General features: G+C 73.5%; 59 protein-coding genes (2 of these 59 only partly in view). 28 read left to right on the top strand and 31 right to left on the bottom strand.

Annotated features, from left to right (window positions below):
* Positions 1-363, bottom strand: the 5' portion of a protein-coding gene (locus ACFQ8Y_RS01940) for a hypothetical protein (protein ID WP_430584430.1). The gene continues 78 nt to the left of window position 1, outside the view; the window shows 363 of its 441 coding nt (coding positions 1-363); the start codon lies at positions 361-363; its stop codon lies beyond the left edge, outside the window.
* A gap of 115 nt (positions 364-478) precedes the next feature.
* On the opposite strand from ACFQ8Y_RS01940, the gene ACFQ8Y_RS01935 reads away from it, so the two are divergent.
* Both ACFQ8Y_RS01935 and ACFQ8Y_RS01930 read left to right on the top strand, forming a co-directional pair.
* On the top strand, positions 479-796 hold the full coding sequence (locus ACFQ8Y_RS01935; RefSeq protein ID WP_430549356.1) for a DUF4235 domain-containing protein: 318 nt from the start codon (positions 479-481) through the stop codon (positions 794-796).
* Between the two features lie 4 nt (positions 797-800).
* Positions 801-1,718, top strand: a complete 918-nt coding sequence (locus ACFQ8Y_RS01930) for a hypothetical protein (protein WP_430584429.1) — start codon at positions 801-803, stop codon at positions 1,716-1,718.
* A gap of 19 nt (positions 1,719-1,737) precedes the next feature.
* On the opposite strand, the gene ACFQ8Y_RS01925 is transcribed toward ACFQ8Y_RS01930, so the two are convergent.
* Positions 1,738-2,031, bottom strand: a complete 294-nt coding sequence (locus ACFQ8Y_RS01925) for a DUF4287 domain-containing protein (protein WP_430584428.1) — start codon at positions 2,029-2,031, stop codon at positions 1,738-1,740.
* Positions 2,031-2,381, bottom strand: coding sequence for a cupin domain-containing protein (locus tag ACFQ8Y_RS01920; RefSeq protein WP_430562134.1), 351 nt, complete (start codon positions 2,379-2,381; stop codon positions 2,031-2,033). The genes ACFQ8Y_RS01925 and ACFQ8Y_RS01920 overlap by 1 nt, the downstream gene beginning before the upstream one ends.
* Positions 2,382-2,569: 188 nt before the next feature.
* On the opposite strand from ACFQ8Y_RS01920, the gene ACFQ8Y_RS01915 reads away from it, so the two are divergent.
* From ACFQ8Y_RS01915 to ACFQ8Y_RS01890, 6 genes are all read left to right on the top strand, one after another.
* Positions 2,570-3,745, top strand: a complete 1,176-nt coding sequence (locus ACFQ8Y_RS01915; protein WP_430562135.1) for an ROK family protein — start codon at positions 2,570-2,572, stop codon at positions 3,743-3,745.
* A gap of 25 nt (positions 3,746-3,770) precedes the next feature.
* Positions 3,771-5,018 (top strand): Gfo/Idh/MocA family protein, encoded by a 1,248-nt coding sequence (locus ACFQ8Y_RS01910; protein ID WP_430584427.1) that lies wholly within the window; start codon positions 3,771-3,773, stop codon positions 5,016-5,018.
* 101 nt (positions 5,019-5,119) lie between these two features.
* Complete coding sequence (locus tag ACFQ8Y_RS01905) at positions 5,120-6,040, top strand: carbohydrate ABC transporter permease (protein WP_430549350.1); 921 nt, start codon at positions 5,120-5,122, stop codon at positions 6,038-6,040.
* A gap of 12 nt (positions 6,041-6,052) precedes the next feature.
* Positions 6,053-7,012 carry a carbohydrate ABC transporter permease gene (locus tag ACFQ8Y_RS01900; protein ID WP_430549349.1) on the top strand — a complete coding sequence of 320 codons (960 nt, stop codon included), beginning with the start codon at positions 6,053-6,055 and terminating at the stop codon, positions 7,010-7,012.
* An 11-nt stretch (positions 7,013-7,023) separates the two neighbouring features.
* Positions 7,024-8,379 carry an ABC transporter substrate-binding protein gene (locus tag ACFQ8Y_RS01895; RefSeq protein ID WP_430584426.1) on the top strand — a complete coding sequence of 452 codons (1,356 nt, stop codon included), beginning with the start codon at positions 7,024-7,026 and terminating at the stop codon, positions 8,377-8,379.
* 32 nt (positions 8,380-8,411) lie between these two features.
* Positions 8,412-9,404 (top strand): ArsR/SmtB family transcription factor, encoded by a 993-nt coding sequence (locus tag ACFQ8Y_RS01890; protein ID WP_430584425.1) that lies wholly within the window; start codon positions 8,412-8,414, stop codon positions 9,402-9,404.
* 12 nt (positions 9,405-9,416) lie between these two features.
* On the opposite strand, the gene ACFQ8Y_RS01885 is transcribed toward ACFQ8Y_RS01890, so the two are convergent.
* Both ACFQ8Y_RS01885 and vapB read right to left on the bottom strand, forming a co-directional pair.
* On the bottom strand, positions 9,417-9,830 hold the full coding sequence (locus tag ACFQ8Y_RS01885; protein ID WP_430584424.1) for a type II toxin-antitoxin system VapC family toxin: 414 nt from the start codon (positions 9,828-9,830) through the stop codon (positions 9,417-9,419).
* Entirely contained in the window at positions 9,827-10,057 is a 231-nt protein-coding gene (vapB, locus tag ACFQ8Y_RS01880; protein WP_430549345.1) for a type II toxin-antitoxin system VapB family antitoxin, read from the bottom strand. The genes ACFQ8Y_RS01885 and vapB overlap by 4 nt, the downstream gene beginning before the upstream one ends.
* 64 nt (positions 10,058-10,121) lie before the next feature.
* On the opposite strand from vapB, the gene ACFQ8Y_RS01875 reads away from it, so the two are divergent.
* The 7 genes from ACFQ8Y_RS01875 (at position 10,122) to manD (ending at position 17,108) form a co-directional block, all read left to right on the top strand.
* Positions 10,122-11,309 carry an MFS transporter gene (locus tag ACFQ8Y_RS01875; RefSeq protein ID WP_430562139.1) on the top strand — a complete coding sequence of 396 codons (1,188 nt, stop codon included), beginning with the start codon at positions 10,122-10,124 and terminating at the stop codon, positions 11,307-11,309.
* A 63-nt stretch (positions 11,310-11,372) separates the two neighbouring features.
* Positions 11,373-11,717, top strand: coding sequence for a DUF5808 domain-containing protein (locus tag ACFQ8Y_RS01870; protein ID WP_430584423.1), 345 nt, complete (start codon positions 11,373-11,375; stop codon positions 11,715-11,717).
* 41 nt (positions 11,718-11,758) lie between these two features.
* Positions 11,759-12,556 carry a FadR/GntR family transcriptional regulator gene (locus tag ACFQ8Y_RS01865; protein WP_430549342.1) on the top strand — a complete coding sequence of 266 codons (798 nt, stop codon included), beginning with the start codon at positions 11,759-11,761 and terminating at the stop codon, positions 12,554-12,556.
* A gap of 246 nt (positions 12,557-12,802) precedes the next feature.
* Positions 12,803-13,975: an ABC transporter substrate-binding protein gene (locus ACFQ8Y_RS01860; RefSeq protein ID WP_430562141.1), complete on the top strand. Its 1,173-nt coding sequence runs from the start codon at positions 12,803-12,805 to the stop codon at positions 13,973-13,975.
* The gene (locus ACFQ8Y_RS01855) at positions 13,975-14,952 is read left to right on the top strand and encodes a carbohydrate ABC transporter permease (RefSeq protein ID WP_430549340.1); all 978 of its coding nucleotides are present in this window, start codon (positions 13,975-13,977) and stop codon (positions 14,950-14,952) included. The genes ACFQ8Y_RS01860 and ACFQ8Y_RS01855 overlap by 1 nt, the downstream gene beginning before the upstream one ends.
* Entirely contained in the window at positions 14,949-15,830 is an 882-nt protein-coding gene (locus tag ACFQ8Y_RS01850) for a carbohydrate ABC transporter permease (protein ID WP_430584422.1), read from the top strand. The genes ACFQ8Y_RS01855 and ACFQ8Y_RS01850 overlap by 4 nt, the downstream gene beginning before the upstream one ends.
* A gap of 51 nt (positions 15,831-15,881) precedes the next feature.
* Positions 15,882-17,108 (top strand): D-mannonate dehydratase ManD, encoded by a 1,227-nt coding sequence (gene manD / locus ACFQ8Y_RS01845; protein WP_430562142.1) that lies wholly within the window; start codon positions 15,882-15,884, stop codon positions 17,106-17,108.
* A 46-nt stretch (positions 17,109-17,154) separates the two neighbouring features.
* Here manD and ACFQ8Y_RS01840 read toward each other — a convergent pair whose 3' ends face one another.
* From ACFQ8Y_RS01840 to ACFQ8Y_RS01830, 3 genes are all read right to left on the bottom strand, one after another.
* Positions 17,155-17,934 (bottom strand): thioesterase family protein, encoded by a 780-nt coding sequence (locus ACFQ8Y_RS01840; protein WP_430549337.1) that lies wholly within the window; start codon positions 17,932-17,934, stop codon positions 17,155-17,157.
* A gap of 62 nt (positions 17,935-17,996) precedes the next feature.
* Positions 17,997-18,695: a hypothetical protein gene (locus tag ACFQ8Y_RS01835; RefSeq protein WP_430584421.1), complete on the bottom strand. Its 699-nt coding sequence runs from the start codon at positions 18,693-18,695 to the stop codon at positions 17,997-17,999.
* A 53-nt stretch (positions 18,696-18,748) separates the two neighbouring features.
* Positions 18,749-19,636, bottom strand: a complete 888-nt coding sequence (locus ACFQ8Y_RS01830; RefSeq protein ID WP_430562145.1) for a helix-turn-helix domain-containing protein — start codon at positions 19,634-19,636, stop codon at positions 18,749-18,751.
* Between the two features lie 113 nt (positions 19,637-19,749).
* Between ACFQ8Y_RS01830 and ACFQ8Y_RS01825 the strand changes: the two genes are divergently transcribed.
* Together ACFQ8Y_RS01825 and ACFQ8Y_RS01820 are read left to right on the top strand one after the other, a co-directional pair.
* Positions 19,750-20,979, top strand: coding sequence for a multidrug effflux MFS transporter (locus tag ACFQ8Y_RS01825; RefSeq protein ID WP_430584420.1), 1,230 nt, complete (start codon positions 19,750-19,752; stop codon positions 20,977-20,979).
* Between the two features lie 25 nt (positions 20,980-21,004).
* Positions 21,005-22,024 carry a zinc-dependent alcohol dehydrogenase family protein gene (locus tag ACFQ8Y_RS01820; protein WP_430584419.1) on the top strand — a complete coding sequence of 340 codons (1,020 nt, stop codon included), beginning with the start codon at positions 21,005-21,007 and terminating at the stop codon, positions 22,022-22,024.
* Between the two features lie 12 nt (positions 22,025-22,036).
* Here the strand turns inward: ACFQ8Y_RS01820 and ACFQ8Y_RS01815 are convergent, their stop codons facing one another.
* The 9 genes from ACFQ8Y_RS01815 to ACFQ8Y_RS01775 form a co-directional block, all read right to left on the bottom strand.
* Positions 22,037-22,678: a LysE family translocator gene (locus tag ACFQ8Y_RS01815; RefSeq protein ID WP_430584418.1), complete on the bottom strand. Its 642-nt coding sequence runs from the start codon at positions 22,676-22,678 to the stop codon at positions 22,037-22,039.
* Between the two features lie 9 nt (positions 22,679-22,687).
* Positions 22,688-23,845, bottom strand: coding sequence for an FAD-dependent oxidoreductase (locus ACFQ8Y_RS01810; RefSeq protein ID WP_430584417.1), 1,158 nt, complete (start codon positions 23,843-23,845; stop codon positions 22,688-22,690).
* 1 nt (position 23,846) lies between these two features.
* Positions 23,847-24,080, bottom strand: a complete 234-nt coding sequence (locus tag ACFQ8Y_RS01805; RefSeq protein ID WP_430549329.1) for a helix-turn-helix domain-containing protein — start codon at positions 24,078-24,080, stop codon at positions 23,847-23,849.
* Positions 24,080-24,559 (bottom strand): DUF2975 domain-containing protein, encoded by a 480-nt coding sequence (locus tag ACFQ8Y_RS01800; protein ID WP_430549328.1) that lies wholly within the window; start codon positions 24,557-24,559, stop codon positions 24,080-24,082. The genes ACFQ8Y_RS01805 and ACFQ8Y_RS01800 overlap by 1 nt, the downstream gene beginning before the upstream one ends.
* Before the next feature lie 51 nt (positions 24,560-24,610).
* On the bottom strand, positions 24,611-25,276 hold the full coding sequence (locus ACFQ8Y_RS01795) for a hypothetical protein (RefSeq protein WP_430584416.1): 666 nt from the start codon (positions 25,274-25,276) through the stop codon (positions 24,611-24,613).
* A 58-nt stretch (positions 25,277-25,334) separates the two neighbouring features.
* Positions 25,335-25,997 carry a hypothetical protein gene (locus ACFQ8Y_RS01790; RefSeq protein WP_430549326.1) on the bottom strand — a complete coding sequence of 221 codons (663 nt, stop codon included), beginning with the start codon at positions 25,995-25,997 and terminating at the stop codon, positions 25,335-25,337.
* 23 nt (positions 25,998-26,020) lie between these two features.
* The gene (locus tag ACFQ8Y_RS01785) at positions 26,021-26,902 is read right to left on the bottom strand and encodes a hypothetical protein (protein ID WP_430584415.1); all 882 of its coding nucleotides are present in this window, start codon (positions 26,900-26,902) and stop codon (positions 26,021-26,023) included.
* A gap of 166 nt (positions 26,903-27,068) precedes the next feature.
* Complete coding sequence (locus tag ACFQ8Y_RS01780; RefSeq protein ID WP_430584414.1) at positions 27,069-27,827, bottom strand: S8 family serine peptidase; 759 nt, start codon at positions 27,825-27,827, stop codon at positions 27,069-27,071.
* A 58-nt stretch (positions 27,828-27,885) separates the two neighbouring features.
* Positions 27,886-28,548, bottom strand: a complete 663-nt coding sequence (locus ACFQ8Y_RS01775) for a hypothetical protein (RefSeq protein ID WP_430549323.1) — start codon at positions 28,546-28,548, stop codon at positions 27,886-27,888.
* Between the two features lie 57 nt (positions 28,549-28,605).
* On the opposite strand from ACFQ8Y_RS01775, the gene ACFQ8Y_RS01770 reads away from it, so the two are divergent.
* Positions 28,606-29,838 (top strand): low temperature requirement protein A, encoded by a 1,233-nt coding sequence (locus ACFQ8Y_RS01770; protein WP_430584413.1) that lies wholly within the window; start codon positions 28,606-28,608, stop codon positions 29,836-29,838.
* Here the strand turns inward: ACFQ8Y_RS01770 and ACFQ8Y_RS01765 are convergent.
* Positions 29,777-30,625, bottom strand: coding sequence for an alpha/beta fold hydrolase (locus ACFQ8Y_RS01765; RefSeq protein WP_430562154.1), 849 nt, complete (start codon positions 30,623-30,625; stop codon positions 29,777-29,779). The genes ACFQ8Y_RS01770 and ACFQ8Y_RS01765 overlap by 62 nt on opposite strands.
* Positions 30,626-30,717: 92 nt before the next feature.
* Here ACFQ8Y_RS01765 and ACFQ8Y_RS01760 point away from each other — a divergent pair, with 92 nt between their 5' ends.
* Positions 30,718-31,314, top strand: coding sequence for a sugar O-acetyltransferase (locus ACFQ8Y_RS01760; protein WP_430584412.1), 597 nt, complete (start codon positions 30,718-30,720; stop codon positions 31,312-31,314).
* A 58-nt stretch (positions 31,315-31,372) separates the two neighbouring features.
* Complete coding sequence (locus ACFQ8Y_RS01755; protein ID WP_430584411.1) at positions 31,373-32,593, top strand: MFS transporter; 1,221 nt, start codon at positions 31,373-31,375, stop codon at positions 32,591-32,593.
* Here the strand turns inward: ACFQ8Y_RS01755 and ACFQ8Y_RS01750 are convergent.
* Complete coding sequence (locus ACFQ8Y_RS01750; protein ID WP_430584410.1) at positions 32,547-32,978, bottom strand: VOC family protein; 432 nt, start codon at positions 32,976-32,978, stop codon at positions 32,547-32,549. The two genes, ACFQ8Y_RS01755 and ACFQ8Y_RS01750, sit on opposite strands and share 47 nt — an antisense overlap.
* 69 nt (positions 32,979-33,047) lie before the next feature.
* Between ACFQ8Y_RS01750 and ACFQ8Y_RS01745 the strand changes: the two genes are divergently transcribed.
* Positions 33,048-34,103, top strand: coding sequence for a YdcF family protein (locus ACFQ8Y_RS01745; protein ID WP_430584409.1), 1,056 nt, complete (start codon positions 33,048-33,050; stop codon positions 34,101-34,103).
* Between the two features lie 40 nt (positions 34,104-34,143).
* Here ACFQ8Y_RS01745 and ACFQ8Y_RS01740 read toward each other — a convergent pair whose 3' ends face one another.
* The 3 genes from ACFQ8Y_RS01740 to ACFQ8Y_RS01730 all read right to left on the bottom strand — a co-directional run bounded on the left by ACFQ8Y_RS01740 (position 34,144) and on the right by ACFQ8Y_RS01730 (position 37,213).
* Positions 34,144-34,926: an oxidoreductase gene (locus ACFQ8Y_RS01740; protein ID WP_430562158.1), complete on the bottom strand. Its 783-nt coding sequence runs from the start codon at positions 34,924-34,926 to the stop codon at positions 34,144-34,146.
* A 73-nt stretch (positions 34,927-34,999) separates the two neighbouring features.
* The gene (locus tag ACFQ8Y_RS01735) at positions 35,000-35,578 is read right to left on the bottom strand and encodes a TetR/AcrR family transcriptional regulator (RefSeq protein WP_430584408.1); all 579 of its coding nucleotides are present in this window, start codon (positions 35,576-35,578) and stop codon (positions 35,000-35,002) included.
* Between the two features lie 144 nt (positions 35,579-35,722).
* Positions 35,723-37,213, bottom strand: coding sequence for an MFS transporter (locus tag ACFQ8Y_RS01730; RefSeq protein WP_430584407.1), 1,491 nt, complete (start codon positions 37,211-37,213; stop codon positions 35,723-35,725).
* A 93-nt stretch (positions 37,214-37,306) separates the two neighbouring features.
* Here ACFQ8Y_RS01730 and ACFQ8Y_RS01725 point away from each other — a divergent pair, with 93 nt between their 5' ends.
* The 4 genes from ACFQ8Y_RS01725 to glmS all read left to right on the top strand — a co-directional run bounded on the left by ACFQ8Y_RS01725 (position 37,307) and on the right by glmS (position 40,434).
* Positions 37,307-37,798 carry a MarR family winged helix-turn-helix transcriptional regulator gene (locus ACFQ8Y_RS01725; protein WP_430584406.1) on the top strand — a complete coding sequence of 164 codons (492 nt, stop codon included), beginning with the start codon at positions 37,307-37,309 and terminating at the stop codon, positions 37,796-37,798.
* Between the two features lie 172 nt (positions 37,799-37,970).
* Positions 37,971-38,222: a hypothetical protein gene (locus tag ACFQ8Y_RS01720; protein ID WP_430549312.1), complete on the top strand. Its 252-nt coding sequence runs from the start codon at positions 37,971-37,973 to the stop codon at positions 38,220-38,222.
* 84 nt (positions 38,223-38,306) lie between these two features.
* Positions 38,307-38,567, top strand: a complete 261-nt coding sequence (locus tag ACFQ8Y_RS01715) for a hypothetical protein (protein WP_430584405.1) — start codon at positions 38,307-38,309, stop codon at positions 38,565-38,567.
* Positions 38,568-38,595: 28 nt separating this feature from the next.
* Positions 38,596-40,434 carry a glutamine--fructose-6-phosphate transaminase (isomerizing) gene (gene glmS / locus ACFQ8Y_RS01710; protein ID WP_430549310.1) on the top strand — a complete coding sequence of 613 codons (1,839 nt, stop codon included), beginning with the start codon at positions 38,596-38,598 and terminating at the stop codon, positions 40,432-40,434.
* Positions 40,435-40,473: 39 nt separating this feature from the next.
* Here glmS and ACFQ8Y_RS01705 read toward each other — a convergent pair whose 3' ends face one another.
* The 4 genes from ACFQ8Y_RS01705 to ACFQ8Y_RS01690 form a co-directional block, all read right to left on the bottom strand.
* The gene (locus ACFQ8Y_RS01705; RefSeq protein WP_430549309.1) at positions 40,474-40,890 is read right to left on the bottom strand and encodes a VOC family protein; all 417 of its coding nucleotides are present in this window, start codon (positions 40,888-40,890) and stop codon (positions 40,474-40,476) included.
* A gap of 173 nt (positions 40,891-41,063) precedes the next feature.
* On the bottom strand, positions 41,064-41,657 hold the full coding sequence (locus ACFQ8Y_RS01700; RefSeq protein WP_430584404.1) for a hypothetical protein: 594 nt from the start codon (positions 41,655-41,657) through the stop codon (positions 41,064-41,066).
* Between the two features lie 124 nt (positions 41,658-41,781).
* Positions 41,782-42,555 (bottom strand): alpha/beta fold hydrolase, encoded by a 774-nt coding sequence (locus ACFQ8Y_RS01695; RefSeq protein WP_430584403.1) that lies wholly within the window; start codon positions 42,553-42,555, stop codon positions 41,782-41,784.
* A gap of 2 nt (positions 42,556-42,557) precedes the next feature.
* Positions 42,558-43,814 (bottom strand): MFS transporter, encoded by a 1,257-nt coding sequence (locus tag ACFQ8Y_RS01690; RefSeq protein WP_430584402.1) that lies wholly within the window; start codon positions 43,812-43,814, stop codon positions 42,558-42,560.
* Positions 43,815-43,917: 103 nt separating this feature from the next.
* Here ACFQ8Y_RS01690 and ACFQ8Y_RS01685 point away from each other — a divergent pair, with 103 nt between their 5' ends.
* Complete coding sequence (locus tag ACFQ8Y_RS01685; protein WP_430584401.1) at positions 43,918-44,763, top strand: LysR substrate-binding domain-containing protein; 846 nt, start codon at positions 43,918-43,920, stop codon at positions 44,761-44,763.
* Positions 44,764-44,818: 55 nt separating this feature from the next.
* Here the strand turns inward: ACFQ8Y_RS01685 and ACFQ8Y_RS01680 are convergent, their stop codons facing one another.
* Together ACFQ8Y_RS01680 and ACFQ8Y_RS01675 are read right to left on the bottom strand one after the other, a co-directional pair.
* Complete coding sequence (locus ACFQ8Y_RS01680; protein ID WP_430584400.1) at positions 44,819-47,536, bottom strand: M4 family metallopeptidase; 2,718 nt, start codon at positions 47,534-47,536, stop codon at positions 44,819-44,821.
* A gap of 124 nt (positions 47,537-47,660) precedes the next feature.
* The gene (locus ACFQ8Y_RS01675; protein WP_430584543.1) at positions 47,661-48,734 is read right to left on the bottom strand and encodes a hypothetical protein; all 1,074 of its coding nucleotides are present in this window, start codon (positions 48,732-48,734) and stop codon (positions 47,661-47,663) included.
* 68 nt (positions 48,735-48,802) lie between these two features.
* Between ACFQ8Y_RS01675 and ACFQ8Y_RS01670 the strand changes: the two genes are divergently transcribed.
* On the top strand, positions 48,803-50,062 hold the full coding sequence (locus tag ACFQ8Y_RS01670; protein WP_430584399.1) for an MFS transporter: 1,260 nt from the start codon (positions 48,803-48,805) through the stop codon (positions 50,060-50,062).
* Here ACFQ8Y_RS01670 and ACFQ8Y_RS01665 read toward each other — a convergent pair.
* Positions 50,031-50,411, bottom strand: coding sequence for an ArsR/SmtB family transcription factor (locus ACFQ8Y_RS01665; RefSeq protein ID WP_430549303.1), 381 nt, complete (start codon positions 50,409-50,411; stop codon positions 50,031-50,033). The two genes, ACFQ8Y_RS01670 and ACFQ8Y_RS01665, sit on opposite strands and share 32 nt — an antisense overlap.
* Positions 50,412-50,495: 84 nt before the next feature.
* Here ACFQ8Y_RS01665 and ACFQ8Y_RS01660 point away from each other — a divergent pair, with 84 nt between their 5' ends.
* Entirely contained in the window at positions 50,496-51,914 is a 1,419-nt protein-coding gene (locus ACFQ8Y_RS01660; protein ID WP_430584398.1) for an FAD-dependent oxidoreductase, read from the top strand.
* A gap of 14 nt (positions 51,915-51,928) precedes the next feature.
* Here the strand turns inward: ACFQ8Y_RS01660 and ACFQ8Y_RS01655 are convergent, their stop codons facing one another.
* Both ACFQ8Y_RS01655 and ACFQ8Y_RS01650 read right to left on the bottom strand, forming a co-directional pair.
* Positions 51,929-52,354, bottom strand: a complete 426-nt coding sequence (locus tag ACFQ8Y_RS01655) for an arsenate reductase ArsC (RefSeq protein ID WP_430584397.1) — start codon at positions 52,352-52,354, stop codon at positions 51,929-51,931.
* A 15-nt stretch (positions 52,355-52,369) separates the two neighbouring features.
* On the bottom strand, positions 52,370-53,016 hold the 3' portion of the coding sequence (locus tag ACFQ8Y_RS01650) for a metalloregulator ArsR/SmtB family transcription factor (protein ID WP_430584396.1). The gene runs 427 nt beyond the window's last position; the window shows 647 of its 1,074 coding nt (coding positions 428-1,074); the start codon falls outside the window, past its right edge; the stop codon is at positions 52,370-52,372.

The following is a 53,016-nucleotide window of genomic DNA, read 5'->3' as shown; positions in this document are numbered from 1 at the left end:
CACGACGCGCGGGCCCTCGGCCCGCAGCAGGGCGCGTGCCCCCGGCCCGGCGAGCGAGAGCAGCACCGCGAGGATCATGAGGCACATCGCCGTGACCATCTCGTGGCCGCCGCAGCCGTCGGCGCCACAGCCGGAGGGGGTGCCGGCGTCGTGGACGACCGGGGCGTCGGCGTGCGACGTCGTGCCCGGGTCGCTCTGCGCCTGGGCCACGACGGCGACGGGGGCGTGGTGCTCGGCGTGCCGGGTCGCGGAGCCGCTCATGGCGTGCATGAGGACGACGCCCACGACGACCGCGAGCACGAGCAGCACCCCGGCCAGGCGCCCGCGACGGCCCGTCAGCAGGGGGCGCACGGTGCGGATCATGCGTCCTCCTTCGGGGGTGTTCGCTGCGGGTGCCGGCGGGCGACCCTGGCACTGTAACCACCGCGCGGGCGCGGTGCCCCGTGCGGGACGCCCGGGCCCGGCCTAGCGTCGGGGGATGAGCGAGGACAACGACGTGGACCGGACCGAGAAGTCGGGCGGCAAGGCCGCGAAGATCCTGTACCGGCCGGTGGGGATCGTCAGCTCGATCGTCGGCGGCATCGTGGCGGGGCAGGTCTTCAAGCAGGTCTACAAGCGGGTCGCGCCCGGGCACCCGGACGACGCGCCCACGCCCCTGCAGTCCGAGTACCGGATGCGGGAGATCCTGCTCGCGTCGCTGCTGCAGGGCGCGATCTTCGCCGTCGTGAAGGCGGCCATCGACCGTGGCGGCGCCCGGGCGTTCGAGCGCTGGACGGGGGAGTGGCCGGGCGACTGACCCGATGACCACCGACGGGTCCCGCCCCGCCGACCGGGTGTGGCGGCGGCTGCCCCACGAGGCGAGGCCGCTGCTCGAGACCGGCCTGCCCGGGGCCGACCTGCGCACCCTGCTGCTCGACGTCGCGGCCGCGCGCGCCGCCGCGACGCGGCCCGCCGACGTCCTCGCGCAGTGGCGTCGTGACCGCATGGTGCGGCCGACGGACGTCGACCCGCGGCGCCTCTGGCCGCTGGAGGCGCGCCTGTGGGCGGAGCTGCCGGAAGAGTTCGCCGCCGTCGAGCCCGCGCCCGTCGCGCCGCTCGCCACGGCCGCGGCGCTCGGCGGGGTGAGCCAGCAGCGCGTCGTCACGACGACGCGGCTCACCGAGGTGGTGAGCGACTCCAGCAACGTGCTCGCCGTCGAGGCGGCGGACCGCCGTTCGTCCCGCCCTCGCGACGAGCCCGTGCACGTCGCCGCGGTCCAGCGCCAGCTGCGGGCCCAGGTGTTCGGCCCGGGCGCGGGCGCGCACTTCCGCCTCCTCGTGCTGGTGTCGAGCGCCCGCGCGACGGGCTCCGGGCGGACCGAGGCGGGCCTGCTCGTCACCCACGTGCGCGCGTGGCAGCGGCTGCTGGGCGCCACGGTCCCGCACCGGCACCCGCGGGTCGCGCTGACGGTGTGGGACGACGGCGGGGTGGCCGAGCGCGTCGCGGACACGGTGCTGCCCGCGGTCCGGGACGACGTCGTGCCCGTGGTGGTGGACCAGGCCCGGGAGCGCGGCCGGTCGTACTACGAGGGCGTCGCCCTGCGCCTCACCACCGACGACGCGGCCGAGCTCGGCGACGGCGGCCTCACCACCTGGACCGCGCGGCTGCTCGGCGACCGCAAGGAACGGTGCCTCGTGTCGTGCGTCGCCACGGAACGTCTCCTGGAGCCCGGCGGCTGACCTGCGCCCGGCCCGCCTCTCACCAGTCCGCGGGCCGGGAGTCCTTGCCATCGAGCCACAGCCGGTCGCTGGAGTCACGGTGCGTGCCGGTCGTGCCGACGTGCTTGGTGCTGATCCGGTCGCCCTTGACGATCACGTGCGCCACCGCCTGGGCGTGCCCGTGGCCGATCTCGTACGTCTCCTTGAGCCACGCGACGACGGGCGTGGTCCTGCTCTCGGGGCCGAAGCCCTGCTCCGCGGCGGCGGCGACGATCTGGCGGGGCGTGAGCCCGGTCTTCGTCTCGACGGTGTCGAGGTAGGCCTGGAACGACATCAGCGGTGCTCCTCGCTCTTGTTCTCCTGGATCATCGTGGCGGAGGCGTGGATGCACATCATGCGCAGCACGCCGGTGCCGGTGTTGGTGAACCCGTGCCAGACGTCGGGCCCGACGACCGCGGTGTCCCCGGCACGGGCGACGACGGTCTCGGCGCCGACGCGGATCGTCGCCTCGCCCTCCAGCACCGACCAGGTCTCCGTGTAGGGGTGACGGTGCAGGTCCGGGCCCTGGCCGGGGTCGTTCGTGACGAGGAAGAACGACACGCCGGAGCCGTGGTGGTGGCCCTCGAAGCGCAGCGTGCGCGAGCCGGGGAGGCGGAGGGTGTCGGCGGGGACGACGGCGGCCATGGTGGCTCCTTCGTGAGGTCGGGGCGTCGTCGGACCCGGTGCCGGCGACGTGTCCCCAGCCTGGGGCGCCGCTTCCGGGGCCACGAGAGTTTCGGTCCTGGTCGAAAGGTGGTCGCGCCGCGCCGACGGCCCGACGAGTTTCGCGTCTTTCGTTGACATGCTGAAGGAAAGGGGATCAGAGTGTCGGGGTGCAACGACGCGCAGACGTTCCCCGCCTCGGTTCGCTCGGGCCCTCCGCCCGAGCGGTGGTCCGCACGCTGCTGCTCGCGGGGCCGCTGTCCCGGGCGGAGCTCGCCCGGCGCCTGGAGCGCTCGCCGGCGAGCATCACCAAGACCACCCAGCCCCTGGTCACCTCCGGCCTGATCAGGGAAGATGTGGCCCAGTCGGCCGAGAGCCGGGGCCGTCCCGGCGCCCCGCTCGTGCTGCAGGCGGCCCTGCACCGGTTCATCGGGGTCAAGGTCACCGCCGACGAGGTCTACGCGGTCCGGACGGACGCCGCCGGACAGGTGGAGGCCGCCGGACACCGGCGCCTGCCCGACGTCGAGGAGTCGACCGTCGTCGCGCAGATCCTTGAACTGGTGAATGAACTACGGGGCGCAGGCGAGATCCAGGCGCTCGGCGTCGGCCTGGCCGGGCGGATGTCCCGCTTCGACGACACCGTGCGCGCCAACCCGTTCCTCGGCTGGGACCAGGTCCCCCTGGCACGGGTGCTGGAGCAGGCGACCGGCATCCCCACCGTCCTCAGCGAGGACGCCCGCGCGCTGACCGCCGGGGTGCAGTGGTCCGGTCCCGGCCGCGGCATGAGCGACCTCGCGGTGCTGACGGTCGGCGTCGGCGTCGGGCTGGGCATCGTCATCGAGGACCGGGTGCTCGCCGGCCCGTCGGGCCGGGTCGGCCGGATCGGGCACATGCGGGTCGCGGACTCCGGCCCGGCGTGCGAGCGCGGGCACCGCGGCTGCGCGTCGGCGTTCCTCACCACGGCGGCCATCACCCAGGGCATCGGGGTGCCACGCGGGCGGGCCGACCTGGACCTGGACGCCGCCCTCGCGCTGGCGGCCGACGGCGACGCGGTCGCGCTGCGCGTGTTCGCCGACGCCGGCCACGCCCTGGGCGTGCTGATCGCCCAGCTCGCGAACACGCTCGGCCTGCCCGCCGTGATCCTCGCCGGCGACGGCCTCGGCATGCTCGCCCACGGGCGTCCGGCGCTCGACGCCGCGCTCGCCGACCACCTCGACCCCCACGCCACCCGGCCCACCGTGGTGGCGTTCTCCTCCGGTTTCGACGAGTGGGCGCGCGGCGCGGCGGTCGTCGCGTGCCAGTGGATGCTCGTCGACCCGCCGCCGCACCGCACCGACCCGGCCTGATCCGACACACCCGCAGGAGGCACCGTTGTCCGCACTTCCCCTCGACCCGACCGCCCCGCTCGCCGAGGACGCCGGCTCGATCAGCGTCGGCATCGTCGGCGCAGGCCAGTTCTCGCGCAGCTTCGCGACGCTCTGGGACCTGCACCCGAACGTCGACCGGCTCACGATCACCGACCTCGTCCCGGAGCGTGCCAAGGCGCTGGCGGACCGTTACGACCGGGCCACCGTCGTCGACAGCTTCGAGGAGATGCTCGACTCGGACGTCGACGCCGTCGCGATCTTCACCCAGCGGTGGACCCACGCGCCGCTGGTGCTGGCGGCGCTGGAGGCCGGCAAGCACGTGTACTCGGCGGTGCCGATGGCCACCGAGCTCACCGACATCGAGGAGATCATCGCCGCCGTCCGGCGCACCGGGCTCACCTACATGATGGGCGAGACGAGCTACTACAACCCGGCCACCGTCTTCGTCCGCGAGAAGGTCCGTGAGGGCGCGCTCGGCCAGGTCTTCTACGCCGAGGGCGACTACGTGCACGACATGGACCTCGGCTTCTACGCCGCGTACCAGTACAGCGGCGGGGAGAACTGGAAGGCCACGGCGAGCTACCCGCCCATGCTCTACCCGACGCACGCGATCGGGGGCGTGCTCGGCGCGCTGCCGACCCGGGCGGTGAGCGTGAGCTGCCTCGGCGTGGAGGACCGGCGCGGCGACGGCGTCTTCGACCGGGAGGTCAGCCAGTTCGGGAACAGCTTCTCGAACGCGACGGCGCTGTTCGAGCTGGCCGACGGCGGCGCGATGCGCACCAACGAGATGCGCCGGGTGGGCTACCCCTCGCACATCCGCGAGTCGCGGTTCCGCTTCTTCGGCACCGAGGCCAGCTTCGAGCAGCTCGCCCACCAGAGCGTGTGGAACGACAAGGAGACGTCCACGGACGTCTCCGCCGACTTCGTCCCGGTCCGGGGCGGGGGCGACGACGCCGACCTCGCCGACGTCGACCCGGCGCTGCGCGAGGCGTTCACCTCCGGCTCGGCGCCGGTCCACGACCGGACGCGGCTGCCCGCCACCTACGCCGACGCGCCGAACGGGCACGAGGGCTCCCACCACTTCCTCGCCGACGACTTCGTGCGCGCCGTGGTCACGGGCGAGCACGCGCCCGTGGACGCCTGGCTCTCCGCGAAGTTCACCGCGCCCGGCATCGTGGCGCACGCCTCGGCGCTGGCCGGCGGCGAGCGGCTGCCGATCCCGGACTTCGGGAGCCGGCCCGCGCACGACTGAGCACCACCGCCCGCGCACGCGGCCCGGCGTCGTCCACGACGCCGGGCCGCACCGCGCCGCACTGTCCGAGCACTGCTTGCAACGACGCAAGGAGGAACCTGATGGCTGCACCGACCGCTCCACCCGTACCGACCGTCCGTGGACGACGGTCGGGCCGCCGGGACGACACCCGGCTCGCCCTGCTCTTCATCCTGCCGGCCAGCATCGGGCTGGTCGTCTTCTACTTCTGGCCGCTGGTCCGCGGCATCTGGCTGAGCTTCACGTCCTGGGACCTGCTCAGCCCGGCGCAGTTCGTGGGCCTCGACAACTACCGCGCGATGGTGGCCGACCCGGTGTTCTGGAACGCCGTCCGGGTCACGCTGCTCTACGTCGTGATCAACATCGGCCTGCAGACCGTCGTGGCCCTGGTGATCGCGGTGCTGATGCAGCGGCTCAGCCGGTCGACGCTGCTGCGCTCGCTGGTGCTCGCCCCGTACCTCGTCTCGAACGTGGTCGCGGCCCTGGTGTTCCTGTGGATCCTCGACTTCCAGCTGGGGATCGGGAACCAGGTGCTGGAGTGGGTCGGCCTGGAACGGATCGGGTTCTTCACCTCCGAGGCCTGGGCCATCCCCACCATCGCGATGGTCAACGTCTGGCGGCACATGGGCTACACGGCGCTGCTGATCTTCGCGGGCCTGCAGGCCATCCCGCCCACCACGTACGAGGCGGCGCGGGTCGACGGCGCGTCGGAGGTGCGCACGTTCTTCGGCATCACGCTGCCGCTGCTGCGCCCCATCCTCGGCCTCGTGCTGATCATCTCGGTGATCGGCTCGTTCCAGGTGTTCGACACCGTCGCGGTCACCACGAACGGCGGCCCCGTGGACGCCAGCCGCGTGCTGCAGCTCTACATCTACGACAAGGCGTTCGGGCAGTTCGACTTCGGCTACGCGTCGGCGCTGAGCGTGGCCATGCTGCTGATCCTGGTGGTCGTCACCTTCTTCCAGTACCGCATGACGCGGGCCGGCCAGACGGACCTGAACTAGGAGGAGGCGACCATGATCGAGACCACGACGGCACCTGCCGCACCCACGACCGCCCCCGCCCCTGACGCGCACCGCGCGGCGCCCCCGCGTCGTCGACGACGGGTCACCCCCGGCCGCGTGCTGGCCTGGGCGGTGATGATCCTCGTCCTGCTCGTCACGCTGTTCCCCTTCTACTGGATGCTGCGCACGGCGCTGTCCAGCAACGGGGCCCTCTACGCCAACTCGACGTCCCTGCTGCCGGTCGACTTCAGCTGGGGCGGGTTCGAGCGCGTCTTCGGGCTGCAGTCCACGGAGGAGGCCATCGCCCAGGGCGGCTCCGGGGCCTCCATCGACTTCTGGCTCTACCTGCGCAACTCCGTGGTGGTGGCCACGGTCGTCACGGCGTGCCAGGTGTTCTTCTCCGCGATGGCCGCATACGCGTTCTCGCGGCTGCGCTGGCGGTGGCGCAACGCCGTGTTCGCCGTCTTCCTGCTGTCGCTGATGGTGCCGGTGATCTTCACGCTGCTGCCGAACTTCGTGCTGGTCCGGGAGCTCGGGCTGATCGACACGCTGCTCGGCATCATGCTGCCGGGGCTGTTCATGACACCGTTCGCGATCTTCTTCCTGCGGCAGTTCTTCATGAACGTCTCCACCGAGGTGGAGGAGGCCGCGCTGATCGACGGCGCCAGCAAGGTCCGGGTGTTCTTCTCGATCATCATCCCGATGTCGGTGGGGCCGATCGCGACGATCTCGATCCTCACGTACATCGGGTCGTGGAACGACTACTTCTGGCCGTTGATGGTGTCCTACACCGACGACTCGCGGGTGCTCACCGTGGCGCTGGGGAACTTCAACGCGCAGACGCCGCAGACGGGGCCGGACTGGGCGGGGCTGATGGCCGCGACCCTGGTGGCCGCGCTGCCGATGATCCTGCTCTTCGTCGTCTTCGCGAGGCGGATCGTCAACTCCATCGGCTTCAGCGGGATCAAGTGAGGAGGCGGACCGTGCACCACGCACGTCGTACGACAGCGACCCTCGCCGCGGCCGTGGCCGCCGGCACCCTCGCCCTGGCGGGCTGCGCCGGGCCGGGCACCGCGGCGGCGGACGACTCCGTCGTCCTGGACTACTGGCTCTGGGACGCGAACCAGCTGCCCGCGTACCAGCGCTGCGCGGACGAGTTCGAGCGGCAGAACCCCGACCTGCAGGTGCGCGTCAGCCAGTACGGCTGGAACGACTACTGGCGCAAGCTCACCGCCGGGTTCGTGGCGGGCGCCGGGCCGGACGTGTTCACCGACCACCTCACCCAGTACCCCGGCTTCGCACAGCGGGGCCTGCTGCTGGACCTGAACGACCTTGAGGCGACGGCCGACGTCGACTACGGCGGGTTCCAGGAGGGCCTGGCGGACCTGTGGGTGGGCCAGGAGGGCGCCCAGTACGGCATGCCCAAGGACTTCGACACCGTCGCGCTGTTCTACGACCAGAACATGGTCGCCGAGGCCGGCCTGACCCCGGAGGACCTCGCGGACCTCGACTGGAACCCGGACGACGGCGGCAGCTTCGAGGAGGCGATCGCGCACCTCACCGTGGACGAGAACGGCGTCCGCGGCGACGAGGACGGCTTCGACCCCGAGAACGTGGCCGTCTACGGCCTGGCGTCGAACGGCTCGGGCGGCATGTCCGGCCAGACGACGTGGTCCTGGCTGGCGGGGACGACCGGCTGGACGTTCACCGACAAGGACGTGTGGGGCACGGAGTACCACTTCGACGACCCGCGGGTGCAGGACACCCTGGACTGGCTGTTCGGCCTCGTCGACAAGGGCTACATGGCCCCGTACGAGGAGGTCGGCACCGAGCCGAACCCGCAGCAGGCCCTCGGCTCGGGTCGCGCGGCGCTCTCGGCGAACGGTTCCTGGATGCTCGGCACCTACGCCAACCTGGCGGGCGTGGACCTGGGCATCGCACCCCCGCCCAGCGGGCCCGTCGGGCACCCGGTGTCGATGTACAACGGCCTCGCGGACTCGATCAGCGCGCAGTCCCCGGACCCGGAGGAGGCGGCCCGGTGGGTCGAGTTCCTCGGGTCGGACGACTGCCAGCGCATCGTGGGCGAGGCCGGCGTGGTCTTCCCGGCCCGGCCCGCGGGCACGGAGGCGGCGGTCGAGGCCTTCGGCGACCGGGGCCTGGACGCCTCCGTCTTCACGGACATGGTGGAGAAGAAGCAGACCCTCTTCTTCCCGGTGACCGAGGAGTTCGGCGCGATCGACGCCCTCATGACGCCGATGATGGACGAGATCTACATCGGCGACCGGGACGCGTCCACGCTCACGGAGGTGAACGACCGGATCAACGGCCTGCTGAAGTAAGGGGCGGCGGGGCACGCGGCTACCGTGACGTCGTGCCCCGCCCCCGCCGTGACCGCACCGTGGAGTTCCGCCTCGCCCCCGACGACGTCTCGGCGATCCGGTTCGGCGTCTCGCCGGGCCACGAGCTGGCGCACGCGGTGCGCGTGCTCGCCCAGCCGGCGTACCACCCGCTGCAGTGGGGGTGGCTCCGCGCGGCGCGGGGCCGCGCCCCGGCGCGTCCCCTCGCGCTGCTGACCCTGCTGGTCGGCGCGGACGGGTACCTCCCGGACTTCCTCACCTCCACGCCCGGCTGGGACCTCGGGCCGGACGAGGAGCTCGAGCGCCTGCGGGAGGCGGACCTCGGCCCGCTGCGGGTCGACCTGCTCAAGCGGGTGGACCGCACCGCCGGCGCCGACCGGCGGCTGCTGCAGGCCCTCGCCGACGACCCGGCGCACGCCCGCGACCTCGCCGTCGACGCGTGGCGGCAGGTGTGGGACGCGGTGCTCGCGCCGTCGTGGCCGCAGCTCGAGCGGATCCTGCGCGCCGACATCGGGGCCCGCTCCCGCCGCGTCACGACGCACGGCCTGGGCACGATGGTCGAGACCCTGCACGAGGCCGTGGTCTGGGCCCCCGACGCGGTGCACGTGCGACTGCGGCTGCACGGCGAGGTGCTCGACTGCGCGGGCAGCGGCCTGGTGCTGGTGCCGTCCGTGATGGCGCCGCGCTGCTCGGTGGTGACCGAGCCGCCCGCGCAGCCCACGCTCTTCTACCCGGCGCTGGGGATCTCCGAGCGCTGGGCCGACGACGTCCCCGACACGTCCGGGGCGCTCGCGGACCTGCTCGGGGCGGGACGGGCGGGCGTGCTGCTCGCGCTGCGCGGCCCGCTGTCCACGAGCGAGGTCGCCGCGGCGGGCGGGCTCGCCGTGTCGACGGCGTCGCACCACCTGGCGCTGCTGCGCGCGTCGCGGCTCGTCGACTCGCGCCGCGACGGCCCGCGCGTGCTGCACGAGCGCACGCCGCTGGGCGAGGCGCTGGTCGGGGGCTGACGGCGCCCGAGGTCAGTGGGTCGTGGAGAGCCAGTCTTCGACCTCCAGGCCCGGCACGCGGGCGAACTCGCGCACGTTGTGGGTGACGACGACCATCCCGAGGGAGCGGGCGTGGCCCGCGATGAGGGCGTCGTAGGGGCCGATGGGCGTGCCTCGGCCGGCGAGCACGGCGCGGATCCGCCCGGCGTGCATGGCAGCGGTGGTCTCGAAGGGTACGACCTCGACGAGGGACAGGAGCTCGTCGACGGCCTGACGGTTGCGTCCGGGGTCCCGGGACCGCTCGATCCCGTACTCCAGCTCCATCTCGCTGATCATCGACACGGCGATGCGCCCCTCGGCGTCCCGAAGTCGCGGCCGTGCCGTGTCGCCCTCGTCGCGGAGCAACGCGATGAGGATGTTCGTGTCGAGCATGTAGAGGCTGCTCACAGGCTCTTCCGCTCGTCGGCGACACCCTGGTCGCGCTCTTCCAGGAAGTCCGGCTCGGCGCGCAACCCGTGCTCGAACCAGGTGTCCCACCCCGACCCGACCGGCTCGATCACGCGCGCGCGCCCGACGACCCGGATGGTGACCTCGTGGACGTCGTCCGGGAGCGCGACCGCCTTCGGGAGCCGGACGGCCTGCGTGCGGTTGTTGCGGAAGACGGTCGTGCGCATGCGTGCCTCCTTGTATATATCGCCAGGATATCCCAGGAGGGCCAAGGCGCGATAGGTTCGCACGATGCGTCGTCCCGCTCCCCAGCCCCCGTCGTCCCTCGCGCGCGTGCCGGGGTTCCGGCCGCTGCTGGCGATGTCGGCGCTGGGCTTCTCGGGGTACGCGCTGCTGCTGCCGGCGGCGCCCCTGTGGGCCGTGCACGGCGGCGCGAGCGAGGGCGGCGCCGGGCTCGTCAACGCGGTGCTCATGCTCGCCACCGTGCTCACGCAGACCACCGTGCCGTGGCTGCTGCGCCGGGTGGGCTGGCGGCTCACGATGACGGTGGGCGTGGTGCTGCTCGGCGTGCCGTCGCTGCTGTTCATGGCCACGGACCAGCTCGGGTGGCTGCTCGCGCTCTCGGCGGTGCGAGGCATGGGGTTCGCCGTGCTGACCGTGTGCGGGTCGAGCGCCGTGGCCGCCCTCGTGGACGGGCCGCGGCACGGCCGCGCGATCGGGCTGTACGGGCTGTCGATCGCGTTCCCGCAGCTGGTGCTGGTCCCCAGCGCCGCGTGGATCGCCGAGACGCTCGACTTCCGCGTCGTCTTCGTGCTCGGCGCGCTGCCCGTGCTCGCGGTGCCGTTCGCCGTCCTGCTCGGCCGGTGCCTCGACGCCGTCGACGACCGCGCCGGACAGCCCGTCGATGCCGGCGGGCCGGGGCGCGGTCGCGTCCTGCTCGCGCTGGCGATGCCGTCGCTCGTGCTGCTGGCGGTGACGACGCCCGGCGGTGCGCTGCTGACGTTCGCGCCGCAGTTCGCCGGGGGAGCGGGTGCGGCGGTGGCGGGGCTCCTCGGCTTCACCGCCGCGACAGCGCTGTCCCGCTGGGGCGTGGGCGGCCTCGCCGACCGGTTCGGGCCGCGAGTCTTCCTCGCGCCCCTGCTCGCCTTCTGCGCCGCCGGGCTGGCGGTGTGCGCGGGGGCGATCGCCGACGGCGGCCCCCGGCCCGCGCTCCTCGTGCTGGGGATGACGATGGTCGGCGTCTCCTACGGCAGCCTGCAGAACCTCACGCTCGTCGCCGCGTTCGCGGCCGTGCCCGCGCGGCAGCACAGCACCGCCAGCGCGGTGTGGAACATCGGGTTCGACGCCGGCACCGGGCTCGGGTCGCTCGTCGTCGGGTTCATCGCGGCGGGCACGTCGTTCTCCGTGGGGCTGCTGACCACGGCCGTCGTGTGCGTGGTCGCGGCGGCCGCCGTCCTGGTCACCCGACCCTCCCGCTGACCTGGGGCGCGCACCTGGTGCACGATGGGTGAGGACACCGACACCCGACGAGCGGAGGCCGAGATGGGCACGAAGCAGGAGATCAAGCACGGGAAGGCGAGCGGCGGCCGGAGGCGGGGGCCGGGCCTGTTCCAGCTGATCATGGTGGGCCTGGTCGTCGCGGCCGTCACCAAGGAGCTCCAGAAGGACAAGGAGGACCGTACCTGGCACGGCACCGTCGCCGGGTTCGTCCCCTACGAGTTCCGCATCCCGACCGTCGAGCGCGTCCGCGAGCGCGTCTGGGACCCGGAGGGCGCGCACCTGCTGAGCCCGCACGTCTTCGGTGTGGGCTGGACGGTCAACGTCGGGCGCATCGTCGAGCTCGTGCGGCGCAAGGTCGACGACGCCCGCGAGGACGCCCCGGCCTGACGGGGCGACGCCGGGGAGGTGCGTGCTCGTATCCTCGTGGCATGTCTGCTGCGACCTCCGACGCCCAGCCCGGCACACCCCCGGAGGGCCGGGCGCGCCCGGCGGTGCGCGGGCTTCTGACGGAACGGCTCGCACGCCAGCTCGAGGGCGACATCCGCAAGGGGGCGCTCGCCGTCGGCGCCAAGCTGCCTTCCGAGCGCGAGCTCGCCCAGCAGTTCGGTGCGAGCCGCAACGTGGTCCGGGAGGTGCTGCGGCGCCTGGAGGCGCAGGATCTCATCGACGTCGAGCCGGGGCGTGGGTCGTTCGTCAGCGAGCGCTCGTCCGGGAGCGTGCGCGGCTACGACGCCGTCTATCGCGCGGGCCGGCCGACCGTGCGCCAGCTCATCGAGGCGCGCATGTCCCTCGAGGTCGAGATCGCGGGGCTGGCGGCCGAGCGTGCGGACGACACGGAGCTTGCCGTGATCGAGCACGCGCACGTCCGGGTGCTCGAGGCGCCCGACGTCGTGGTCAAGGCTCGGGCCGACCTCGACTTCCACGACGCCATCGCCGCGGCCAGCGGCAACCCCGTGCTGCGCGTCATGCTCTCGTCCATCGGCGGGATGATGTTCGAGATGATGCTGCGCTCGAACTCCGACCCGGCGATCGGCGAGCCCGGCGTCCCGCACCACGCCGAGATCCTCGAGGCGCTCCAGCAGCACGACGTCGAGCTGGCGCGCTCACGGATGCGTGAGCACCTCGCGCTCGGCCTGCGCACCTACGGCGCCGACCTGGACGAGCGGCTGGACGTCATGGCGACGCGCCATCTCGACACCCTCCTGCGCCAGTCCGTGGCCGGCTAGAAGCATTTGGTCCCGCCATCTCCGCCTGCTACGGTCCAACTGGTCCTACCAGTTGGACCAGCGCGGCGTCGCGACCATGGAGGCACGAAGACGATGAAGTCCGGCGGATCACGGGCCAGGGAAGGGCTGACGAGGCGTGCCTTCGGCGGCCTCCTGGCGGCAGGTGCAGGCGCGGCCGTCCTCGCGGCGTGCTCGCCACGCAGCACGGGGACCAGCAGCGCGAGCGCACCGTTGCGGGTGGCCGCCGTGAACCACGTCTGGTCGCAGGCGGTGCGTGAGCGGATCGGGGAGTTCGAGGACCTGATCGGCCGCCGGGTGGCGATGCAGCTCCTGACGTCGGACCAGCTGTCGAACAGCTACAACGTCAAGCTCAACGCCTCCTCCTCGGACGTGGACGTGATGATGGTCCGCGCGCTGCAGGAGCAGCTGCTCTTCGCGCGCAACGACTGGCTGGCCGACCTGAGCGGCCTCGTCGAGGACCCGGAGTTCGCCTGGGCGGACTTCCAGGACGCGCCGCGCGAGCGGTCCGTGACGCACGGCCGCGTGCTGAGCGTTCCGGTCGTCACCGAGCGCCCCGCGCTCTACTACCGCAAGGACCTGGTCGAGGACCACGGCGGCGCACCGCGCACGCTCGACGACCTGTACGCGGTCGCGCAGGAGCTGACCGACGCGTCGGCGGGCCGCTTCGGCTACGTCGGACGAGGGCAGCGCAACGGGGCCGTCAGCCAGTGGTCGAGCTTCCTCTACTCCTTCGGCGGCGACTTCACGACGCCCGAGGGCGGGTCCGGGATCGGGACGCCCGAGGCCGTCGCGGCGTACGAGTACTACGGGAAGCTGCTGGACCGCACCGGTCCGCCCGGCGTGACGAACATGAGCCTCGAGCAGGCGATGCCGATCTTCGCGCAGGGCAAGGCGGCGTTCTACATCGACGCCGACGCCATCTACTCGAACTTCCTCGACCCCTCGATCTCGACGGTGCAGGACACCGTGGGCTTCGCTCCGTTCCCCGCGGGACCGGCGGGGTCCCGGCCGCACAACATCCCGTCGTGGAGCGTGGGGATCAACAAGTTCTCGCGGCTGCAGGACGACGCCTGGGCCTTCATCCGCTGGGTGTCCGGCACCGAGATGGTGACGCAGCTCCAGGCCGACGGGATCCCCGGCGCGCGTACCTCCGCGTGGGAGGACCCGACGACGCTCGCCGCCTTCCCGGAGGACCTGGCGGAGGCGATGCGCGTGAACGCGGAGAACGGCCTGGGCCACGACCGGCCGGAGGTGATCCAGGTGGGGAGGGCGCGCGACATCGTCGGGCGCCCGCTCGTGGCAGGGATCCTCGGGCAGCCTGTGCCCCCGGTCGCGCAGGACGCGCATGCCGAGTTCACCGACTTCCTCGTCCGCGACAACCGCCAGCAGGAGTTCTGATGACGCGCACGGACGCACCCCCGGTCGCCGTCCCGGCCGGCCGGCAGGCCCACGGTTCCCCGGCCCGCCGCCCGCGGCCCGGGGCGAAGCAGCTGACGTTCGAGCAGTCGAACCGCCGCCTGCGCTGGATGATGCTCGCGCCCGCGCTCGGCTTCGTCGGCCTGATGATCGTGTTCCCGCTGCTGTTCACGGTGAACCTGTCCTTCACGGACGCGTTCGGCGCCGTCAACGCGGGCCACCAGTACAACGGCGGTCAGAACTACCTCGACGCCGTCACCGACACCCGGCGCTTCTGGCCGGCGGTCTGGCGCACCGTGTACTTCACCGTCGGCGCCGTCGTCCTCGAGACCGTCCTCGGGCTCGCGATCGCGATGCTCCTGCGCCAGGCCTTCCGCGGGATGCGCGTCGTGCGGTCGATCCTCATGGTCCCGCTGCTGGCGACGCCGGTCGCCATCGGCATCCTGTGGCTGCTCATCCTCGACCCGACGAACGGCATCGCCAACCACCTGCTGGGCATGGTCGGGATCCCGCCGCAGGAGTTCCTGGGCTCCGTCTCGCAGTCGCTGCCGCTCCTCATGCTGATCGATGTGTGGCAGTGGACGCCGATGATGACCCTGCTGCTCCTGGCCGGCCTGTCGACGCTGCCGGAGGAGCCGGAGGAGGCGGCCCGGGTCGACGGCGCCAACGCGTGGCAGCGATTCCGGCACATCGTCCTGCCGATGCTGGCCACGACGATCCTCACCGCCCTGGTGCTCCGCGCCGTCGACGCCCTCAAGACGTTCGACATCCTCTACGCCACCAAGGGCCCGGGCGGGGGGTCCGACTTCGAGGTGGAAACGCTGAACGTCTACGCCTACGGGCTCACCTTCGACTACCAGGAGTACGGCCTCGCGTCCGCCGTCCTCGTCCTGTTCACGCTGTTCATCATCGGCGTCGTCGTGCTGCTGCGGCGCCGTTCGGGAAGGAACTCCGCATGAGCCTCACCACCGCGGCGGGCCCAGGGGGCCGGCCCTCGCCCCGGCCCCCTGCCGTCCGGCGGCGGCCTCGTCGGTCGGGCTGGGCCTGGCTGCGAGCGCTCGCCATCGTCGTGGTCTGCCTCGTCATCGCGATGCCGGTGGTGTGGATGATCGCCGCCGCGTTCAAGACCAACGTGCAGGTGACCGACCCGACCGTCGGGCTGATCTTCTCGCCGACGCTCGAGAACTTCCGCAACGTGCTCGCGGACGGCGAGATCGTGCGCTCGCTGGGCAACTCGGCCTACGTGGGTGTCGTGTCGACGATCCTGTCAGCGGTCATCGCCGTGCCGGCGGCGTGGGCCGTGGGCCGGTTCCGGATGCACCGCACCGGGTCGCTCGTGCTGGTGGCGCGCATCGTGCCGGCGATCTCGCTCCTCGTGCCCTGGTACTACCTCTTTGCGCAGCTCGGCCTCGTCGGCTCGTACACGGTGCTCGTCCTGAGCCACATGTTCGTCTCGGTGCCGCTGATCCTGTGGATCATGATCGGCTTCTTCGAGGGGCTGCCCGTCGAGCTCGAGGAGGCGGCCCGGACCGACGGCCTGAGCGCCTTCGGCGCGTTCCGCAAGATCGCGCTCCCGCTCGCGGCGCCCGGCACCGCGACGGCGTGCGTGCTGGCATTCATCTTCAGCTGGAACAACTTCATGTTCGCGCTGATCCTCTCGGACGAGTCGACCAAGACGATGCCGGTCACGCTGTTCAACTTCATCTCTTACGCGAGCACCGATTGGGGCGGGCTCATGGCCGCCGCCACGCTCATGACGATCCCGGTGCTCCTCGCCGCCGTGCTGGGGCAGAAGTACCTGGTCGCCGGGCTCACCGCGGGCGCGACCAAGGGCTGACCTCTCGACACCCTCCGCCCGCACGGTACGCACCACCTACAGGAAGCAGACATGAAGATCATCGACGCCCAGGTCATCGTGACCAGCCCGGGCCGCAACTTCGTCACGCTCAAGCTCACCACCGACGAGGGCGTGACCGGCCTCGGCGACGCGACGCTGAACGGTCGGGAGCTCGCCGTCGTGTCCTACCTGCGCGACCACGTCGCGCCGCTGCTGCTCGGTAGCGACCCGCACCGGATCGAGGACACCTGGCAGTCGCTGTACCGCGGCGCCTACTGGCGGCGCGGGCCCGTCACGATGGCGGCGATCGCCGCGGTCGACGTCGCGCTGTGGGACATCAAGGCCAAGGTGGCCGGGCTGCCGTTGTACCAGCTCCTCGGCGGGGCGTCCCGCGACCGCGTCCGCACCTACGGGCACGCCAACGGGCGCGACATCCCGGAGCTGCTGGACTCCGTGCGCGCCCGGCTCGACGAGGGCTACAAGAGCGTCCGCGTGCAGACGGGCGTCCCGGGCCTGCAAGCCGTGTACGGCGTGCACGCCGGCACGGCGATCGCTCCGGACGCCGCGGGCACGCGGCTCGACCAGCGCACCCTCCCGGTCGTCGAGGACTGGGACACGGGCGCCTACCTGAGGCATCTGCCGAAGGTGCTCGAGGCCGTGCGCAACGAGTTCGGTCCGGACCTGCCGCTCCTCCACGACGCCCACCACCGGCTCACGCCCCAGCAGGCGGCCCGGCTCGGGCGGGAGATCGAGCAGTACGACCTCTTCTGGCTCGAGGACTGCACCCCGGCGGAGAACCAGCAGGGCCTGCGGCTCGTGCGCGAGCACACCACGACGCCCCTGGCGATCGGCGAGGTGTTCAACACCGTCTTCGACTACCAGACGCTGATCGACGAGCAGCTCATCGACTACGTCCGCTCGGCCGTCACGCACTTCGGCGGCGTGACGCCGATGCGCAAGCTGTTCGACTATGCCGCGCAGCGCCAGATCAAGAGCGCCATCCACGGACCCGAGGACATCTCCCCGGTGGGCATGGCCGCCGCCGTGCACCTCGACCTCGCGATCCACAACTTCGGCATCCAGGAGTACTCGGGCCACACGGCGCTGACGAACGAGGTGTTCCGCCACGCGTACACCTTCGACGACGGCTACCTGCACCCGGGCGAGGCGCCCGGCATCGGGGTGGAGCTCGACGAGGACCTCGCCGCGGCGCACCCGTACGTGCCGGCCTACCTGCCCACCAACCGCCTGCACGACGGCACGGTGCACGACTGGTAGGACCCGGCTGCCGGTCGGGCCGCCGCGTCCCGCAGGTTGTCGGGGGTCACGGCGCGTCGAAGGCCCGGACCACCAGCCCCTGCGCGAGCGCGCCGAAAGCGCCGCGCTCGTCGTGCAGCACGCTGGAGGTGAGGCCGGCGCCGGTCGCGCCGAAGACGACGGTCGTGTCCAGGCCCAGCCACTCGCCCTGGGGCGCGCGGTGCAGGTGCGCCGAGAGGTCGACGTTGGGGAAGGCGACGCGTCGCGGGTCGGCGCGCACCGTCATCCCGTTCGCGAGGTCGAACAGCCCGACGGTGCGGGCGAGGCCGCTCACGTCCTCGTCCTCGACGAGCGGGTGGCCGGTGCGCACCCAGACGTGCCCGCGGCCCGGCCCGGCCAGGTCGCGGCGGACGTCGATCGACTCGACGAACCCGCCCGGCCAGTCCGCCGCGGGGTCCCAGGCCGGGGTCGCGTCGGGCCCGGGCAGCGGCGTGGGCGCGCCGCCCGCGAGCGGGCGCGTGTCGCCGACGGCGGTGAGCCAGGCGCGCAGCGTCACCACCGTGCGGCCGGCGCAGGCCACGGACGCCTCGACCAGCTCGACGCCGCGCCCGGGCCGCAGCACGCGGACGTCGGTGGTCATCTCCTCCAGGCGGTAGGGGCCCCAGATGTCGAACGTCAGCCGTGTGGCGGCCAGGTCCTCGCGGCCCCGCTTCTCGCGGTCCTGCTCCACCAGGTGGGTGAGCAGCCCGAGCGTGGGGGCCACGTGCTGCTCGTCGGTCCTCCAGGCGCCGCCGACGTGCTCGGTGGGCTGGAACGTCGTCGCGCCGGTGCGGCGGAAGTAGGCCATCGGATGTCCGTCCTTCGTGGGGAGTGCCGGCCATCCTGCCAGGCCACGCGGGCGGGGACGCGTCAGTGTGCGGGCGCGGCCCCCACGAGCATCAGGGGCCGGCTCGGCAGCGGCTCGAGGCCGAAGCGCCGGTAGACCGCGGCGTGCCGGGTCGTGGCGGCCAGGGTCCGCACCGTCTCGTGCGGGCCGACCACCTCGCCGACGTGCCGGGAGATCAGCGCGAGCGCGCCGCCGCGCTCCCGCGACGCGACGGAGTCGACCGTCCAGTCCGCCGCCCGGAACCTCGCGACGTCGGCGCGGCGCTGCTCCCGCGACGCGGCCCTCAGGGCGGTGCGCTGGGCGCGGGCCACGGCGAGCCCCGTGCGGGCCGCCGCGACCGCGAGGAGCAGGACCGCCGCGGCGCACCACCCGTGGATCACCACGGCGACACCGACGGACGCGACGGTCGGCGCGAACGACGCCTGACCCGCGGTCGTGCCGAGCACGGCGCCCACCAGGAGGGCCGACCCCGCCCCGCGGGCGAATATCCCCGTCGCCGGCCACGGGTTCGTGCGCGTCAGGCGCACCACGACCGTGCCGTCGTGGTGCACGAACCCGTCGAGGACCACGACGATCGCCACCCACAGCGGCCACGTCACCGTCGCCCCGGCCCTGCGGGCCAGGGCGGGAGCGTTCGTCCAGGCCAGCGTCCACGCGACGGGGGCCACCGCACGCCCCCGCACGGGTTCCATCACCGGCGCCCAGACGGCATTCATGCGCATGGCGGGAAAGTATCCCGCACCGTCGCCGTCACCACGGGCGGGGCCGGGTGAACTCAGCCCGCCCGGCCCGCCGCGACGCCGCGTGCGTCCTCGTCGGCGCCCCACGACGCCAGCAGCCGCAGCCGCTCGGCCGACGGCGAACCGGGCTCGGCGGTGTACACGAGCAGCACCTGCCCGGGCTCGGCGGTGATGGCGAGCTCCTCGTAGGCGAGGGTCAGGTCGCCGACCACGGGGTGGCGGAAGTGCTTGGTGCCGGTGCCGTGGATGCGGACGTCGTGCGCGGCCCAGAGCGTGCGGAAGGGCTCGCTGCGGGTGGACAGCTCGCCCACCAGGTCCTGGAAGGCCTTGTCGTGGGGGTTGCGCCCTGCCTCGGCGCGCATCACGCCCACGCACATCTCCGCCATGACGTCCCACTCGGGGTAGAAGTCCCGGGCCGCCGGGTCGAGGAACTGGAAGCGCGCCAGGTTGGGGGTGCGACCGCCGTCGCCGATGACGGGGGCGTAGAACGCGCGGCCCAGCGCGTTGGTCGCGAGCAGGTTCTGCCGCGGGTCGCGGACGAACGCGACGGCGTCGGTGACCGCCTCCAGCGCCCACTGCAGGCTCGGGCGCGGCTCCGCGGGCCGGGCGGCGCGGCCGCGCGAGCGCCCCGACGTGGGGATGCCGTCCGCCGCCCGTGCGAGGTCGAGGAGGTGCGAGCGCTCGGCGTCGTCCAGCCGGAGGGCGCGGGACACGGCGTCGAGCACCGACGCGCTCGCGCCGGCGATCGCGCCCCGCTCGAGCTTCGCGTAGTACTCGACGCTCACCCCGGCCAGCATCGCGACCTCGCTGCGCCGCAGGCCGGGCACCCGGCGGTTCGACCCCCCGGGCAGTCCGGCCTCGTCGGGGGTGACCTTGGCGCGTCGCGACATGAGGAACTCGCGCACCTCGGCTCGGTTGTCCATGCCGTCCAGGCTAGGCACGGCACCGACGCGGCGGCGCCCGCGAGGGGTGTACTGGCGGTACACGGTTCGTCAGGGACTCCCGCCGCGCGGCCGCGGGACGGACGCTGGATGACATGCCCGCCCCTGCCCTGCCCGCCACGGACGTTCCCGCGTCGCACCGGTTCGCCCGGCTGCTGCCGGCGCTGCTGCTCCTGCTCACCGTGTTCGGCCCGATCTCGATGGACCTGTACCTCCCGGCGCTGCCCGCGCTCACCGCGGACCTCGGGGCGGCGACGTCGGTCGCGCAGCTCACCGTGACCGCCTGCCTCGTGGGGCTCGCCGTCGGGCAGCTGGTCGCGGGCCCGCTGTCCGACCGGTACGGGCGGCGCGGCGTCCTGCTGGTCGGCGTCGTGGCCTACGTCGCGACGTCGGCCCTGTGCGCGATCAGCCCCACCGTGGAGCTGCTGGTCGGCGCCCGCTTCGTGCAGGGCCTCGCGGGCGGCGTCGGCATCGTCATCGCGCAGGCCGCGGGGCGTGACGTCTACGACGGCGGCGCCCTCATTCGCTTCTACGGCCGCCTCACCGTGGTCGGCGGGCTCGCGGCGATCGTCGGGCCGCTGCTCGGCGGGCAGCTGAGCGCGGTCACCGACTGGCGCGGCCTCTTCGTCTTCCTCGCGGCCGCGGGCGCGGCCATCCTCGTCGCCGCGCTCGTCGCGTTCCCCGAGACGCTGCCCGCCGACCGCCGCACCGCCGGCGGCTTCGCCCAGACGGGTCGCGACCTCCGCGTGCTCCTGTCCGACCGGGTCTTCGTCGGCGCGATCCTGCACCAGGGGTTCATGTACGCCGCGCTGTTCGCGTACCTGTCCGGCGCGACGTTCGTGCTCCAGGGCGTCTACGGCCTGTCCCCGCAGGGGTACGCGCTCGCCTTCGGCCTGAACTCCGCCGGCTTCATGGTCTGCGGGTTCCTCGCCGGCCGGGCCGCGGAGCGCTGGAGCGTGCCCGGCACCCTCGCCGTCGGCACCGGCCTCGCGGGGCTGGGTGCCGTCGGGCTGCTGGTGTCCGGGCTGGCGACGACGCCGCTGTGGGTCGTCGTCGTGTCGCTGCTGGCCCTGGCGAGCGGCGTGGCCACGACGTCCCCGCCCGCGACGACGCTCGCCCTCGTCGGCTACCCGCGGCTCGCGGGCACGGCGTCGTCCCTGCTCGGCATGGTCCGCTTCGGCTTCGGCGGCGTGTCCGCGCCGCTGGTCGGCCTCGCCGGCGCGGCGACGATCCTGCCCCTGGGCCTCGTCACGGTCGTCGCCGTCGCGCTCGCCGCGGCCGTCGCCGCCACCGCCGCACGTCGGCGCACCCCGATCCGCTACTGAGAACACCAACGAACGGAGCACCACCATGCGTGGAGTCGTCCTGCACGCCCCCGGCGACGTGCGCGTCATCGAGCGCGAGGACCCCCGGATCATCCAGCCCACCGACGCGATCATCCGGGTCACCGCCACCTGCATCTGCGGGTCCGACCTCTGGCCGTACCGCGGCGTCGAGGACGTCCACGACGCCGTCATGGGCCACGAGTACGTGGGCGTCGTCGAGGAGATCGGCGCCGACGTGCGGACCGTCAAGGTCGGCGACTTCGTCGTCGGCTCGTTCTGGGCGTCGGACAACACCTGCGAGATCTGCGCGTCCGGCTACCAGGCCTACTGCGTGCACCGGGTGCTCATGGGCACCCTCGGCACCCAGTCGGAGCGGGCGCGCATCCCGCTGGCCGACGGCACGCTCGTCGCGACGCCCGGCATGCCCGACGACGACCTCGTGCCGTCGCTGCTCGCCGCCTCGGACGTCCTGGGCACCGGCTGGTTCGCCGCCGTCGCCGCCGAGGCGGGCCCCGGCAAGACGGTCGCCGTGGTGGGCGACGGCGCGGTCGGGCTGCTCGGCGTCCTCGCCGCGAAGCAGCTCGGCGCCGAGCGCGTCATCGCGATGTCCCGGCACGCCGACCGGCAGGCGCTGGCCCGCCGGTTCGGCGCCACCGACATCGTCGAGGAGCGGAGCGACGCGGGCGTGGCCCGCGTCAAGGAGCTGACCGGCGGGCTCGGCGCGCACTCGGTGATCGAGGCCGTCGGCACGCAGGAGTCGATGATGCAGGCCGTGCACTCCGCCCGGCCCGGCGGCCACGTGGGCTTCGTCGGCGTCTCGCACGACGTCGCCCTGCCCGGCGACGACCTGTTCATGGCCGGCATCCACCTGCACGGCGGCCCCGCCCCCGTGCGCCGCTTCCTTCCCGAGCTGATCCGGCTCGTCTGGGACCGGGAGATCGACCCGGGCCAGGTCTTCGACCTCACGCTGCCCCTCGAGAAGGCGGCGGAGGGCTACCGGGCGATGGACGAGCGACGCGCCACCAAGGTGCTGCTCACCGTCTGAGCCGGCCGGCGCTCAAGCCTTCGCGGGCGTGAGCACCAGCGTGCCGGCGAGGCCGAGCATCATCCCGCCGCCGGTGGCGCGGACGGCGGACAGCCGGCGCGGCGACCGCGCGAACCACGCGCGCGCCGTGCCGGCCAGGACGGCCCAGGTGCCGTCGAGCACCAGCGCGATGAGCGTGAACACGAGTCCCAGCACGAACATCTGCAGCGGCACGGCGCCGGCGTGGAAGTCGACGAACTGGGGGAGCGCGGCGACGAAGAACACGATCGTCTTGGGGTTCGTCGCGCCGACGACGAAGCCCTGCCGCAGCGTGGTCCACGACGACGCGGGGCGCGCCCGCGGGTCGGCGGGGACGTCGGTGCCCTCGCGGCGGTGCCGGATCGCCTGGATCCCGAGATAGCCCAGGTAGGCGGCGCCGAGCAGCTTGACCACGGTGAACACGGCGACCGACTGCGCCACGAGGGAGCCGACGCCGAGGGCCACCAGGGTGATCGGCACCAGCGACCCGAGCTCGTTGCCGACGACGCTCAGCAGCCCGCCCCGCCGACCGAGCGACAGCGACCGGCCGACGACGAACAGCACGCTCGGCCCCGGGATCGCGATGAGCACGACCGAGGCCAGCGCGAAGGCGAGGAGCGACTCGACGGGCGGCACAGGGGAAACCTAGACCTGTCGGGCCTGTGCGGCGAGGGCGATCTTCGGGCTCACCGGTGCGGGGTCGGGGAACGACCCGTGCCCGAAGAGGATCCGCCGGGCGGCAGCACGACCGGGCGGGGTGCGCAGCGCGGCGACGCTCGCGGCGGCGACGGCGGGCGTGCGCACCAGCGACAGCCCGCGGCGCATCGTGAGCCGCCCGCGGAACCGGGCGCGCAGGGCCGCGCCGTCGTACGCGGCGAGCTCGCGCCGGTCGCCGGTGCGCAGGGCGCGGTCGAGGACGTCGGCCGCGTGGGCGGACAGCCGCAGGCACGGGTCGAGCCCGCCCGCCGTGAGGGGCGAGACGGCGCCCGCGGCGTCGCCCACGAGCAGGCCGCGCGGCCCGGCGACGCGGCGCAGCAGCCCGCCGACGGGGATGGGGCCGGCGCGCCTCTCGACGGCATCCGGCACGGGCACGCCCGCGAGCCCGGGCGCGGTGGCCGCGAACCGTCGCAGCGCGTCGCGCAGGCCGTGCGGGTACCGGTCGGGGTACCCGGCGACGCCCACGTGCGCGTGCTGCCCGTCGTCGAGCACCCAGGCGAGGTAGCCGGGCGCGAGGCGCGGGTCGAGCACGCAGTGGAAGGCCGGCACGGTGTCAGGCCGGCGGCCGCTCGGTGGCACCTCGAACACCTCCTCGGCGCCGACCAGGAGCTCGCGGTTCCGGTCGAGGCCCAGCTCCCGTGCGACGGCGGACCGGGCGCCGTCGGCCCCGACGACGAAGGTCGCGCGCGCCTCGACCGGGCCCCCGGGACCGTGCAGCTGGTGCACGTCGCCGCGCGAGCCCAGGTAGCGGGTGCCCAGCTCCAGCCGCACCCCGGCGACGGCGGCCCGCGCCGCCAGCTCCAGGTACAGCGCGGCCATGTCGCCCACGCGGAACTCGTCGTGCCTGCTGTCGAGCGTGACCGGGTCCCGGTGCGACGGCGGGTACAGCACCATCCGCCGGATCGGCGGGCCGAGGTGCTCGGGCGGCAGGTCGAAGTCCTCCAGCGTGCGGCGCACGAAGATGCCGGTGGTGCGCACGGTGGTGTCGAGGCGGGTGCGCCGGTCCGCGAGGACGACGTCGTGCCCGCGCCACGCGAGCTCCGTCGCCGTCCACAGCCCGGCGAGGCCGGCACCGACGACGAGCATGTCAGCCCTCATCGCCGGCACTCCCGTCGGCGTCGTCGACCCACTCCAGCAGGTCGCCGGGCTGGCAGCCGAGCACACGGCACATGGCCTCGAGGGTCGCGAAGCGCACGGCCTTGGCCCGGCCGTTCTTGAGGACGGCGACGTTGGCGGGCGTGAGCCCCACGCGCTCGGCGAACTCGCCGACGCTCATCTTGCGCCGGGCGAGCTCCACGTCGAGGCGGACGACGATCGGCATCAGATCACCCCGTCGAGGTCGGTGCGCAGCTCGGTGGCCTGCCGCAGCAGCGCGCGCAGCACCACCATCAGCAGCCCGACGGCGGCCCCCACGAGCAGCACCAGCAGGAGCAGCGCGGCGAGTCCGACGAGCCCTTCGGCGGCGACGAGCATCGCGAACGCGACGAGCACGAGCAGCCACGCGCCCGCGACGGCTGCCACGATGCCGTTGACCCACACGAGGGCGTGGTCGGAGAAGATCCGGTCGTCGCGCACCATCGTCAGCAGCCGCCAGGTGCACACGATGACCGCCTCGACGCAGACCAGGCCGACGACGGCGAGCACGAGGAGCGGCCAGCGCAGCGGTGCCAGGTCGGGGGACTCGTCGGCCATCCGCGCGAACGCGGCGGGCAGCACGGCGGCCTGGGTGGCGACGAGGGCGGCGAAGACGGCGACGAGCAGGCCGCGGAGCGGTCCGACGAGGCGCTGGGTGCGGGACATGCCGACGAGCGTGGTGCCTCACCTATCGAAAGTCAATAGATATCCATCGTGTCACGACGTCTTCGCAGAACCTTCGCGGCGAGTCTCGGCTCGATGTCGGCTTGGTTCGCGACTGATCGATGCCCGACGCCCTACGACGTGGTGGTGCCACCCCTCGCTCACCGGCAGTGCCTCGCCGAGGTCAACCAGATAGGCCCGTGCCAGGCGGTCGTTCTGGGCGGTGAACCGGAGCGATGCGTCAGGGTGGCTGACCATGAACTCGCGCAGTCCCTGCCTCATCTCGATCCGTAGGCGACGTCCGGTCCCGGCGCCGATGCGGCGAGCGACATGGTTGTTCACGATCACCGACGTGCGACCGGCGTCCTGTCGCACTCGCGCACCGATGACAGCGGTGCGCTCGGCGTCTGAAAAGAGGACCCAGTGACGGGCACCGGTGACGACGAACGAAGCCACGGTCGTGAGGAGGAGGTAGGCAACCGCGGCGCCGAGGGCTGTCCAGCCGAGAGCTGGCCAGGCGCTCAGTTCCGGAAGGACCTGCGAAACGATCATTGCCTCGGCCGCCCAGACGAGGAGCCCGCCGCCCGCCACCAACACCCAGAGGGCGGGCTGTCGAACGAGGTGGAACGGAACCCACCACACCAGCGCCAGCCAGGCTTCACCCAGTGACGCGACGTGGACCTCCTTGGTGGCAAGCGCGGTGGCCAGGTCCGCCCTCACTGTGCGACGGGGCGTCGTTCTCGTGCGCGTCGCGGCGTTCTCACCCGGGGTCGAGGTGTCAATCCTCAACGTCGGCCCCGAGGCGTCGGTCGCGGGCCCGACGCCAGCGGGGACGCATGAACGCCACGTAGGCGCTCCAAAGCCAACCGGGCAGCCTGTCGTAAAGAGCCGTTGGTACGTCGGGACGCCCGGGGCGTGCAAGGTCGAGCGCCTGGGAATAGAAGTCGGAGCCGCTGCTCCCTGGGTCGCGGGGCAGCACACCCGTCGCCGCCCACAGGCGCTCGCGGATCCATTGGCCTGCGCCATGGACCCTGAAGTTTCCGACCTGCGTCGAGTCCGCGCGGTCCCGTTCGAGGAGAACAATGACCCGCCGGCCGGCATCGAGATCGTCCGAGACCTCCGACCAGTCGTCCGTCGCGCCGGTGTTGGTGGCCTCCAGGTCGTCCGAGCCCTCGTCGGAGTCGTCCGGTGAGAAACCCTCGCGCTCGTCGTCGGTGAGATGCTCCGCGATCAGGTGCACGTCGTCGATGCTCGCCTGGTACACGACGAGTGCCTCGTCGACGTACTCGTCGCAGAGGTTCGTGTCGAAGGAGCCCACGGGCATGGGTGTCGCGCCCCATGCACCGAGGAGTGCAACGACATCCGTGATGCCCGCGGCCTCGGGTACTCCGAGCTCCTGGCGTGCCTGGGCAAGGAGTTCCGTGTAGCGGGATGAGGTCAAGATCGCTGCGCTCCTCAGCATCGCTACGTGCGGGCGTGGCCGTAGAACGAGTGCATCTTCGGGGTCCGGTTGTACGGGTGATAGTGCCACATGTACCCAGGCTTGCCGCCGCCGTGGATCTCCGGGCCGACAGGCTTCTTGCTGCCCTTGATCTTGGTCGCGATGGTCTTGGCGCCGGCCTTGCTGGTCGACCAGACGTCGTGACCCTTCTTTCCGCGGGTGACGGCTGCGGAGGACGTCAGGCCCTTGGGGCTGATGTAGACCTTGTCACCCTTCACGTCTGCCGGATAGTGATAGCGCTTCTTGCTTTTCGGGCGCTTGTTGTTCTCGGCAATGATCTTGCTGATCGACTTCGCCGCTTCGACGGCGAGGACGCCACCGATGACGATCGCGGCGCCGATAGCGAGGTAGTACAGCGCGGTGCTGAGCGAGATGGCGGCGAACGCAACGGGGATCACGAACGCCACCGACTCGTTCGCCGTGGTCGAGTCGTAGTGGTACGTCTCCTCCGTGACGGGGTTGGTGAGGGTGAAGACCGCGCGTTCGGGGGTCGAGGTCTGCACCGCTACGTCGTACGCGGTGGTGACGGTCTCGCCCTGGATCTCGTCGGTGACGGTGTAGGTACCCGTAGCGGTGTCGGTGTCGAGCTGGAGCACGAAGGCGAACTGGCCCTGGGGGCTCTCGGCCTCGGCGCCGATCTGGATCTGGTCGAGATCGACCTCGACCGCATCGACGTCGAGCCCGTCCTGCTCAAGGCCCTTGGTGACGACCTCCTCGCCGGTCATGTTCTCCGGGTCGAACCCCAGGGCGTCGTGTGCCACGGGCGCGCCGGGGGCGACGTCCGCCCCCGTGGTGGCCTCCGAGGCGGCGGAAGCAGAGGTGCCGACGGCCGTGGTGACGAGCATGGCCCCAGCCACCGCTGCCGCGAGGGCGCGCATGAGACCGGATGTTGACTGGGAACTTGCTGGCTATCGGGTTCGCACTGCGGAACTATGACATCAAACGATTCTCTGTGCAGGTCAGGCGCGCGCTGACGCCTTCGGTCTGGCCGCGAGCGCCCAGTCGTGGGGGTCATGTTGCAGGTTGGACGACCTTCGGTGGTTCGTATCGCGAGGGGTCTGGGATCGTCTTGTCAGCGAGCCGGCCCAGAAGGTCGCGGACGACGAGTGCGGCAGCCACCGAGGTGCCCGACTCGACTCGTTCGGCGCCATGCTCATCAAGCACCGAGACGTCGACGCCCAGCGCAAAGGTATCCACCGGCTCCTTCGCGGAGTGGGACCAGGGTTGCCCGTCCCTCGTGGCAGCCCCGACGGAGATGACATCGGGATAGCGTGCTGGATAGTCGGCCGTCAAGAAGCGCACGTTCCCGGCCGCCGCCACGACGACCGAGCCGGCGTCGCCGGCGCGCTCGACGGCAGATCGAAGGGCTGCGGTGTCGCGCCGGACTCCTCGACTCACCAGGATGATGTCAGCGCCGTCGTCGACTGCGGCGACGATCCCCTCGGCCAGTGCCTCGCCGTCACCGGAGCGCCCGTCGATATTGATGCTCAGAACTTCGACCAGCTCGGGGTCCACGGGCTCCGCGCCGTTGCCGTTCGTACCCAAGGCGACGGAGGCCATCATCGTGCCGTGCCCGCCGATGACGGTTTCCGTGGGCGAGGCGATGGTGTAGGCCTTGAAGGCGTCCAGGTCTGCCGCAACCCCGGAGTCCACGATGGCGACGCGAATGGGCGGTTCGGCGGTCGAGCATCCGGACACCGCGGTCATGGCGATGAACGCCCCGCAGACCAGCGCGACGCGAGGGGTGATCCCGGGGGTCCTGGCGAGCATGGTGGCACCATAGTCACAGGTCAGACAGGTGTGGTCCTTGCGACCGGCCGGGCGGGTTCTAGTCGTCGCCCTCGAACAGGCCGCCGTCGAGCAGCCAGTGGTAGCGCAGGCGCAGCGCGCGCTCGGTGCTGGCCAGCGCGGCGGCGACGACGAGGGCGACGTTGAGGCCCGCGGGCAGCCGGACCGGTGACGTGAACGTGCCGAGGTGCTCGGCGACGGGCGGGATCTGGGAGATCTGCTCGACGATCTGCGGGGCGCCGAGCACCAGCGCGACGGCGAGCACGACCCAGGAGACCGCCCCGATCCCGCGGCTCAGGCCGGGGCGCTCACGCTCCAGCCGGGCGCGGCGCCCCTCGGCGGACGCGGGGTCGGGCTCGAGCTGGCGTTCGTGCCCGTCCGGGGTGACGTAGTGGCAGCGGCGCAGCCCGTAGCTGCTGGTGGCCACCTGGACGGCGCCGCCGGTGACGGGGAGCTCGGCCGGGAGCTTCGACGTCGCGAGGTGCACGCCGTCGCGGTAGAGCCGCGCCCGCACGTCGCCGTCGTCGGAGTCGCCCCAGAGCCGCACGTCGACCGACCACCGCTCAGGTGCGCCGCCGTGCACGAGGTCCAGGTGGAACAGTGCCCGCGACAGGGGCTGCCACCACCGGAAGCGCTGGAGGGCGTGCCCGTCCCCGGGCCTGATCCGTCGCGCGGCGCGCCGACGTCTACGGTCCGAGAACATCCCGGGCAGCGTAGCCGGGCCCGGGACCCGTGGCCCGTCGGGCGCGACGGGTGCACGATGACTCGCGTGAGCCCGCCCGAGAACCCCGCACGGTCGCGCCTGGTGCGCATGTCCGCACGCGACCCGCACGAGCCCGGCCGCACCGCGAGCACGCTGGAGCTGTTCTTCGACCTCGTGTTCGTGGTCGCGGTGAGCGTCGCGTCCGTGCAGCTGCACCACGCGCTCACCGAGGGGCACGTCGGGAGCGGGCTGGCGTCGTACGGCATGGTGTTCTTCGCGATCTGGTGGGCGTGGATGAACTTCACCTGGTTCGCCACGTCGTTCGACACCGACGACTGGCTCTATCGCGTGCTGACGATCGTGCAGATGTCGGGCGTGCTGGTGCTCGCGGCGGGGATCGAGTCGGTGTTCACCGAGCGCGACTTCACCGTCGTCATCGCCGGGTACGTCGTGATGCGCGTGGCGATGATCGCGCAGTGGCTCCGCGCGTCGGGCACGGCCGGGCCGACACGCGGAGCGACGCGGGCGTACGCGGCGGGCATCGCCGCCGTCCAGGTGTGCTGGCTCGCGCTCCTCGCGCTGCCCGAGTCCGTGCAGGGGGTGGCCTGGGTGGTCCTCGCCGCCGCCGAGCTGGCGGTCCCGGTGGCGGCGGAGACCCGCGGCCGCACGCCGTGGCACCCGCACCACATCACCGAGCGGTACGGCCTGTTCACGCTGATCCTGCTCGGCGAGAGCCTCCTCGCGTCGTCCAACGCCATCATCGAGGCGCTGCACGACGAGCAGGACCTCGCCTCCCTGGTCTCCGTCGCCGTGCTGACCGTCGTCGTGACCGCCGCCCTCTGGTGGGTCTACTTCTGGCCGCCCCACCATCGCGCCCTCGGCCACGAGGGTCGGCTGTCGCGCTCGCTGCGGTACGGCTACGCGCACTACTTCGTCTTCGCCGCCGCGGGCGCGTTCTCCGCCGGTATCGAGGTGGAGGTCGACGCGATCACCGGGCACACCGCGCTGTCCGACGTGGGGGCGTCGTTCACGGTCACCGTCCCGATCGCCGTCTTCGTGCTGGGCGTCTGGTGGATCGCGATCCGCGACAACGCCGACCGGGTGGTCGACACGGTGGTCCCGGTGGGCGCGCTGCTGGTGCTGCTCGACCCGGTGATCCCGGTCCCCGTCACGCTCACCGCGGTGATCATGGTGGCGGTCGTCGTGGTGCTGGTGCTGCACCCGCCGCTCAGCGAGCCGCGAGCTCCGCGAGCACGTCGGCGGCCGCGGCGGGGCGCACCAGCCAGCTGAGGTGGCTCGATGCGAGCGTGCGCACCGCGTAGGGGTTGTCGGGGGTGAGGGCGTCGCCCTCGCGGATCAGCCGGTCCTGCATCGCGAGCGGCATGCTGGCGTCCTCGCTCAGCCGCACGTAGGCGCGGGGCACCGTGCCCCAGGTCGCGGCCTGCGCCCGGTCGTCCGGGGTGCCGGCGTCGAGGTTCTCGTCGGGCTGGAAGGTGTTGAGGAAGCCGCGGAACTCGTCGTCGGTGCCGTCGGCGAGGAACGCGGCCTTGAGGCCCGCGAGCACGTCCGGGTCGGCCGTGCGGAAGTTGCACCGCAGCAGGCCGACGTCGGCGGGGTTCGCCGCCGCGGCGCCCGCGACCGCGGTCGCGTCGAACGTCGCCATCTCCGGCTCGGCGTAGTAGTCGCCCACGTCGAGGTCCACCGGCGCCCACGCCGACACGTACACGAGGCGGTCGACGAGGTCGGGGCGGGCGTTCGCGACCGCGGTCACGGTGACGCCGCCGCGGCTGTGGCCGACCAGGACCACCGGCCCGTGCTCGCGCGCCCGCTCGAGGACCTCGATCACGTGCGCGGCGTTGTCCGCGAGGGTCACGCCCTTGATCGCCCCGGGTGCCGACGCGAGCCCGGCGAGGTCCTGCGGCGCCTGGTACTCCACCGGGAACGTGGCCGCGAACCCGTGGCCGGGAAGGTCGACGGCGAGGGACCGGTGCCCGCGCAGGGCGAGCTCGGCCTGCAGCGGCGCGAACGAGAAGGAGTTGGCGAAAGCGCCGTGGACCAGCACGAACGTGGGTGACATGCGCCGAACGTAGCGGAACGGGGGTCGGGGAGCAGTCCGGTGGGGCGCGCGCGATATGTACGTCCGTACACATGCCCGCTACGCTCCTCGCCATGACCACGGACCACTTCGCCGGAGACCCGCGCACCAACCACGAGCGCATGCTCGCGGGCGACCTGTACATCGCGGACGACCCGGAGATCGAGCGCCGCGCCCTGCGGGCCGCGCGGCTGCAGGACGAGTACGCGCGCACGGCGCCCCACGACCCGGCGGGCGCCCGCCCGGTGCTCGAGGAGCTGCTCGGCACCCTCGGTGAGGGCGCGGCGATCCGGCCGCCGCTGTACGTCGACTACGGCGAGAACCTGCACGTCGGGCCGCGGACGTTCGTCAACTACCACCTCACCGCGCTGGACGTGGCGCCGATCGTCATTGGCGCGGACTGCCAGATCGGCCCGAACGTGCAGCTCCTGACCCCCACCCACCCGGTCGAGCCGACCCCGCGGCGCGACAAGCTCGAGGCCGCGAAGCCCATCACGCTCGGCGACAACGTGTGGCTGGGCGGCGGCGTCATCGTCTGCCCCGGCGTCACGATCGGTGACAACTCCGTGATCGGTGCCGGCTCCGTCGTCACGCGCGACGTGCCCGCGAACGTGATCGCCGTCGGCAACCCCGCCCGGGTGGTGCGCAGCCTCGCGGAGGACGGCGCCTGAGCGGCGCGTCGAATCGGCGCGTCGAATCGATACGAGAATCGCGGATACGATGCACCGCATGCCCGACCAGCTCCGCCGACGACTGTCGCTCTTCTCGCTGACGCTGCTCGTGGGGCTCGGCATGTCGTCGTGGATCACCCGCACGCCCGACGTCCGGGACGCGCTCGGCGCGTCCACCGCGGGGATGGGGCTGGTCCTCTTCGGGCTGTCCGTCGGTTCGATGACCGGCGTGCTGTCGGCGGGGCCGATCGTGCGCCGCCGCGGAGCCCGCCCGGTGATCCTGGTCGGCTCCCTGCTGGTGGTGGCCGGCGTCGGGGTCATCGGCCTGGCCGCGGCCGCGGGCCTCGCGGCGGGGGCGTTCGCGGGGCTGCTGCTCGTCGGGCTGGGCGGCGGGCTCGGCGAGATCGGCCTCAACATCGAGGGCGCGGCCCTGGAGGCCGAGTCCGGGCGGCCGGTGCTGCCCGCGCTGCACGGCAGCTTCAGCCTCGGCACCGTCGTCGGCGCCCTCGTGGGCATCGCGCTCACGGCGCTCGACTTCCCCGTCGTGTGGCACCTCCTCGCCATGGCGGCCGTCATGGCCGCGCTCGTGGCCTGGGCGATGCCCGGGATCCCGGCGGGCACGGGCCGGGAGGAGGCGCGGGAGGCGCCGGAGGCCGGCGCCCCGCGCGAGCGCCGCCCCAGCGTGTGGCGCGACGGGCGCCTCGTGCTCATCGGCGTCGTCGTGCTCGCGATGGCGTTCGCCGAGGGCGCCGCGAACGACTGGCTGCCCCTGCTCATGGTCGACGGCCACGGGATGTCGGCCACGCACGGCTCGCTGGTCTACGCCGGCTTCGCCGCGGCGATGACGGTGGGCCGGTTCTCCGGCGGGCCGGTGGTCGAGCGGTTCGGGCGCGCCGCGGTGCTGTCCGTGAGCGCCGTGTGCGCCATCGCCGGCATCCTCGCCGTGGTGTTCGCGCCGAGCCCGGTGGTGGCCGGCGTCGCGGTCGCGCTGTGGGGCCTGGGCGCGTCGCTCGGGTTCCCGGTCGCCATCTCGGCGGCGGGCGACGACCCGGAGCGCGGCGCCGAGCGGGTGAGCGCCGTCGCCACCAGCGGGTACCTCGCGTTCCTGGTGGGCCCGCCGCTCCTCGGCTTCCTCGGCGAGCACCTGGGGCTGCGGCTCGCGATGCTCGCCGTCGTCGTGCTGCTCGTCGTGGCGGTCTTCGCGGCCCGCGCGGCCGCCCCCCGCCCCCGGGTCACGCCTCCCGAGCCGCGAGCACCGCAGCCCGCTCGGCGTCGCTGAGCAGGATGCAGAACTCGTTGCCCTCCGGGTCGGCGAGCACCACCCAGCCGCCCTGGCCGTCCGGGCTGCGCAGGTCGGCCACCTGCGTGGCGCCGAGCGCGAGCAGGCGCTCCACCTCCTCCGCCTGCGTACGGTCCGTGGGGCGCAGGTCGAGGTGCCCGCGGTTCTTCACCGTCTTGGGCTCGGGCACCTCGATGAACAGCAGCCTGCCGTGGCTCTCGGCGGGCGCGTCGTGGCCGGCCGGCGGCACGATCATGCACTCCTCGTGGCCGGGGAGGTTGGGGTCGCCCGGCACGTCGACGTAGCCGAGCACCTGCTTCCACCACTCGGACTGCGCATAGGCGTCGCGGCAGTCGAACGTCGTGTGCGAGATGCGTGAGGTCATCCCCGCATCGCACCACGACGACGCCTGGCGGTCCCGGCATTTTCGTCCGCGCCCACCTATCCTGCGGGCGTGAGTGCCGAGGTCAACGCCACCGTCTGGTCCGTCGTCGTCTCGGCGGTGATCTGCGGCCTGTGGGTGGCCTGGCTGGTGCACTCGCTGCGGGTGGACCGCCGCCGCCTGCGCAACGGGTTCCTCGCCCTCGCCGTCGTCTACACGGGCGTGGGGCTGGTGGGGCAGCTCGTCGCGCTGGTGCCCGGCGGCACGACCGCCATGGGGTGGCTCACGTTCCTGCTCTTCGGCGTCCTCGGCCTGGGTCTGCTCGCGCTGCCGGTCTTCCTCGTGGTCAACGGGCTGACGATGGTGCGCCGCGAGCGCCGCAGCCTCGGCAACCTCCTGTCGCTGCTGGTCGGGGTGGCGATGCTCGCCGCGCCGTTCGTCGTCGTCGCGCCGTTCGTGCTGCAGGTGCCCTGGACCATGGGGCTGGTGGTGGGCCTGCTGATGGGCACGGCGTGGCTCGGCTTCGTCTTCCTGGGCTTCGTGACCCAGACGCTGCTCTACCGCCGGTACGCGGACCGGGTGCCCGCGCGCGGCGTCATCGTGCTCGGCTCGAAGGTGGTGGGCGGCCGGGTGCCGCCGCTCCTCGCGGCCCGCCTCACGGCGGGGCGGGACGCCGCGGACCGGCTGGGGTCCGACGGCGTCCCGGTGCCGATCGTCCCGTCCGGCGGGCAGGGCGCGGACGAGGACCGACCGGAGGGCGTCGCGATGGGGGAGTGGCTCGTCGACCACGGCGTGCCCGCCGACCGCGTGCTCGTGGAGGACCAGGCGCGCACCACCCGGGAGAACCTCACCCTCGGCGTCGCCGTCCTGCGGGAGCACGGCACGCCGGGCCCGTACCTCGTCGCGACGAACAACTACCACGCGCCGCGCGCCGCCATGGAGGCGATGGACCTCAGCCTCGACGTGCACGCGGTGGGCGCCCCGACGGCGGGCTACTTCTTCCCCAGCGCGTACCTGCGCGAGTTCGTCGCGGTGCTCCGCCGCCGCCCCGCGGTGCACGTCGTGGCGGCGGCGGGCATCGCCCTCGTGGTGGTCCTGGTGACCGTCGTCGCGGTGGCGGGCCTCTAGGCGAGTCCGACGCGACGGCCGATCCGGTCCGCCGGCCGGGTCAGAGCGCCTTCACCGAGCCTCCGTCGATGAAGTAGTCGGCGCCGGTGATGTTGCCCGCCGCGTCGGACAGGAGGAAGGCGATCAGCGCCGCGACCTCGTGCGGTTCGGTCATGCGCCCGGTGGTGATGCCGAAGGCCTCGGGGATCGCCTGCAGGAACGTGGCGTGGTCCACGCCCGACGCGGCGGCGACCGTCCCGCCGAACCCCTCGGGGTCCTCCCAGATCGCCGTGCGCACGACCCCGGGCGAGACGGTGTTGACGCGCACGCCCTGAGGTCCGAACTCCTCCGCCAGGGACTTGCCGACCGCCGTCAGGGCGGCCTTGGCCGCGCTGTAGGCGACGGGAGCGGCGGCCGGCAGCTTGGAGTTCATGGAGGAGACGTTGACGATCGCCCCGCGTCGCTCGACGAGGCTCGGCAGCGCGGCCCGGGTGGCACGGACCGCGCTCAGGAGGTTGAGGTCGAAGACCCTCGTCCACCGGGCGTCGTCGGTGTCGAGGAAGCCGCCCAGGTGGACGTCGTCGCCGGCCCCGACGTTGTTGACGAGGAGGTCGATGCCGCCCAGCGCGAGGGAGGCCTCGCGCATGAAGGCGTCGACTCCGTCCGCCGTGCTCAGGTCGGCAGCGACGGCGACGGCCCCGGTCTCCTTGAGCTCGGGCGTGATGGTGCGGGCCGCGCCGGCGACGCGCACGCCCTCGGCGACGAGGGCACGCACGGTCGCCAGTCCGACTCCCCGGCTCGCGCCGGTAACGACGGCCGTCTTGTGGGTGAGGTTGAGCTCCATGACGATGACCTTTCTTGAACTGTAGGTACACAACTGAGGTAGGACGAGCGGCTCGACGTCCCCGGGCGGGGACTCAGATGATGGCGAGGGTCGCGTCGATCACGCGGTCGAGCCGGTCGGGTCCGTCGGAGACGCGAGCGACGACCCGCATCCCTACGACGGTGTTCATGAGCAGGCTGCCGAGCGCCGCAGGGTCCCTGTCCGCGGCGACCTCGCCGGTTCGCTGACCCTCCTCGATCAGGGCGCGGAACGCGAGCTCCGTGCGATCGAGCATGCGGCGCACGTGCGCCACGGCCTCGGGGTCGACGCCGGCGAGCTCCGCGGCGGCGTTCACCGCCATGCAGCCGCGGTGGTCAGGGTCGGCCAGGTCCATGGCGGCCAGGGCCCGCAGGGCACTGCCGAGCCGCTCCCGCACGGGCCCGGGCCTCTCGAGGGCCTCCACGAGCGCCGCCGTCTGCGTGTCTCGGTACCGGCGGAGCGCCTGCTCGAAGAGCGCGTGCTTGCTGCCGAACGCGTGATAGAGGCTCCCCTTCCCGATGCCGATCGCGTCCACCAGGTCCTGAGGGGTCGTGGCGCCGTATCCCTGGCGCCAGAACACCTCCATCGCCTGGTCGACGGCGGTGTCCGGGTCGAACGTCCTGGGTCGTGCCATGGGCGACACTCTACCCCCGTTTTGTACCTCAAAGTCAACAACGCCGGACGTGCTCCCCGCGCCGCTCACCGCCCGGGCGCTCGAGGAGGCCCGGGCGGTGCTCGTGCCGGCCCGCCGTCCGGACGAGCCGGCCGACGCGCGGTGTCAGCCCACGAGAGCCGGCTCGTCGTCGGCGTCGGGGACGGCGGCCAGGTGCCGGCCCTCCTCCTGCCCGGCGCGCTGCCGCGGGATGCACAGGACGATCGCCGCGCCGACGGCCGCGGCGGCGGCGCCGATGACGAAGCAGAGCTGGAACGCGCCCCCCGTCGGGACGGCCGGGGTGCCCGGGGCCAGCACGGTGGTGTGGCTGGTCAGCACGATGGCCATGACCGCCCCCGCCACCGTGGTGCCCATGGAGCGCATGAGGCTGTTCAGCCCCACGCTCGCCGCGGACTCGGCGGCGGGCACGTTGGTGAGGATGAGGGTGGGCATCGCGGCGTAGCCGATCCCGACGCCCGCGGACGCCACGCACGAGGCGAGCATGAGCTGCCACGGCGCGTCCATGAGGAAGACCGCCACCACGTAGCCGAGCGCGAGGACGCCGGCGCCGATCGCCAGGGTGGTGCGACCGCCGAGCCGGGTGAGCAGCCGGGACGAGACCGGCGTGAAGAGCATCATCATGAGGCCGGCCGGGGCCATCCACAGGCCCGCCTGGAGGATGGTCTGGCCCAGGCCGTAGCCGGTGGCCGTGGGCATCTGGAGCAGCTGCGGCACCACGATCGACTGCGCCATCATGCCGAAGCCGATGAGGACGGCGGCCACGTTGGTGAGCAGCACGGGCCGGCGGGCGGTGGTGCGCAGGTCGACCAGGGGGTCGTGGTGGCGCAGCTCGTACCAGCCCCACAGCAGCAGGACGACGACGCCGCCCACGATCATGCCGAGGGTGCTCGCGGCGCCCCAGCCCCAGTCGTTGCCCTTGGAGACGCCGACCAGCACGCCGACGAGGCCGACGGCGAGCCCGATGGCGCCCACCACGTCGAGGCGGCCGGGGTGGGCGTTGCGCAGGTGCGGGACGACGACGAGGGTGCCGATCGTCATGACCGCGGCGAGGGCGGCCGAGACCCAGAACAGGACGTGCCAGTCGAAGTCCTGGGCGATCCACGCGGCCAGGGGAAGGCCGAGCGCGCCGCCGACGCCGAGCGTGGCGCTGATGCCGGCGACCGCGGTGTTGCGCAGGTGCTCGGGCGCCGCCTCACGCACCATGCTGATCGCGACGGGGATGTAGCCCATGGCCACGCCCTGGAGCACGCGGCCCACGATCATCGGGCCGACGGCGTCGGACAGGGCGCAGACCAGCGAGCCCACGACGAGGATCGCGGCGGACACGGCCAGGACCGGCTTCTTGCCGTAGAGGTCGGCGAGCCGCCCGGTGACCGGCATGGCGACGGCGCCGCCGAGGAGCGTGGCGGTCACGACCCAGGACGCGTTGCTGGCGGTGGTGCCGAGCAGCTCGGGCAGCTCGCTCTGGATGGGGATGACCAGCGACTGCATGAGGGCGGCGCACAGGCTGCTGAAGCCCAGCACGACGATGACGGCCACCGCGCGGGCGGAGGACCGTGACGCCGTGGCGGCGTCGGGGGACGGGGAAGAACTCACGGCACACCTCGAGATGTGTAAAGTACATATGACCGTGTGTATGCTACCTGCATATTGACCCGCGTCAACCCTGGAGGGAATCCGATGCCGCCCGTGACACCGTCGTCCGCGACGTCGCCCGTCGTCCCCGACCTGCCCGAAGGCCCCGTCCCGTCCGGTGCCGACCTGCCTGCCGACCGTCGCGTCGCGTCGCTCCTCGCGCGCCTCGACGTCTACCGGCGCCTCGCCGAGCACCGCAGCGCGATCGGCGTCGCGGACGGACGGCTGCTGTGGCTGCTCTCCGACGGTCGTCCGCGCACCCTGCGGGAGATCGCCGAGGCGCTCCGGCTCGAGCAGTCCACGGTGAACCGCCAGGTCAACGGGGCGCTCGCGGCCGGTCTCCTGCGCCGGTTCACCGAGGCCGGCCGGTCCGCGCGGCTCGTCGAGCCGACCGAGGAGGGTCGCGAGCGATTCGAGGAGGCGACGAGCCAGGCGCTCGGCGCGTATGCCGACGGTCTCGCCGCCCTCGGTGACGACGTCGACACCTTCCTCGAGCTGTTCGCCCGGTTCGCGGACGCCTACGGCGACGCGGTCCGCGAGCCGTAGCGCCGGGTGCCAAGCTGTGACCCACGTCACCGCGAGCGAGCGGGTGCCGTCCTACGTTGGAGGCGACGGATGGATCACCGCGGGGCCGACGACGGCCCGGCGCCGACGCTCGCCGAGCCTCCTCGACCGGCGCCCGCAGGGCAGGCCGTGACCCGTGGGGAAGGAGGATGCGATGAACTGCTACGAGTGCGCCACGCGCGACCGGCGGGAGAGGGTGGCGCTGGCGAGCTGCTCCACGTGCGGGGCCGCGGCCTGCCTGGAGCACACGAGGGTCGGCGCGGCCGTGATGCACGAACAGACGCCGGGCAACCCGACCCTGACCCGGCTGCCGGGGCGGCGGCTGTACTGCGTGGTCTGCGCCCCGCCGGGGTCGGTGACGCCCGAGGAGGCCGTGCGGTCGGCGGGCGAGGTGCCGGCGCCCTGACGCCGATGCCGCCGGCAATTCCAGATCCTGCCCGATTTCGGGCAGGATCTGGCATGTCGGGAACGAGGGGCGCATGATGTCCCGGTGACCGACGCCGATCTCGTCGCCCGCATCGCGATCTCCACGGGCCTGTCCCCGGCGGAGGCGGAGCGCGTCGTCGAGGACGTCCTCGCCTGGTACCGCGAACCGGTCGAGGAGTACGTCCGTCGCCGGCACGCGTCGCTGCGCACCTACGGGCGCCGCAACGAGGAGATCTACGCGCAGATCGCCGCCGAGCTGCGCGAGCGCCTCGTGGCCGCCCCGGAGCTCAGCGAGCGCCAGGTCCGTCGCACCATCTACGGCTAGACCCCCACGGCAAGGAGCAACCAGACCCATGTGCGGAATCGTCGGCTACGTCGGCCCCCAGCAGGCAGCACCCGTCCTCGTCGAGGGCCTCACGCGCCTGGAGTACCGCGGCTACGACTCGGCCGGCATCGCCGTGCTCAACCCGCGCTCCAGCGCGCACCCGTCGCGCGTCGTGCGGGCCAAGGGCCGCGTGCGCGACCTCGAGGCCGCCCTGCCCGCGCGTCTCGCCGGCACGGTCGGCATCGGCCACACGCGCTGGGCGACCCACGGCGAGCCGAGCGAGCGCAACGCCCACCCGCACACCTCCTACGACGGCCGCGTGCACGTGGTGCACAACGGCATCATCGACAACTTCCACGCGCTGCGCTCGCGCCTCACCGCCGAGGGCGTCGAGCTCACCTCCGACACGGACACCGAGGTCATCGCGCACCTCGTGGCGCGCGAGCTCGCCGGCGGTCTGGCCTTCGAGGACGCCGTGCGCGCCGCCGTCGCGCAGATCGACGGCACCTACGCGCTCGCGGTGACCGACGTGCAGAACCCGGACCGGATCGTCGTCGCGCGCAACGGCTCGCCGCTGCTGCTCGGCGTCGGCGACGGCGAGATGTTCGTGGCCTCCGACGCCGCGGCGATCGTGCGCCACACCAGCCAGGTCGTGCTGCTCGACGACGGCGACTTCGCCTCCGTGACGGCCGACGGGTTCCGCACCTTCACGAACGACGAGGAGCACACGGCGCGCGACGCCGTCACCATCGACCTCACCGTCGAGGAGCTGGAGCTGGGCGGCCACGCCCACTTCATGCACAAGGAGATCCACGAGCAGCCGGAGACGGTGGAGCGGATGCTGTCCGGCCGCCTCGACGACCGGTTCGGCACCGCCAAGCTCGACGGCCTCAACCTCGACCCGCGCCAGCTGCGCCGGTTCACCCGCGTGAAGATCCTCGGCTGCGGCTCCGCGTACTACGTGGGCCAGCTCGGGGCGTCGATGATCGAGGACCTGGCGCGCATCCCCGCCGACGCCGAGCCCGCGAGCGAGTTCCGCTACCGCAACCCGATCATCGAGCCGTCCACCCTCTACGTGGTGGTGAGCCAGTCCGGCGAGACCGCCGACACGCTCTTCGCCGTCCGCGAGGTGCAGCGCAAGGGCGGCACCGTCGTCGGGCTCGTCAACGCCGTCGGGTCGTCCATCGCCCGCGAGGTGGACGGCGGCATCTACCTGCACGCCGGTCCCGAGGTGGCGGTCGCGTCGACCAAGGCCCTCACGCACATGGGCGTCGGGTTCGCGCTGCTCGCGCTCGCGCTGGGCCGCGTGCGCGACCTGTCCTTCGCGGACGGCAAGCGGATCATCGCCGGCCTGCGGGCGATCCCCGGGCAGATCGCGCAGATCCTGGGCGACGAGGAGGACCTCGCCGCGGCGGCGAAGGAGCTCTCCGAGGCGCCGAGCCTGTTCTTCATCGGCCGCGTGCGGGGCTACCCCGTGGCGCGCGAGGGCGCGCAGAAGTTCAAGGAGATCACCTACCGGCACGCCGAGGCGTACCCGACCAGCGAGCTCAAGCACGGCCCGCTCGCCCTCATCAGCCCCGAGCTGCCGACCGTCGCGATCATGCCCGCCGACGACCTGCTGGAGCGCAACATCACCGCCGCGCAGGAGATCCGTGCCCGCGGGGGCGCCGTCGTCGCGATCACGCACCCGGGCGTCGAGCTCGGCGACGCCGCGACCGCGCGCATCGAGGTGCCGCGCAACGAGGTGGAGCTGGACCCGATCCTGCTGACCATCCCCACCCAGCTGCTCGGCTACCACGCGGCCGTCGCCCTCGGCGAGGACGTGGACCGGCCGCGCAACCTCGCGAAGTCCGTCACCGTCGAGTGACGGCGGCGGCGGGGGAGGTGCGGCGGCTCGCGCTGGAGGTCAGCCACCGACCTCGTCGAGGAGCTGCCGCACCCCCTCGCCGTCCATCAGGCCGATGACGTTGCCCGCCGGGTCGGTGAACCAGGCGCCGTCGCCGCCCTCCATGAAGCCGCGGGCGACGCCCTTCTCGTCCTGGTCGAAGCCGTCGTAGCGCTCCAGGCTCACGCCCTTCGCGACGAGGTCGTCCACCACCGGGTCGACGTCGTCCACCGCCAGGTGGAAGACGGTGAACGCCGCCGGGGTGTGGTCCTCCTTCGGGTACACGAACACCGGGGAGCTCGTGTCGAGGTGGAGCACCAGGCCCATGCCGTCGTCCAGGGTCGTGACGCGGAGCCCGAGGGTGTCCGCGTAGAAGCTGCGTGCCGCGTCGAGGTCGTCCACCGAGAAGCTGGAGAACCCGCGCCGAGTCGTGACCATCGCCGATCCACTCCCTTGTGACCGCCGGTCCCCGGGCGTGGGGAGCCGCCACGAGGGTGCCGGACCCCTCCAGGATCCGTCCGTCGGCGGCGCCACGCCGCTGCCCGGCCAAGATGGTGCGGGTGAAATGGTGCGCGTGACACGGTGCGGGCGACCCGGCGGGCCCGGTGTCGTCACGCCGGGTCGGGCTGGTCCTCGATCTGCACGGCCTTGAGCTCCGGGGTGAAGGCGAACAGGTCGCCGTCCTGGGTGCCCACCCACCAGCCGCCGCACTGCAGCGTCGCGTCCTGCTCCTGGCCGGTGGCCCACCAGTCCGCCTCGAGCGTCGAGCCGGTGCGGTAGTCGTCGGCGGTGAGGGTGCCGCGCGCGGGCTTCGCGACGAGCGGGTGGTCGGCGTCGACGGACGTGCAGTCGGACGGCAGGGACGTCACGTCGGCGTCCATCGTGAGGATCACCTCGTCGCCGGTGGTGCGGAAGACGCCCTGGACGTCGGAGGCGTCGTCCGGCACCCAGGAGGGCAGCCCCTCGTCGGCCTTGCCGTCCGCGCCGCTGTCGTACGCGAACGCCTTGGTGTGGCCGGAGCCGCGCTCGCTCAGGGCCTCCGTGATCGCGCCGCACGCCGTCGTCGTGACGGCGACGACGGAGGCGAGGGCCAGCACGCCGACGCCGCGGTAGCGGCGCACGGGGGACGTGGTGACCGCCGAGACGTCGGCGCGGCCGGCGCGGTGGGTGCTGTGGTGGTCGTGGTGGTTCTCGTGCTGCGTCATGTCCTCGACGCTACGAACGCGCAGGTGGCGGCGTCGTCGGCCTCGGAGGGGAACCTCGCCGGCGACGCGTACGACCACGGGAGGACGGCGGGCTCAGGGCCGGCTCAGGGGTTCACCGGAGGGATCACCCGAGGAACTCGCGCACGAGCGGCGTCGCGACGGCCTCGCCCTCGTGGAAGTACGCGTGCCGCAGGCCCGGCAGCACCTCGACGCGGGCGCCGGGGATCCGCTGCCCCAGCAGGTCCGCGTTCACCGCGGGGGCGAGCATGTCGTCCGCGCCGTGCAGCACCAGCGTGGGCGCCAGCACCCGGGGCAGGGCCTCCCACGCGTCGTGGCCGTCGCTGGCGCGCAGGTGGTCGCGCCGCGCCTGCGGCGACATGGTGGGGTCGCCCTCGACGGTCGTCGGGCCGGGGTGCGCGGCCACCCAGCCCGGCGTGTACATGAGGTCCAGCAGGGCGCGCCGGGCCGCGCGCCGGTCGGGCTGCACCATCGCGCGGCGCACCTCGAGCGAGCGCTCGACGGCGTGCGCGCCGCCGGGCGTCGTGCAGCCCAGCACGAGCCGCCCCAGCCGGTGGGGGTGGTCGACGGCGAACCACTGCGCCACGCGGCCGCCCATCGACGTGCCGTAGACGTCCGCCCGCTCGACGCGCAGGTCGTCGAGGACGGCGGCGACGTCGCCCGCGAGACGCCGGGTCGTGAGCTCGCGGTCGGTCGGGCCGGACGCTCCGGTGCCGCGCCAGTCCAGGGTGATCGTGCGGCGCCCGGCGCCGAGCCCGGCGCGCACCGGGTCCCACCACCGGTGCGAGTTCGCCTGCCCGGCCAGCAGCACCAGCGGCGGCCCGTCGCCTCGCACCTGATAGGCGATCTCGGCGGCGTCGTCGGCGATCGCGTGCGGCACGGTCACAGCGTAGGGCGCCGGTCGAGGCGCGCGGCGACGGCGGCGGCGGTGACGGCGACGGCGGTGGTGACGGTCGCCAGCCCGACCACCCCCGCCCAGCCGGCGTCCTCCCAGACGTGCGTCGCGACCGCACCCATGACGGCGCTGCCCACGTAGTACGCGAAGAGGTACGCGCTCGACGCCTGGGCGGTGCCACGGCCCTGGCGGTGCGCCCGGTCCACGGCCCAGCCGCTGACCAGCGAGTGCGCGCAGAAGAAGCCGACCGTGAGGATCCCCAGCCCGGCGACGACGGCCACGACGGAGGGCGGCACGGTCACCGCGACCCCGACGGCGAGCAGCACGAGGCCGGCGACGACGGCCGGGCCGCGCCCGCGCCGTCGGGCCAGGAGCTCTGCGACGGACGGCGTGACGATGCCGACCGGGTACGCCAGGTACACGAGCGTCACCGCGTGCCCGAGGGAGAACGGCGGCGCCTCCAGCCGGAACGCGACCGCGTTGTAGACGCCGACGAACGTCCCCATGCTCGCGAAGCCGACGGCGCACAGCAGCGCCACGACCGGGTCGCGGAAAGCCGACGCCGTCCCCGTCAGCACGCTGCCGAGCCGCAGCGGGCGCGGCGTGAATCGCGCCGAGCGCGGCACGAGCGCCCACAGGGCGACGGCGGCGAGGAGCGTCGTGACGCTCAGCACCTCGGTGGCCAGCGGCCACCCGCCGAGCGCGGCGAGCGGGCCGGGCACGAGCCGGCCGACGGCGCCGCCCACCGCCGTGCCCGCGATGTAGGCGGCGTTGGCGCGGGCGTGCGCGCCGGGGTGCATCTCCTCGCGCAGGTAGGCGAGCGCGACGGCGGGCAGGCCGGCCAGCGCCACGCCGGCGAGGCCGCGCAGCACCAGCAGGCTGCCCCAGGTGGGGGCGAAGGCGCTCGCGAGCCCCAGCACGCCCGAGGCGAGCAGCGACCAGCGCATCACCTCGGCCCGCCCGAACCGGTCCGCGACGGGGCCGACCGCGAGCAGGGCGACCGCCATCGCCGCCGTCGTCACCGACAGCACCTGGGCCGACGCGCCCGCCGAGACCTCGTAGTGGGCGGCGACCTGCGGCAGCAGCGGCTGCACGTAGTAGAGCAGGGAGAAGTTCGCGAGCCCGCCCGCGGCGAGCCCCAGCAGGGTGCGGCGGTACGCCCGCGACCCGGGGCGGTGGCCCTCCAGGGGTGCGGTGGTGGGCGTCGACGTCGGAGCGGTCGGCGCGGGCGGGGCGGTGGTCACCGGTCCACGATGCGCCCGCCGTTCCGATGCGCCAAATGATCCTGACGCTGGTCGTGATGACAGAATCGCATCAGATCACGGGACGTGAGTCACGGGAGGTGACGTGGACGAGCAGACCCTGCGGGTGTTCCTGTCGCTGTGCGAGACGGAGAGCACGCGCGACACGGCGGCGCTGCTGCGCGTGGACCAGTCGACGGTCTCGCGCACGCTCGCCCGGCTGGAGGCGGGGCTCGGCGTCGAGCTGTTCCGCCGGCACGGGCGCCGGATCGCGCTCAACCGGGCCGGCGTGAGCTTCCGCGGCGACGCCGCGCGGGTGCTCGACGAGATCGAGGTGGCGCGCCGGCACGTGCGCCAGGAGGCGCTCGGCGCGCGCACGGTGCGCCTCGGCTTCCTCCAGTCCGTGGCGCGGTGGCTGGTGCCGCGCGTCGTGACCGAGCTGCGTCGTGACGACCCGGACCGCCGCTTCGAGCTGCGCCAGGGGTTCGCGCAGGACCTGTTCGGCTGGCTCGACGACGACGTGCTCGACCTCGCGCTCGTCACGCCCCCGCCGCCCGCCCGCACCACGGGCTGGCGGCTGCTGCACGAGCAGGTGCTGTGCGTCGCCGTCCCGCCCGGTCACCGGCTGGCGGGGCGCACGGGCGTGGGCGTCGGCGAGCTGGCGGGGGAGCGGTTCGTCGCCTTCTCCCGCACGACCGAGCTGCGCGGCGTCGTCGAGGGCATGCTCGGCGCCGCCGGGGTCGAGGTGGAGGTCGCGTTCGAGTCCAGCGAGGTCGACACGATCCGCGGCCTCGTCGCCGCGGGGATGGGCGTGGCCGTGCTGCCCCGGCCCGAGCGGCCCGACGCCGCCGACCCGGTGTACGTGCCGCTGGAGCCGCGCACCACGCGGCGGCTCGGGGTGGCCTGGCCCGACCGGGCGCGCCTGCCCGCCCTGGTCCGCTCCCTGACATGACGACGCCGGGATGGGACCGCCCCCCCGACGGTCCCACCCCGGCGTCGCGCCGGCGTCAGGCGCAGGTCCCCGCAAAGGTGCCGCGGGTGACGACGTCCGTGTCGGCCGCGGACGTGTCGAGCCACACGGCCCGCTGCCCGTCGCCGAGGGCCGGTGCCAGCTGCGCCCCGGTGGAGCAGGTCACCGCGCCCCAGGTGGCGGTGCCCGCGACGACGTCGGCCGTCGGGGCGACCTTCACCTTCGGGGCCGTCGACCAGGCCCCGAGGGCGCCCCAGAGGTCGTACGTCGAGTAGGCGAAGTACGAGTCGGTCACGGAGAACTGCGCCAGGAACGTCGCGCCGGCCATCCGCAGCTTCGCTGCCTGCGACAGGTCGGCGAGCGGCGCCGACGAGAAGCTGGTCGACGGCAGGAGGAAGTTCTGGTCCTCGCTGAAGAACACCCGGTCGGACGTGAGCTGGATGTCCGAGACCATGCCGAAGAGATAGCCGGTGATGCGCTTCTTCTGCGTCTGGCCCGCCGCGAGGTCGTGCACGTAGACCCACGTGCCGTCGTCGCCGACCCACGCCACCGTGCCCTGCCGCATGGTCAGGGTGCTCGCGACCGTCCCCGCCTCAGGGGTGAGGTTGGTCGTGGTGCCGCCGGCGGTCCGCACCAGGACGTCCGTCTCGCCGTCCGGCGTGGTGCGCAGCCAGGCCAGCGTGCCGTCGTCGGTCACTGCCTCGGTCTCGTCCGCGCCCGGCTCGTCGACCACGCGCTTGATCGCGCCCTGGCCCTTGTCGCCGACGCCGTAGATCCCGACCCCGTCGGCCGTGATCCGCGTGAAGACCACCTGGCGCGAGTCGACGGACGGGTCGAGCAGGTACGCGCCGTCCTGGGCGACCTCGTGCCCGCTGTTGCCGTTCTGCTTGCTGAACCGCCCCACGGTGAGGCCGAACTTGTTCGCGCCCTGGTCCCAGGCGATCGCGTCGCCGTGGCTGATGACGTACGTATCGCCGGAGATCTGCGCGGCCTCCTGGTCGACGCCGCCGTACAGCTCGTACGCCGGGATCACCTGCGCCGCGAGGACGGTGCCGTCCTGGGTGCCGGCCCGCTGCTCCCAGCCGGCCGAGATGCCGTGGGCGTCGAACGCCGCGGCGATCGCGTCGAGCACGTCGCCGGACACGTCGAGGGACTCGGCCGCCAGGGTGACGGCGTCGCGCATGGCCGTGAACCCGGACAGCGGGGTGAGGTAGTTCTGCGCCGTCCGGTACACGATCTGGTCCGCGAGCTGCGGGTCGATCGCCTTGCGCAGGTCCCAGAGCGCCCCGCCCACGATGGTCGAGTTGTAGTGCACCCCGCCGTTGTCGACGTCGAGCGTGATCATCTGGTAGTCGTCCAGGGTGGTGCGCCCGTCGTTGAGGTCGCGCAGGGCGCAGTCCTCGAGCGTGCCCTCCCCGTTGCACAGGTACTCGCCCAGGAGGCCCGAGGTCGGGTCGTCCATCGCGATGCCCTTGTCGGCGGTCTCCATGGCATTGCCGAAGTAGTCCGAGATCGCCTCGTTGAGCGCGCCCGACTGGTTGAGGTACACGAGCCCGGCTGAGTGCTCGGTGACGCCGTGGGTCATCTCGTGGCCGACCACGTCGAGCCCCACCGACAGCGGCACGCCGTCCATGTGGCCGTAGACCATCTTGGAGCCGTCCCAGAAAGCGTTGGCGTAGTCGGCGCCGTTGCGCGACACGTTGACGACGGAGTGGACGGTGCCGCCCTTGCCGTCGATGCCGTCGCGGCCCAGCTGCTCCGCCAGGTACTCGTACACCTTGCCGGCGTTGACGTGCGCGTCGACGGCCCCCGACGTCGTGGCGGTTCCGTCGAAGACGTCGGTGTCTGACGCGACGAGGGGCACCGACGCGGGCACGGGACCGCCCGAGAGATCCGTGTACGGCGCGCGCTGGGCGTCGTACGTGCGGATCTGGCCGCCCGCGGCCTCGAACATCGGCCGCGTGGAGTCGACCAGCGTGTACGTGCCGTCGGCCTCGCGGTTCGCCTGGAGCGGCACCGTCGAGCCGTCCACCCGCGTGCCGGTCGCCGCGACCGGGTCGGCGTCGGCGGCGTCCACGTTGTTGTAGGACAGCACGATGCCGCCCACGTGTGCGTCGACGTAGACCTCCTGGCGCACCGGGCTGCCGTCCGGCAGGGCCCCGCGCACCGTGAAGTGCCAGGTCAGGGACCCGCCGGCCGCGTCGGGGAGCACGACCAGCCCGCCGTGCGCCACCTCCGCGTCCACGACGCGCCGCAGCGTGGAGTCCAGGGTCGCGAGGCGGGCCTCGGCGGTGTCCTCGCTCACGGTGGGCGAGGTCGACACCGTGAGTTCCGTGTAGAGCGTGCCCGTCGCCGAGGCGACGTCCTGGACCGGCGCCGCCGAGCGCGCCGTCGTGACCGCCTCCGTCTGCACGGCGTACTGCGCGCCGAACACCGGCACTCCCTCGTGCTGCTGCTGGAGGCGCACCGCGGTCTGGCCGCCGTCGGTCGTGGTGCGGACCACCTCGAGGTCCTCGGCGGGGACGTCGTACACGTCCTCGTGGTCGGCCATGTAGGCCAGGGCCGCCTGCCGCGGCGTCCCCGTGCGGGGTGCGTCGTCCAGCCCCTGCGTCGTCGCCGGCGTCACCGCCACCGCGCCGGCGGTGACCGCCGGCGTCGGGTCGTCGCCCCACGCGGGCGCGGCCAGCACCACGGCGCTGGTAGTCGCCGTGGCGAGGCCTGCAGCGAGGATGCGTCGTGCTCGTCGTGTCGTCACCGGTACCCTCCCGTTCCGTCCGTGAGGCGGTCCCTCACGCTCGATGCCGAGAAGGTTCGCCCGGGCTGCTGACCTGGGCAAGGACCCGGGCCGGGCGTCAATGCGCCACGGCGCAAAGCCGCCGTCAGGCCGGGGGGTCGTGATCCAGCCAGCCGGCCTCGGCGGCGCGCCAGCCGAGCTGGAACCGCGTCGAAGCGCCGGTCGACGCCATGAGGGTCTGGAGACGTCGCTGGACGGTGCGATGCCCCATGCCGAGACGGTGCGCGATGGCGGCGTCCGTCAGCCCGACGCGCAGCAGCGCGAGGATGCGATGGTCCACGGCGTCCGGGCGCGAGTCGCCCTCGTCGTCCGTGGCGCCGCCGCGCGGGGCACCGAGCTGCCAGCCGCCCCGGAACGACTGCTCGAACAGGGTGCTCAGCGCGGTGAGCAGCCCGCTGCGGTGCACCACCAGCGACACCGGCTCCTCCGTCTCGTCCCGGACCGGGTCCAGGGGCAGCAGCGCCAGGTCGTCGTCGGCGAGGACGAGCTTGATCGGCACGCCGTCCGCGACCTGAAGGTGCTGTCCGAGCTCGGCGAACCCGCTGAGCGCGCGCAGCGACCCCGGGTCGTCGAGCCAGCGGACGTCGAGGACGGTGCGGATGACGACACCCCGCTCCATCGCGGCGCGCTCGGCCTCGTCGAAGTTGTCGGCGAAGGAGATGACAGTCGTCCGGCTCGGCAGCGGCATCATCGTGCGGATCTGGTCCCGGGCTTCATGCTGCATCGTGAGCAGGCGCCGCCGGATCGCCGCCTGGCCCATCACCACCTCGACAGGACCGCCCCCGGTGCGCGACTGGGCGGCGCGGTGCCGGTCCGTCAGCTCGGCGACGGCCTCCTCGACCTCCCGCAGGGCGGCCCGCCGTGCGTCGAGCAGCGGGGCGAGGGCGAGCGTGGGGGAGGTGGTCCGGTACCGGATGGCGGCCCCGTCCTGGTCGCGGTCCGTGACCGCCAGTCGCAGCGTGACGAGCCGGTCGAGCACCTCGGTGACGGCGGCGGCGCGCCGCGGGTCGGCGCCGGCCGGGAGCAGGTCGGCGGCCGTGCTGCCGGGCTGGTCCAGGAGGTGTCGGTACACCGCGTCCTGGTCGGCGTCGAGCCCGGTCAGCGCCGCGACCGGCAGGTCGGGGTGACCGCTGGGGGCGTCGTCGCGCTCTGTGACCATCGGCCAGAACGTACCGCGCGGACGTCACGGCGGTGTGTCGGGGACCACGGCGGGATAGGTTCGCGACCGTGAGCCCGGACCCCCTGACGCCGCAGGCGGTGGCGACCCTGCAGCGCCGCACGCTGACCGTCGTCGTCGCGAGCCAGGTGCTCGGTGGCGCGGGGCTGGCGGCGGGCGTCACGGTCGGGGCGCTGCTCGCGCAGGACATGCTGGGCACGGACCGCCTCGCCGGGGTGCCCACGATGCTGTTCACGCTCGGTTCGGCGCTGGCGGCCTTCCTCGTCGGGCGGATCACCCAGCGCGCCGGCCGCCGCGTCGGCCTGGGGCTGGGCTTCGCGGCCGGCGGTCTGGGCGCGGTCGGCGTGGTCGTGGCGGCGGCCCTCGGCGCCGTCCCGCTGCTGCTGGTGTCGCTGTTCGTCTACGGCGCGGGCACGTCCACCAACCTCCAGGCCCGGTACGCGGGCACGGACCTCGCCGCCCCCGACCGCCGCGCGACGGCGGCGAGCGTCGCGATGGTGTCCACGACGCTCGGTGCGGTGGCGGGGCCGAACCTCGTGGAGCCGCTGGGCGGGCTGGCGACGTCGCTGGGGCTGCCCGCGCTCGCCGGACCGTTCCTCCTCGCGGCCGTCGCGTTCCTCGCCGCCGGCGGCACGCTGTTCGCCTTCCTGCGGCCCGACCCGTTCCTCGTCGCGAAGGCGCTGGCGCGCGCGGACGTCGCCGCGTCGGCGCGGGCGGACGACGCGTCGCCGCGCCCCGCGCGGCGCGTGCCCGCCGGCGTCGTCGTCGGTGCCACGGTGATGGTGCTGACGCAGATCGCGATGGTCGCGATCATGACGATGACTCCCGTGCACATGCGCGGTCACGGCCACGACCTGAGCGACGTCGGCCTCGTCATCGGCATCCACGTGGCCGCGATGTTCCTGCCGTCGCTGGTCACGGGAGTGCTTGTCGACAAGGTCGGGCGGTTGCCGATGGCGGTCGCGTCGGGCGTGACCCTGCTGCTCGCGGGGATCACCGGAGCCGTGGCGCCGGGTGACTCGATGGCACTGCTCGTGCTGTCGCTCGCGCTGCTCGGGCTGGGGTGGAACTTCGGCCTCATCGCGGGCACGGCGCTCATCGTCGACGCGACGACGCCCGCCACCCGGGCCCGCACCCAGGGCACGGTCGACGTGCTCATCGCGCTCGCCGGAGCCGGCGGGGGTGCGATGTCAGGGGTCGTGATGGCCGGATCGAGCTACGCCACGCTGGCCCTCGGCGGCGGCGTCCTGTCGCTGCTGCTGATCCCGGTCCTGTTCCTCACGCGGAGGCCGTCGCGGGCGTCGGCGTGAGCGCGGAGAGCGAGCCGGCGAGGCCCGCGACGGCGCCCGGCACCGCGCGGTAGTACGCCCAGCGCCCGCGCTGCTCGCGCTCGAGCAGGCCCGCCTCGACGAGGATCTTGAGGTGGTGGCTGACGGTCGGCTGCGCCAGGCCGACCGGCTCGGTGAGGTCGCAGACGCACGCCTCGTGGCCCTCGTGGGCGGTCACGATCGACAGCAGCTGCACGCGCGTCGGGTCGGCGAGCGCCTTGAACGTGCGGGCGAGGTCGCGCGCCTCGGCGACGTCCACCGGGGGAGCGGCCGTGCCGCAGCAGCCGCCGTCGGTGGACACGGGCGTCAGCGGCAGGTCGATCGTCGTCATGCCTCCATCTTGCCACGCATCGAAGAATGTGGATACGTTGTCCCCGTTCAGTCATCGAAGTTCATCGATACGAGGGAGTGCGAGATGGTCGAGACGGTGCGGAGCGAGCTCCCGGTGGTCGTGATCGGCGCGGGCCCGGTGGGCCTGGCGGCGGCGGCGCACCTGCTGGAGCGCGGCCTCGAACCCCTGGTGCTGGAGTCCGGCGAGAGCGCCGGCGCGGCCGTCGCCTCGTGGGGGCACGTGCGGCTCTTCTCGCCGTGGCGGTACGACGTCGACGCCGCGGCCCGGCGGCTCCTGGAGCCCACCGGGTGGACCTCGCCCGACCCCGACGCCCTGCCGACCGGCGGCGAGCTCGTCGAGGGCTACCTCGCCCCGCTGGCCGCGACCTCGCAGATCGCGTCCCGGCTGCGCACCGGCACGCGCGTGCTCGCCGTCGCCCGGGACGGGGCGGACAAGACCCGCTCGCTCGGCCGTGAGCGCCGCGGCTACCGGGTGCGGACCGTGGACGCCACGGGCCGCGTCGCCGACGTCCTGGCCCGCGCCGTCGTCGACGCCTCCGGCACCTTCTCGACGTCGAACCCGCTCGGCGTCAGCGGCCTGCCCGCGGCCGGCGAGGCCGACGCCGCGCCGTTCGTCACCGGGCCGCTGCCCGACGTCCTGGGCGCCGACCGCGCCCGCTTCGCCGGGCGGCACGCGCTGGTCGTCGGGATGGGCCACTCCGCGGCGAACACCCTGCTGAGCCTCGTGGAGCTCTCCGAGTCGGAGCCCGGTACGACCGTCACGTGGGCGATCCGCGGCGGCTCCGCGCGCCGTCTGTTCGGCGGCGGCGCCGACGACGAGCTGCCCGCCCGCGGGCTCCTCGGCACCCGGCTGCGCGAGGCCGTCGACGCCGGGCGGCTGCGCCTGCTGACCCGGGTGTCGATCGAGCAGCTGGTCCCCGGGGCCGACGCCGTGCAGGTGCTCGGCACCGCAAAGGACGAGCCCCTGGCCCTCGAGGTGCACGCGATCGTCGACGCGACCGGCTTCCGGCCCGACCTGGGCATGCTGCGCGAGGTGCGCCTCGACCTCGACCCCGTCGTCGAGGCCCCGAGCGCGCTCGCGCCGCTCATCGACCCGAACCAGCACTCCTGCGGCACGGTGCCGCCGCACGGCGAGGCGGTGCTGCGCCACCCCGACGACGGGTTCTACCTGGTCGGCATGAAGTCCTACGGCCGGGCCCCGACGTTCCTCCTGGCCACCGGGTACGAGCAGGTGCGCTCCGTCGCCGCCGCGCTGGCCGGCGACCGGGCCGCCGCCGACGCCGTCGAGCTGGACCTGCCCGCCACCGGCGTCTGCTCCAGCGACCTGGCGCTGGCGGCCGACGGCGAGTCGTCGGCCGGGTCGTGCTGCGGCACCGCCCCGGCGGAGCCGCAGCTCGTCACGCTGGGCGTCGGCGCGCCGGCCGGAGTCGGCTTCGCCTCCGGCGTCGCGCACGGCCGATCCGGCGACGGCGAGGACGCCTGACGGCGGCAGCGGGGTCAGTGGGCGACGGGGTCGACGCCCAGGGACGCGAGCAGCCCGAGCACCCGGCGCCGGATCTCGTCGCGGATGGGGCGGACGGCCTCGATGCCCTGGCCGGCGGGGTCGTCGAGCTCCCAGTCCTCGTACCGCTTGCCGGGGAAGATCGGGCAGGCGTCGCCGCAGCCCATGGTGATCACGACGTCGGACGCCTGGACGGCGTCGGTCGTGAGCACCTTGGGCTGCTCGGCGGTGATGTCGATGCCGGCCTCGGCCATGGCCTCGACGGCGACGGGGTTGATGCGGTCGGCGGGCATGGAGCCGGCCGATCGCACCTCGACGGCGCCGCCGGACAGAGCGCGCAGGTAGCCCGCGGCCATCTGGGAGCGGCCGGCGTTGTGCACGCAGACGAACAGGGCGGACGGCTTCGTGGTGGTGTCGGTCATGGTGGCTCCGTCGGGTCAGGGGGTGGGCAGGTCGAGGTCGGGCAGCAGGTCGGCGAGCAGGGCGCGGACGCGGGTGTCGAGCTCGCCGCGGATGGCGGCGACGCCCGCAGGTGAAGCCAGGGCGGGGTCGCCCACGAGCCAGTCCTCGTACCGCTTGCCGGGCAGGACCGGGCACACGTCACCGCACCCCATGGTGATCACGACGTCCGCGGCGCGGATCGCGTCGTCGGTCAGCGGCTTGGGGAAGGCCTCCGGGTCGTCGACGCCGAGGGCGGCGAGCTCGGGCCGCACGGCCGGGTGCACGTCCGTGGCCGGCGTGGACCCGGCGGAGCGCACGACGACCCGGTCTCCGGCGTAGTGGTGCACGAGCGCGGCGGCGAGCTGGGAGCGGCCGGCGTTCGCGACGCACACGAACAGCACCTGGGGCGGACCGGCGTGCGCGGTGCCGCCGGTATCGGCGCGAGAGGCGTCGCGGGTCAGGTCCGCGAGACGCTGGCGGGCGAACCGCTCGGTCAGGGTCAGGAGGTGGGCGGAGACCTTGGCCGAGCGTGCCAGCGCGGTGTAGGACTCGCGCACCGTCCGCAGGACGACGTCGGCACCCAGGTCGGGGTGCGCCGCCGTGAGCTCGCGGGCGAGCCGGTCGAGGGCGGCGTCGGCGTCCT

The organism is Isoptericola sp. NPDC056605 (genome assembly GCF_042792795.1).
Taxonomy (GTDB): domain Bacteria; phylum Actinomycetota; class Actinomycetes; order Actinomycetales; family Cellulomonadaceae; genus Isoptericola.
Note: the sequence above shows the minus strand (reverse complement) of the source record. Positions and strands in the feature narration are given on the sequence as shown.

What these genes read in the sequence shown, in the direction of transcription:
- ACFQ8Y_RS01935 (WP_430549356.1), top strand. Translation starts at nt 479, where the DNA reads ATGAGCGAGGACAACGACGTGGACCGGACCGAGAAGTCGGGCGGCAAG.
- ACFQ8Y_RS01930 (WP_430584429.1), top strand. Translation starts at nt 801, where the DNA reads ATGACCACCGACGGGTCCCGCCCCGCCGACCGGGTGTGGCGGCGGCTG.
- ACFQ8Y_RS01925 (WP_430584428.1), bottom strand. Translation starts at nt 2,031, where the DNA reads ATGTCGTTCCAGGCCTACCTCGACACCGTCGAGACGAAGACCGGGCTC.
- ACFQ8Y_RS01920 (WP_430562134.1), bottom strand. Translation starts at nt 2,381, where the DNA reads ATGGCCGCCGTCGTCCCCGCCGACACCCTCCGCCTCCCCGGCTCGCGC.
- ACFQ8Y_RS01905 (WP_430549350.1), top strand. Translation starts at nt 5,120, where the DNA reads ATGGCTGCACCGACCGCTCCACCCGTACCGACCGTCCGTGGACGACGG.
- ACFQ8Y_RS01900 (WP_430549349.1), top strand. Translation starts at nt 6,053, where the DNA reads ATGATCGAGACCACGACGGCACCTGCCGCACCCACGACCGCCCCCGCC.
- vapB (WP_430549345.1), bottom strand. Translation starts at nt 10,057, where the DNA reads ATGCGCACGACCGTCTTCCGCAACAACCGCACGCAGGCCGTCCGGCTC.
- ACFQ8Y_RS01875 (WP_430562139.1), top strand. Translation starts at nt 10,122, where the DNA reads ATGCGTCGTCCCGCTCCCCAGCCCCCGTCGTCCCTCGCGCGCGTGCCG.
- ACFQ8Y_RS01870 (WP_430584423.1), top strand. Translation starts at nt 11,373, where the DNA reads ATGGGCACGAAGCAGGAGATCAAGCACGGGAAGGCGAGCGGCGGCCGG.
- ACFQ8Y_RS01865 (WP_430549342.1), top strand. Translation starts at nt 11,759, where the DNA reads ATGTCTGCTGCGACCTCCGACGCCCAGCCCGGCACACCCCCGGAGGGC.
- ACFQ8Y_RS01855 (WP_430549340.1), top strand. Translation starts at nt 13,975, where the DNA reads ATGACGCGCACGGACGCACCCCCGGTCGCCGTCCCGGCCGGCCGGCAG.
- ACFQ8Y_RS01850 (WP_430584422.1), top strand. Translation starts at nt 14,949, where the DNA reads ATGAGCCTCACCACCGCGGCGGGCCCAGGGGGCCGGCCCTCGCCCCGG.
- manD (WP_430562142.1), top strand. Translation starts at nt 15,882, where the DNA reads ATGAAGATCATCGACGCCCAGGTCATCGTGACCAGCCCGGGCCGCAAC.
- ACFQ8Y_RS01840 (WP_430549337.1), bottom strand. Translation starts at nt 17,934, where the DNA reads ATGGCCTACTTCCGCCGCACCGGCGCGACGACGTTCCAGCCCACCGAG.
- ACFQ8Y_RS01835 (WP_430584421.1), bottom strand. Translation starts at nt 18,695, where the DNA reads ATGCGCATGAATGCCGTCTGGGCGCCGGTGATGGAACCCGTGCGGGGG.
- ACFQ8Y_RS01830 (WP_430562145.1), bottom strand. Translation starts at nt 19,636, where the DNA reads ATGGACAACCGAGCCGAGGTGCGCGAGTTCCTCATGTCGCGACGCGCC.
- ACFQ8Y_RS01825 (WP_430584420.1), top strand. Translation starts at nt 19,750, where the DNA reads ATGCCCGCCCCTGCCCTGCCCGCCACGGACGTTCCCGCGTCGCACCGG.
- ACFQ8Y_RS01820 (WP_430584419.1), top strand. Translation starts at nt 21,005, where the DNA reads ATGCGTGGAGTCGTCCTGCACGCCCCCGGCGACGTGCGCGTCATCGAG.
- ACFQ8Y_RS01810 (WP_430584417.1), bottom strand. Translation starts at nt 23,845, where the DNA reads ATGCTCGTCGTCGGTGCCGGCCTCGCCGGGCTGTGGACGGCGACGGAG.
- ACFQ8Y_RS01805 (WP_430549329.1), bottom strand. Translation starts at nt 24,080, where the DNA reads ATGCCGATCGTCGTCCGCCTCGACGTGGAGCTCGCCCGGCGCAAGATG.
- ACFQ8Y_RS01800 (WP_430549328.1), bottom strand. Translation starts at nt 24,559, where the DNA reads ATGTCCCGCACCCAGCGCCTCGTCGGACCGCTCCGCGGCCTGCTCGTC.
- ACFQ8Y_RS01785 (WP_430584415.1), bottom strand. Translation starts at nt 26,902, where the DNA reads ATGCTCGTCACCACGGCCGTCGGCACCTCTGCTTCCGCCGCCTCGGAG.
- ACFQ8Y_RS01780 (WP_430584414.1), bottom strand. Translation starts at nt 27,827, where the DNA reads ATGCTCGCCAGGACCCCCGGGATCACCCCTCGCGTCGCGCTGGTCTGC.
- ACFQ8Y_RS01775 (WP_430549323.1), bottom strand. Translation starts at nt 28,548, where the DNA reads ATGTTCTCGGACCGTAGACGTCGGCGCGCCGCGCGACGGATCAGGCCC.
- ACFQ8Y_RS01770 (WP_430584413.1), top strand. Translation starts at nt 28,606, where the DNA reads ATGACTCGCGTGAGCCCGCCCGAGAACCCCGCACGGTCGCGCCTGGTG.
- ACFQ8Y_RS01765 (WP_430562154.1), bottom strand. Translation starts at nt 30,625, where the DNA reads ATGTCACCCACGTTCGTGCTGGTCCACGGCGCTTTCGCCAACTCCTTC.
- ACFQ8Y_RS01760 (WP_430584412.1), top strand. Translation starts at nt 30,718, where the DNA reads ATGACCACGGACCACTTCGCCGGAGACCCGCGCACCAACCACGAGCGC.
- ACFQ8Y_RS01755 (WP_430584411.1), top strand. Translation starts at nt 31,373, where the DNA reads ATGCCCGACCAGCTCCGCCGACGACTGTCGCTCTTCTCGCTGACGCTG.
- ACFQ8Y_RS01750 (WP_430584410.1), bottom strand. Translation starts at nt 32,978, where the DNA reads ATGACCTCACGCATCTCGCACACGACGTTCGACTGCCGCGACGCCTAT.
- ACFQ8Y_RS01740 (WP_430562158.1), bottom strand. Translation starts at nt 34,926, where the DNA reads ATGGAGCTCAACCTCACCCACAAGACGGCCGTCGTTACCGGCGCGAGC.
- ACFQ8Y_RS01735 (WP_430584408.1), bottom strand. Translation starts at nt 35,578, where the DNA reads ATGGCACGACCCAGGACGTTCGACCCGGACACCGCCGTCGACCAGGCG.
- ACFQ8Y_RS01720 (WP_430549312.1), top strand. Translation starts at nt 37,971, where the DNA reads ATGAACTGCTACGAGTGCGCCACGCGCGACCGGCGGGAGAGGGTGGCG.
- glmS (WP_430549310.1), top strand. Translation starts at nt 38,596, where the DNA reads ATGTGCGGAATCGTCGGCTACGTCGGCCCCCAGCAGGCAGCACCCGTC.
- ACFQ8Y_RS01705 (WP_430549309.1), bottom strand. Translation starts at nt 40,890, where the DNA reads ATGGTCACGACTCGGCGCGGGTTCTCCAGCTTCTCGGTGGACGACCTC.
- ACFQ8Y_RS01700 (WP_430584404.1), bottom strand. Translation starts at nt 41,657, where the DNA reads ATGACGCAGCACGAGAACCACCACGACCACCACAGCACCCACCGCGCC.
- ACFQ8Y_RS01675 (WP_430584543.1), bottom strand. Translation starts at nt 48,734, where the DNA reads ATGGTCACAGAGCGCGACGACGCCCCCAGCGGTCACCCCGACCTGCCG.
- ACFQ8Y_RS01665 (WP_430549303.1), bottom strand. Translation starts at nt 50,411, where the DNA reads ATGACGACGATCGACCTGCCGCTGACGCCCGTGTCCACCGACGGCGGC.
- ACFQ8Y_RS01660 (WP_430584398.1), top strand. Translation starts at nt 50,496, where the DNA reads ATGGTCGAGACGGTGCGGAGCGAGCTCCCGGTGGTCGTGATCGGCGCG.
- ACFQ8Y_RS01655 (WP_430584397.1), bottom strand. Translation starts at nt 52,354, where the DNA reads ATGACCGACACCACCACGAAGCCGTCCGCCCTGTTCGTCTGCGTGCAC.